The organism is Kitasatospora sp. NPDC085464 (assembly GCF_044541955.1).
GTDB lineage: Bacteria > Actinomycetota > Actinomycetes > Streptomycetales > Streptomycetaceae > Kitasatospora.
In genome coordinates this window covers 1-56,158 of record NZ_JBITTM010000015.1, presented here as the reverse complement: position 1 = coordinate 56,158, position 56,158 = coordinate 1, and the positions used below count along the sequence as shown (strand labels likewise).

At 73.5% G+C, this 56,158-nt stretch carries 54 protein-coding genes (1 of these 54 cut by a window edge); 17 read left to right on the top strand and 37 right to left on the bottom strand.

Annotated elements, in window-relative coordinates; genetic code table 11:
• The 3 genes from ACIGG8_RS15500 to ACIGG8_RS15490 form a co-directional block, all read left to right on the top strand.
• Positions 1-637, top strand: partial view of a gamma-glutamyl-gamma-aminobutyrate hydrolase family protein gene (locus tag ACIGG8_RS15500; RefSeq protein ID WP_396548349.1) — the 3' portion only. It extends 152 nt beyond the left edge of the window; 637 of the gene's 789 nt are visible here — the last part of the coding sequence; its start codon lies off the left edge, out of view; the stop codon is at positions 635-637.
• 194 nt (positions 638-831) lie between these two features.
• Complete coding sequence (locus tag ACIGG8_RS15495) at positions 832-1,908, top strand: cation diffusion facilitator family transporter (protein ID WP_396548347.1); 1,077 nt, start codon at positions 832-834, stop codon at positions 1,906-1,908.
• A 59-nt stretch (positions 1,909-1,967) separates the two neighbouring features.
• Positions 1,968-2,870 carry a 5'-3' exonuclease gene (locus ACIGG8_RS15490; RefSeq protein WP_350523879.1) on the top strand — a complete coding sequence of 301 codons (903 nt, stop codon included), beginning with the start codon at positions 1,968-1,970 and terminating at the stop codon, positions 2,868-2,870.
• 16 nt (positions 2,871-2,886) lie between these two features.
• On the opposite strand, the gene ACIGG8_RS15485 is transcribed toward ACIGG8_RS15490, so the two are convergent.
• Both ACIGG8_RS15485 and ACIGG8_RS15480 read right to left on the bottom strand, forming a co-directional pair.
• Positions 2,887-3,927 (bottom strand): aminotransferase class I/II-fold pyridoxal phosphate-dependent enzyme, encoded by a 1,041-nt coding sequence (locus ACIGG8_RS15485; RefSeq protein WP_396548346.1) that lies wholly within the window; start codon positions 3,925-3,927, stop codon positions 2,887-2,889.
• Entirely contained in the window at positions 3,924-5,336 is a 1,413-nt protein-coding gene (locus tag ACIGG8_RS15480; protein ID WP_396548344.1) for a radical SAM protein, read from the bottom strand. Before ACIGG8_RS15480 ends, ACIGG8_RS15485 begins: the two co-directional genes overlap by 4 nt.
• Before the next feature lie 225 nt (positions 5,337-5,561).
• On the opposite strand from ACIGG8_RS15480, the gene ACIGG8_RS15475 reads away from it, so the two are divergent.
• A complete protein-coding gene (locus tag ACIGG8_RS15475; protein ID WP_396548343.1) occupies positions 5,562-6,353 on the top strand; it encodes a hypothetical protein in 792 nt (263 codons plus the stop codon).
• A complete protein-coding gene (locus tag ACIGG8_RS15470; protein WP_396548342.1) occupies positions 6,350-6,700 on the top strand; it encodes a winged helix-turn-helix domain-containing protein in 351 nt (116 codons plus the stop codon). The genes ACIGG8_RS15475 and ACIGG8_RS15470 overlap by 4 nt, the downstream gene beginning before the upstream one ends.
• A 216-nt stretch (positions 6,701-6,916) precedes the next feature.
• Here ACIGG8_RS15470 and ACIGG8_RS15465 read toward each other — a convergent pair whose 3' ends face one another.
• Positions 6,917-9,772 (bottom strand): DEAD/DEAH box helicase, encoded by a 2,856-nt coding sequence (locus ACIGG8_RS15465; protein ID WP_396548467.1) that lies wholly within the window; start codon positions 9,770-9,772, stop codon positions 6,917-6,919.
• 310 nt (positions 9,773-10,082) lie between these two features.
• Here ACIGG8_RS15465 and ACIGG8_RS15460 point away from each other — a divergent pair, with 310 nt between their 5' ends.
• Positions 10,083-10,457 carry a hypothetical protein gene (locus ACIGG8_RS15460; RefSeq protein WP_350523800.1) on the top strand — a complete coding sequence of 125 codons (375 nt, stop codon included), beginning with the start codon at positions 10,083-10,085 and terminating at the stop codon, positions 10,455-10,457.
• A gap of 31 nt (positions 10,458-10,488) precedes the next feature.
• Complete coding sequence (locus tag ACIGG8_RS15455; RefSeq protein WP_350523801.1) at positions 10,489-10,863, top strand: metalloregulator ArsR/SmtB family transcription factor; 375 nt, start codon at positions 10,489-10,491, stop codon at positions 10,861-10,863.
• A gap of 81 nt (positions 10,864-10,944) precedes the next feature.
• Here ACIGG8_RS15455 and ACIGG8_RS15450 read toward each other — a convergent pair whose 3' ends face one another.
• A complete protein-coding gene (locus ACIGG8_RS15450) occupies positions 10,945-12,117 on the bottom strand; it encodes an aminotransferase class V-fold PLP-dependent enzyme (protein ID WP_396548340.1) in 1,173 nt (390 codons plus the stop codon).
• A gap of 96 nt (positions 12,118-12,213) precedes the next feature.
• Here ACIGG8_RS15450 and ACIGG8_RS15445 point away from each other — a divergent pair, with 96 nt between their 5' ends.
• The 4 genes from ACIGG8_RS15445 (at position 12,214) to ACIGG8_RS15430 (ending at position 17,966) form a co-directional block, all read left to right on the top strand.
• Positions 12,214-14,280, top strand: a complete 2,067-nt coding sequence (locus ACIGG8_RS15445) for a prolyl oligopeptidase family serine peptidase (RefSeq protein ID WP_396548338.1) — start codon at positions 12,214-12,216, stop codon at positions 14,278-14,280.
• Positions 14,281-14,384: 104 nt separating this feature from the next.
• Positions 14,385-14,762: a YrdB family protein gene (locus ACIGG8_RS15440; RefSeq protein WP_396548336.1), complete on the top strand. Its 378-nt coding sequence runs from the start codon at positions 14,385-14,387 to the stop codon at positions 14,760-14,762.
• Between the two features lie 289 nt (positions 14,763-15,051).
• Positions 15,052-15,429 carry a YrdB family protein gene (locus ACIGG8_RS15435; RefSeq protein WP_396548334.1) on the top strand — a complete coding sequence of 126 codons (378 nt, stop codon included), beginning with the start codon at positions 15,052-15,054 and terminating at the stop codon, positions 15,427-15,429.
• Between the two features lie 164 nt (positions 15,430-15,593).
• Positions 15,594-17,966, top strand: a complete 2,373-nt coding sequence (locus tag ACIGG8_RS15430) for an immune inhibitor A domain-containing protein (protein WP_396548332.1) — start codon at positions 15,594-15,596, stop codon at positions 17,964-17,966.
• 66 nt (positions 17,967-18,032) lie between these two features.
• On the opposite strand, the gene ACIGG8_RS15425 is transcribed toward ACIGG8_RS15430, so the two are convergent.
• On the bottom strand, positions 18,033-19,502 hold the full coding sequence (locus ACIGG8_RS15425; protein ID WP_396548330.1) for an MFS transporter: 1,470 nt from the start codon (positions 19,500-19,502) through the stop codon (positions 18,033-18,035).
• A gap of 47 nt (positions 19,503-19,549) precedes the next feature.
• Here ACIGG8_RS15425 and soxR point away from each other — a divergent pair, with 47 nt between their 5' ends.
• Positions 19,550-20,002, top strand: a complete 453-nt coding sequence (soxR, locus tag ACIGG8_RS15420; RefSeq protein ID WP_350523808.1) for a redox-sensitive transcriptional activator SoxR — start codon at positions 19,550-19,552, stop codon at positions 20,000-20,002.
• Positions 20,003-20,165: 163 nt separating this feature from the next.
• Here soxR and ACIGG8_RS15415 read toward each other — a convergent pair whose 3' ends face one another.
• The 5 genes from ACIGG8_RS15415 to ACIGG8_RS15395 are packed head-to-tail and all read right to left on the bottom strand — an operon-like array spanning position 20,166 to position 25,941.
• On the bottom strand, positions 20,166-21,233 hold the full coding sequence (locus ACIGG8_RS15415; RefSeq protein WP_396548328.1) for an ABC transporter ATP-binding protein: 1,068 nt from the start codon (positions 21,231-21,233) through the stop codon (positions 20,166-20,168).
• Complete coding sequence (locus ACIGG8_RS15410) at positions 21,233-22,231, bottom strand: ABC transporter ATP-binding protein (RefSeq protein ID WP_396548326.1); 999 nt, start codon at positions 22,229-22,231, stop codon at positions 21,233-21,235. Before ACIGG8_RS15410 ends, ACIGG8_RS15415 begins: the two co-directional genes overlap by 1 nt.
• Positions 22,231-23,217, bottom strand: coding sequence for an ABC transporter permease (locus ACIGG8_RS15405; RefSeq protein WP_350523811.1), 987 nt, complete (start codon positions 23,215-23,217; stop codon positions 22,231-22,233). Before ACIGG8_RS15405 ends, ACIGG8_RS15410 begins: the two co-directional genes overlap by 1 nt.
• On the bottom strand, positions 23,214-24,176 hold the full coding sequence (locus ACIGG8_RS15400) for an ABC transporter permease (RefSeq protein WP_396548324.1): 963 nt from the start codon (positions 24,174-24,176) through the stop codon (positions 23,214-23,216). The genes ACIGG8_RS15405 and ACIGG8_RS15400 overlap by 4 nt, the downstream gene beginning before the upstream one ends.
• Positions 24,177-24,189: 13 nt before the next feature.
• Positions 24,190-25,941 carry an ABC transporter substrate-binding protein gene (locus ACIGG8_RS15395; protein WP_396548322.1) on the bottom strand — a complete coding sequence of 584 codons (1,752 nt, stop codon included), beginning with the start codon at positions 25,939-25,941 and terminating at the stop codon, positions 24,190-24,192.
• Between the two features lie 176 nt (positions 25,942-26,117).
• Between ACIGG8_RS15395 and ACIGG8_RS15390 the strand changes: the two genes are divergently transcribed.
• A complete protein-coding gene (locus tag ACIGG8_RS15390) occupies positions 26,118-27,572 on the top strand; it encodes an aminopeptidase P family protein (protein ID WP_396548321.1) in 1,455 nt (484 codons plus the stop codon).
• Between the two features lie 30 nt (positions 27,573-27,602).
• Here ACIGG8_RS15390 and ACIGG8_RS15385 read toward each other — a convergent pair whose 3' ends face one another.
• The 3 genes from ACIGG8_RS15385 to ACIGG8_RS15375 all read right to left on the bottom strand — a co-directional run bounded on the left by ACIGG8_RS15385 (position 27,603) and on the right by ACIGG8_RS15375 (position 30,600).
• Positions 27,603-28,628 (bottom strand): nitronate monooxygenase, encoded by a 1,026-nt coding sequence (locus ACIGG8_RS15385; protein ID WP_396548319.1) that lies wholly within the window; start codon positions 28,626-28,628, stop codon positions 27,603-27,605.
• Between the two features lie 119 nt (positions 28,629-28,747).
• The gene (locus tag ACIGG8_RS15380; RefSeq protein ID WP_350523818.1) at positions 28,748-29,374 is read right to left on the bottom strand and encodes a response regulator transcription factor; all 627 of its coding nucleotides are present in this window, start codon (positions 29,372-29,374) and stop codon (positions 28,748-28,750) included.
• A complete protein-coding gene (locus ACIGG8_RS15375; RefSeq protein ID WP_396548318.1) occupies positions 29,371-30,600 on the bottom strand; it encodes a sensor histidine kinase in 1,230 nt (409 codons plus the stop codon). The genes ACIGG8_RS15380 and ACIGG8_RS15375 overlap by 4 nt, the downstream gene beginning before the upstream one ends.
• A 165-nt stretch (positions 30,601-30,765) precedes the next feature.
• Between ACIGG8_RS15375 and ACIGG8_RS15370 the strand changes: the two genes are divergently transcribed.
• A complete protein-coding gene (locus tag ACIGG8_RS15370; RefSeq protein ID WP_396548317.1) occupies positions 30,766-31,842 on the top strand; it encodes an ABC transporter permease in 1,077 nt (358 codons plus the stop codon).
• Entirely contained in the window at positions 31,839-32,522 is a 684-nt protein-coding gene (locus ACIGG8_RS15365) for an ABC transporter ATP-binding protein (protein ID WP_396548316.1), read from the top strand. The genes ACIGG8_RS15370 and ACIGG8_RS15365 overlap by 4 nt, the downstream gene beginning before the upstream one ends.
• On the opposite strand, the gene ACIGG8_RS15360 is transcribed toward ACIGG8_RS15365, so the two are convergent.
• From ACIGG8_RS15360 to ACIGG8_RS15345, 4 genes are all read right to left on the bottom strand, one after another.
• Positions 32,519-33,079, bottom strand: coding sequence for a Uma2 family endonuclease (locus ACIGG8_RS15360; RefSeq protein ID WP_396548315.1), 561 nt, complete (start codon positions 33,077-33,079; stop codon positions 32,519-32,521). The genes ACIGG8_RS15365 and ACIGG8_RS15360 overlap by 4 nt on opposite strands.
• Positions 33,076-33,672, bottom strand: a complete 597-nt coding sequence (locus tag ACIGG8_RS15355; protein ID WP_350630714.1) for a Uma2 family endonuclease — start codon at positions 33,670-33,672, stop codon at positions 33,076-33,078. The genes ACIGG8_RS15360 and ACIGG8_RS15355 overlap by 4 nt, the downstream gene beginning before the upstream one ends.
• Before the next feature lie 101 nt (positions 33,673-33,773).
• The gene (locus tag ACIGG8_RS15350; protein ID WP_396548312.1) at positions 33,774-34,484 is read right to left on the bottom strand and encodes a GntR family transcriptional regulator; all 711 of its coding nucleotides are present in this window, start codon (positions 34,482-34,484) and stop codon (positions 33,774-33,776) included.
• Positions 34,485-34,652: 168 nt separating this feature from the next.
• A complete protein-coding gene (locus tag ACIGG8_RS15345; RefSeq protein WP_396548310.1) occupies positions 34,653-35,504 on the bottom strand; it encodes an NAD(P)-dependent oxidoreductase in 852 nt (283 codons plus the stop codon).
• A gap of 188 nt (positions 35,505-35,692) precedes the next feature.
• Here ACIGG8_RS15345 and ACIGG8_RS15340 point away from each other — a divergent pair, with 188 nt between their 5' ends.
• Both ACIGG8_RS15340 and ACIGG8_RS15335 read left to right on the top strand, forming a co-directional pair.
• Positions 35,693-36,307: a TetR/AcrR family transcriptional regulator gene (locus tag ACIGG8_RS15340; protein WP_396548309.1), complete on the top strand. Its 615-nt coding sequence runs from the start codon at positions 35,693-35,695 to the stop codon at positions 36,305-36,307.
• Between the two features lie 101 nt (positions 36,308-36,408).
• On the top strand, positions 36,409-36,735 hold the full coding sequence (locus ACIGG8_RS15335; RefSeq protein WP_396548307.1) for a hypothetical protein: 327 nt from the start codon (positions 36,409-36,411) through the stop codon (positions 36,733-36,735).
• A 4-nt stretch (positions 36,736-36,739) separates the two neighbouring features.
• Here ACIGG8_RS15335 and ACIGG8_RS15330 read toward each other — a convergent pair whose 3' ends face one another.
• From ACIGG8_RS15330 to prcB, 20 genes are all read right to left on the bottom strand, one after another.
• Positions 36,740-37,684 (bottom strand): ornithine cyclodeaminase family protein, encoded by a 945-nt coding sequence (locus ACIGG8_RS15330; RefSeq protein WP_396548305.1) that lies wholly within the window; start codon positions 37,682-37,684, stop codon positions 36,740-36,742.
• Positions 37,681-38,709 (bottom strand): proline racemase family protein, encoded by a 1,029-nt coding sequence (locus tag ACIGG8_RS15325; protein WP_396548303.1) that lies wholly within the window; start codon positions 38,707-38,709, stop codon positions 37,681-37,683. Before ACIGG8_RS15325 ends, ACIGG8_RS15330 begins: the two co-directional genes overlap by 4 nt.
• The gene (locus ACIGG8_RS15320; RefSeq protein ID WP_396548301.1) at positions 38,709-40,073 is read right to left on the bottom strand and encodes an aldehyde dehydrogenase family protein; all 1,365 of its coding nucleotides are present in this window, start codon (positions 40,071-40,073) and stop codon (positions 38,709-38,711) included. The genes ACIGG8_RS15325 and ACIGG8_RS15320 overlap by 1 nt, the downstream gene beginning before the upstream one ends.
• Before the next feature lie 156 nt (positions 40,074-40,229).
• Entirely contained in the window at positions 40,230-41,234 is a 1,005-nt protein-coding gene (locus ACIGG8_RS15315; protein ID WP_350523831.1) for a proline racemase family protein, read from the bottom strand.
• An 82-nt stretch (positions 41,235-41,316) separates the two neighbouring features.
• Positions 41,317-42,180, bottom strand: coding sequence for a dihydrodipicolinate synthase family protein (locus tag ACIGG8_RS15310; RefSeq protein WP_396548465.1), 864 nt, complete (start codon positions 42,178-42,180; stop codon positions 41,317-41,319).
• A 223-nt stretch (positions 42,181-42,403) separates the two neighbouring features.
• Positions 42,404-43,822 carry an NAD(P)/FAD-dependent oxidoreductase gene (locus tag ACIGG8_RS15305; RefSeq protein WP_396548299.1) on the bottom strand — a complete coding sequence of 473 codons (1,419 nt, stop codon included), beginning with the start codon at positions 43,820-43,822 and terminating at the stop codon, positions 42,404-42,406.
• Complete coding sequence (locus tag ACIGG8_RS15300; RefSeq protein WP_350523834.1) at positions 43,803-44,153, bottom strand: (2Fe-2S)-binding protein; 351 nt, start codon at positions 44,151-44,153, stop codon at positions 43,803-43,805. Before ACIGG8_RS15300 ends, ACIGG8_RS15305 begins: the two co-directional genes overlap by 20 nt.
• Before the next feature lie 79 nt (positions 44,154-44,232).
• The gene (locus ACIGG8_RS15295; protein WP_396548298.1) at positions 44,233-45,393 is read right to left on the bottom strand and encodes an NAD(P)/FAD-dependent oxidoreductase; all 1,161 of its coding nucleotides are present in this window, start codon (positions 45,391-45,393) and stop codon (positions 44,233-44,235) included.
• Positions 45,394-45,526: 133 nt separating this feature from the next.
• Positions 45,527-46,471 carry a twin-arginine translocase subunit TatC gene (tatC, locus tag ACIGG8_RS15290; RefSeq protein WP_350523836.1) on the bottom strand — a complete coding sequence of 315 codons (945 nt, stop codon included), beginning with the start codon at positions 46,469-46,471 and terminating at the stop codon, positions 45,527-45,529.
• Between the two features lie 141 nt (positions 46,472-46,612).
• A complete protein-coding gene (gene tatA / locus ACIGG8_RS15285; RefSeq protein WP_396548296.1) occupies positions 46,613-46,891 on the bottom strand; it encodes a Sec-independent protein translocase subunit TatA in 279 nt (92 codons plus the stop codon).
• A gap of 192 nt (positions 46,892-47,083) precedes the next feature.
• Positions 47,084-47,260 carry a hypothetical protein gene (locus ACIGG8_RS15280; RefSeq protein WP_396548294.1) on the bottom strand — a complete coding sequence of 59 codons (177 nt, stop codon included), beginning with the start codon at positions 47,258-47,260 and terminating at the stop codon, positions 47,084-47,086.
• 30 nt (positions 47,261-47,290) lie between these two features.
• Positions 47,291-47,521 carry a hypothetical protein gene (locus ACIGG8_RS15275; RefSeq protein WP_196946782.1) on the bottom strand — a complete coding sequence of 77 codons (231 nt, stop codon included), beginning with the start codon at positions 47,519-47,521 and terminating at the stop codon, positions 47,291-47,293.
• Positions 47,522-47,524: 3 nt separating this feature from the next.
• Positions 47,525-48,481, bottom strand: coding sequence for a WYL domain-containing protein (locus tag ACIGG8_RS15270; protein WP_316520336.1), 957 nt, complete (start codon positions 48,479-48,481; stop codon positions 47,525-47,527).
• On the bottom strand, positions 48,478-49,458 hold the full coding sequence (locus ACIGG8_RS15265; protein WP_350523840.1) for a WYL domain-containing protein: 981 nt from the start codon (positions 49,456-49,458) through the stop codon (positions 48,478-48,480). Before ACIGG8_RS15265 ends, ACIGG8_RS15270 begins: the two co-directional genes overlap by 4 nt.
• 199 nt (positions 49,459-49,657) lie before the next feature.
• The gene (locus tag ACIGG8_RS15260; protein WP_350523841.1) at positions 49,658-50,041 is read right to left on the bottom strand and encodes an FKBP-type peptidyl-prolyl cis-trans isomerase; all 384 of its coding nucleotides are present in this window, start codon (positions 50,039-50,041) and stop codon (positions 49,658-49,660) included.
• Between the two features lie 173 nt (positions 50,042-50,214).
• The gene (locus ACIGG8_RS15255; protein ID WP_396548293.1) at positions 50,215-51,528 is read right to left on the bottom strand and encodes an FKBP-type peptidyl-prolyl cis-trans isomerase; all 1,314 of its coding nucleotides are present in this window, start codon (positions 51,526-51,528) and stop codon (positions 50,215-50,217) included.
• Between the two features lie 203 nt (positions 51,529-51,731).
• Positions 51,732-52,718, bottom strand: coding sequence for an FKBP-type peptidyl-prolyl cis-trans isomerase (locus tag ACIGG8_RS15250; protein ID WP_350523843.1), 987 nt, complete (start codon positions 52,716-52,718; stop codon positions 51,732-51,734).
• A gap of 136 nt (positions 52,719-52,854) precedes the next feature.
• Positions 52,855-54,216: a Pup--protein ligase gene (gene pafA, locus ACIGG8_RS15245; RefSeq protein WP_350523844.1), complete on the bottom strand. Its 1,362-nt coding sequence runs from the start codon at positions 54,214-54,216 to the stop codon at positions 52,855-52,857.
• A gap of 120 nt (positions 54,217-54,336) precedes the next feature.
• Positions 54,337-55,092 (bottom strand): proteasome subunit alpha, encoded by a 756-nt coding sequence (prcA, locus tag ACIGG8_RS15240; protein ID WP_350523845.1) that lies wholly within the window; start codon positions 55,090-55,092, stop codon positions 54,337-54,339.
• 31 nt (positions 55,093-55,123) lie between these two features.
• Positions 55,124-55,966: a proteasome subunit beta gene (gene prcB / locus ACIGG8_RS15235; protein ID WP_396548290.1), complete on the bottom strand. Its 843-nt coding sequence runs from the start codon at positions 55,964-55,966 to the stop codon at positions 55,124-55,126.
• Positions 55,967-56,158: the final 192 nt, after the last annotated feature.

The window sequence follows — 56,158 nt, the reverse complement described above, 5'->3', positions numbered from 1 at the left end:
CCCGGAGCGGGCGCCGGAGGTGCTGGCCCGGCTGGACGCGCTGGTCATCGCCGGCGGGCCGGACATCGACCCGGCGTACTACGGGGAGCCGGCCCATCCGGCGACCGAGGTGGACTCGCCGGAGCGCGACGCCTGGGAGGTCGCCCTGCTGCGGGCGGCGCTGGCCGCGGGGATGCCGCTGCTCGGGGTCTGCCGCGGGATGCAGGTCCTGAACGTGGTGTGCGGGGGAACGCTGGTGCAGCACCTGCCGGACGTGCTGCCGGTGAACGTGCACGGCGGGGCGCCGGGACGGTACGGCACGCACCTGGTGCGACCGGTGCCCGGCACGCTGCTGGGCGGGCTGCTGCCGGAGTGCGAGCTGGAGGTGCCGACCTTCCACCACCAGGCCGTCGACCGGGTGGGCACGGGCCTGCGGGTGAGTGCCCACGCGCCGGACGGCACGGTCGAGGCGGTGGAGGGGCCGGGGTTCACGCTCGGGGTGCAGTGGCATCCGGAGCAGGGGGACGACCTGCGGCTGATGCGGGCCCTGGTACGGGCGGCCACCGCCGCCGCGCTGGACGCCACGGCCCTGGACGCCGCCGTCGCCGATGCCGCGGTCCTGGGCTCGGCGGCCCTGGACCCGGCCGCGCTGGGGTAGCTCAACTGGGCGCGGGCGCAGGCGACATCGGCTGGTCGGAGGGGTGCGGAGTGCACCGCATCCGGCCGGCCGAACGGCAACGACAACGGTCACCAGTACAGCCTTTGGATCTTTGTCGATTCTGCGGTTCACTTCGGTTGCGGGGCGGTCGCGCCGCACCCCCGTTCGCCTTCGTGCGCCCAGAGAGGACTTCCATGGCCAGGCACGAGCATTCGCACGATGATCATGCGCATGACCACGCACGGTCGAACGGGCACGGGCACGGCGGCGGACACGCGCACGGCGGACACGGGGGCCACGGCGGGCACTCGCACGGTGTCGCCGCCGACGCGGACCGCCGCTGGCTGCTCGGCGCGCTCGCCCTGATCGTCGTCTTCATGGCCGGCGAGGTCGTGGTCGGCTTCGCCGCCCAGTCCCTCGCGCTGATCTCCGACGCGGCGCACATGCTCACCGACGCCGCCTCGATCGTGCTCGCCCTGGTCGCGATGCGGCTCGCCGCCCGGCCGGCCCGCGGCGGCTACACCTACGGCCTCAAGCGGGCCGAGATCCTCTCGGCGCAGGCCAACGGCGTCACCCTGCTGGTGCTCTCGGCCTGGCTGGGCTACGAGGCCGTCACCCGGCTGCTCGAACCGCCGGACGTCGCCGGCTCGCTGGTGCTGGTCACCGCGCTGGTCGGGATCGTCGTCAACCTCGCGGCGACCTGGTGCATGTCCAAGGCCAACCGCAGCTCGCTGAACGTCGAGGGCGCCTTCCAGCACGTCCTGACCGACCTGTACGCGTTCATCGCCACCGCCATCGCCGGTGTGGTCGTCCTGACCACCGGCTTCGAGCGGGCCGACGCGATCGCCTCGCTGATCGTCGTCGCGCTGATGCTCAAGGCCGGCATCGGGCTCGTCCGCGACTCCGGGCGGATCTTCCTGGAGGCCGCCCCCGCCGGGATCGACCCCGACGCGGTGGCCGACCGGATGGTCACCGAACCGCTGGTCGAGGAGATCCACGACCTGCACATCTGGGAGATCACCTCCGGGCAGCCGGCGCTGTCCGCGCACATCCTGGTCACCCCCGGCGGCGACTGCCACGCCGTCCGGCGCCGGCTCCAGCGCCGACTGGCCGACGAGTACGGCATCACCCACAGCACCCTCCAGGTCGACCACGTCGGCGAGGACGAGGCGGGCGCGCTGCTGCAGATCGCCGCACCGGGCGACACGGCCGCCGAACACTGCGCCGACGCCCACGGCCCGGTCCACCGCGCCGGGCCGCACGAGCACTGAGAACCGGGACTCCGTCAGCGCGGTGCGGCATGATCTGTGACGTGACCGCACCGCGACTGATGCTGCTCGACTCCGCCAGCCTGTACTTCCGGGCCTACTTCGGCGTACCGGACACCCTGCGCTCGCCGCAGGGCGAGCCGGTCAACGCCGTCCGCGGCCTGCTGGACTTCATCGCCCGGCTGGTCCACGACCACCGCCCCGACCGGCTGGTGGCCTGCATGGACGCCGACTGGCGCCCGCAGTGGCGGGTGGACCTCGTCCCGTCGTACAAGACCCACCGGGTCGCCGAGGCCGCCGTGGACGGCGAGGAGGAGGTGCCCGACACGCTCGCCCCGCAGGTCCCGGTGATCGAGCAGGTGCTGGACGCGCTCGGCATCGCCCGGGTCGGCTCCCCCGGCTACGAGGCGGACGACGTGATCGGCACCCTCACCGCCCGCGCCGAGGGCCCGGTGCAGATCGTCACCGGCGACCGCGACCTCTTCCAGCTGGTGGACGACGCCCGGGGGATCACCGTGCTCTACCCGGTCAAGGGCATGGGCAACCTGCAGGTCACCGACGACGCGCTGCTGCTGGAGAAGTACGGCGTGCGCGGCGCCCAGTACGCCGACATGGCCGCCCTGCGCGGTGACCCGTCGGACGGCCTGCCCGGGGTCAAGGGCATCGGCGAGAAGACCGCCGCCCAGCTGATCAACGAGTACGGCGACCTCCCGGCCATCCGCGCCGCCGCCCTCGACCTCGCCTCCAGGCTCACCCCGGCCCGGCGCCGCAACATCGTCGAGGGCGCCGCCTACCTCGACGTCGCCCCGAAGGTCGTCCGCGTCGCCGACGACGCCCCCCTCCCCGCGTTCGACCCGGTCCTCCCCCGCGAACCCCTCGACCCGATGACCCTCGAAGAGCTCTCCACCCGCTGGGGCCTCGGCACCTCCCTGGACCGTGTCCTGGAAGCCCTGGCCCGGCGCTGAGGGACCCACGGGGACATCACCGCGGCCGCACCGCCGACGGCGTCGGGCCGAAGGCGTCGGCGAGGCTGGTCAGGACGGAGCCGGACCAATCGGTCTCGCCGAAGACGCCGCCCGGCAGGGCGAGCACGCCGTACGCGCGGCGCAGCGTCTCCGCCGGGATGTCGACCGGGAAGAAGTAGTTGCCCGGGCTGGTCCGGCTCCCCGGCGCGACCGCCCCGAGCACGTCGGCCGGCAGCCGGCCGAACAACCGCTCGGCCCGTACGGCCAGTTCGGCGGCGACCTGCCCGGGCACGTCGCCGTGCACGGTCAGCAGGCGGTCGGCGAGCCTCAGCTGGTCGGGCGTCGGCGGGTCCGCCCGGAACGAGTCGGCCAGTTCGGCCTGCTCCGGGCCCAGCAGGACCACCCCGAAGGTGCGCGGCCGGAGCCATCCCTTGGTGACCGAGTGCAGAAGGACCGCACGACCGGTGTCCAGCAACCGCCGCGTGCCGGCGGCGAACGGCGCGCCCAGGTCGTAGACGCCGTCGATCAGCAGGCGCCGGTGCGGTGACTCCCGCAGCCAGGCGATCACCTCGGCGCACTCGGCGTCGGACAGGTACCGGCCGAGCGGCTTGCTGGGGTTGGCGAGCAGCAGGTACTCGGGCCGGTCGTCCGCCGGCGCCCCCGGCAGGACCGGCAGGACCGGCAGGACCGGCGCCGGCAGCGTCGGGTAGGACGCGGGCGCCAGGCCCGCGGCGCGGGCCAGCTCGAAGTAGACCGGGTACACGTCCGCGGGCAGCCACACCCTCGCCCGCACGGCGCGCAGCCGGTGGAACACCACGTCGAGCCCGTGGCGGACCCCTCGACAGACCATGGCGCGACCGGACCACTCCTCCGGCAGCTCGTAGCGCCGCAGCCAGGCACGGGCGAGGTCGCACCGGTGCACCGTACGCGCGTCGTCCGGCGGTTCCGGCCGCATCGGCGCGAGCGCCCGGTACAGGTTGGTCTCGGCGGCGTCCAGGAGCGACGGGGACGCGTCGAGCTGCCGCTGCCGGAAGTCCTGGAACTCGTCGAACCTCATGCCGCCGCCCCTTCCGGCAGGATCTCGCCGGCCCGGTCCTCCAGGGAGGCGTAGCAGCGCCCGTCGGCCAGGACGTTCCAGCTGCGGGCGACCCCGCTGGTGCGCTCCCAGAGCAGGCTGGGCTCCGTGTAGGCGGCGATCCGCATCGGCCGGCCGTCCCAGCTGCCGCGGTAGACCGGCGCACCCCAGGGCAGGCGGCTCGCGAGTTCGAAGCCGTGCTGCTCGGCGAACCCGGTGACGACGGACAGCGACACCTGGTGCTCCCGGCTCCAGACGTTGGCGGCGCGGTCGAAGTAGAGCGACTCGGTGCTGGTGGAGACGTAGAGCTCCTTGAAGCAGACCTCCTCGACACCCAGGGCCGCGGCCCACGAGAGGTAGTCGGCGACGCCGGCCGCGTCGGCCACGCCGCCGTGCTGGAGCACGCAGATGAGCCGCGTCCGCAGCGACGGCCAGCGGTCGCGTTCCACCCGCCAGGTGTCGATCACCGAGCCCACCGGCGTGCGCAGCGCCATCAGCCGCTCGCTGACGGCGTCGTCCTGGTGGTGCCGGGAGACTGCCAGCACGCTCAGGCCTGCGGCGCCCAGGGCTGCCAGCCGGTCGGCCCGGTCGGCGTGCCCGCCCTTCGCCAGGGTGTGCGCGTTGGTGATCAGGACGACCTTCGGGAAGGCCGCCGAGCAGGCGGACACCAGCCGCAGCTGCTGGTCGAAGGGTATGAGCGTGGGCTCCCCGCCACCGGTGATCACCGCCCGCTCGGCGCCCGCCGCGCGGGCGCGCTCCAGCCAGTGGGTGACCGCGTCCCACGGGACCCGGGCCGGCGCCTGGTCACTGGAGATCGACGCCGCGGAGAAGCAGAACGAGCACCGGGCCTGGCAGGCGGAGGCGACCGGCAGCAGCGAGACCGAGCGCGGTCTCAGGTCGGCGTACTGACGATCTGCCGATCCGTGCAGGCGCAGGGAGGCCGCCATGGCGTCCTCGACGGTCGTGGGGCGCAGCGTGAGCCCGTCGCCCGCTTCGCCCGCGGTGGCCGGGCCGGCGGGGGTGGCCGGGCCGGCGGGGTCGTTGGGGCCGTCGGGGCCGTCCGCGTGGTCGAGTTCGTGGACGGCTGACAGCCGGATGCGGGCCTCGTGCAGTTCCATGCCGAGGCCGGTCGCCGCGTTGGGCACCAGCTCGTCGGGGTCCACCGCGGTCTCCAGCACCAGCAGCCGGTCGCCCGGGATGGCCAGCCGCTCCAGCAGGCGTCGTGCCTTGCCGACGCCGATGCCCAACTCCGCACGGGTCAGCAGGTGGAACCGGTCGGGATGGGTGCTCTCCGGGATGCCCGCCTTGCCGTAGGCGAAGGCGTACTTGTCGAAGCCCCTGGCGAAGTTCGACAGCACGATGACGTGGAAGCGCCGGTCGCTACGTTTCATCGGGTCATCATGCACGACCGGCCCTCGCGTGCGAGCTGCTCGATCCGATGATCCCGGACGGCTTCCCCACCGGCCGGACGATCCGCACGAGGGGCTGCCGCGTTCGCCGCAACCGACCCGCGGCCGCCCCGGCTCTGCATCCCCGTGAACTCTTGACCGCAATGTACTTTGCATTGCAAAGTTGACGGGCCGTCGGAGGGGCCGACGGCACCGAGGGGGTGGAGCGTGACCACACTGCAGCAGGGCGGCCCGGCCGAGTTGCTGGCCGCCACGAACGGGCTGCGGGCGAGGGCCAGGAGCCGACTGAGCGGGGCGGGGGTCCCGCTGCTCGGCCTGGGCCTGCTCGCGCTGGCGGCCGTACCGGTCGCCGGGCAGGCCTTCAACTTCGGCGCCAACGGGCGGGACATCACCTCCTATCCGGCCTTCGCCTACGCCCAGCTGACCGGCCTGTGCGTGCCGCACGCCCCCGGAGCCGCCTGCGAGAAGGGCGAGTTCGCCGGCGCGGTGCTCCGCTGCCTGGCCTGGGGCGTCTGGTTCGCACTGCTCCCGCTGGCCTGGTTCGCCCTGGCCCGCTGGTACCGGCGGCGCGGCGAGACCCGCGGGATCGTCCCGCGCCGCACGACCTGGCTGGGCGCCACGGCCGGAGTCGGCGCGCTGGCCGCCGCCGTGGTGCTCGCGCGGGTCCTCGTCGACAGCCGGCGCTTCGACCTCGACCTCCTGGTGAACACCTACGCCTCGCCCTGGTACGTCCTCGGTGTCGGCCTGTTCGTCCTCGGCCTGGCCGAACGCAGCCCGCTGGTGGCCGGCGCCGGCCTCCTCCACACCGCACTGCTCAGCGCCTACCTCTCGGCCCCGTGGGAGAGCGGCTGGCTGCCGTGGCTCGACCGGTCCGACGGCTGGACCGACCGCCCGGAGCTGAAGGCCCTCCTGCTGGCGGCGATCCCGCTCGCCGCAGGCCTGGCGCAGTGGACCGCCGGGCGTCGACGAACTGCGGCATCCCGTACGGTCACCCCATGAGCGTTGCCGACGAAACCGAGGAACAGCACCCGACCCTGTCGCTGGACGACACCGTCCACCAACGGGTCCGGCTCGGGATCCTCACCATCGCCCGCGAGGCCGACCAGGTGGACTTCGGTTTCCTCAAGGAGCAACTCGGCGCCACCGACGGCAACCTGTCCCGCCATCTGAAGGTCCTGGAGGACTCCGGCCTCGTCACCGTCACCAAGGGCTACGCCGGGCGCCGCCCCCGGACCTGGGTCGCCATGACCCCGCGCGGCGCCGAGGCGCTCGACCGCGAACTCCGGGCCCTGCGCGAACTCGTCCGCCGCCTCGACGCGGCCACGGCGAGCGGGCGGCAGGAGTAGGGAGTGGGAAGTCGGCCCGGCCGACTTCCCACTCACGCCCGTCGGCGACGGCGTGAGCCCGGCACGGCGGGGTGGCGCCGGGCAGGCGCAGGAGCCCGCACGGGCCGGGCAAGCGGGCCAAGCCCGCGAAGGGCCGGACGCGCGAGGGCCGGGCGTACGAAGGGCCCCGCTCGTTCGTGGAGACGAACGGGCGGGGCCCTCGGGCCGGTCGGCCGGCTAGCCCACCGAGGAGTAGGCGATGATGCCGCGGCGCAGGCCGTCGACGGCCTTGCGGGCGGTCTTGCGCAGCTCGGCGTCCGAGCCGGCGGCGTCCTGGATCTGACCGAGGACGTCGATGAGCTGCTTCGTCCAGCGGACGAAGTCGCCGGCGGGCATGTCGGCGTCGCGCAGCACCTGGTCCAGGCTGTGGCCGAGCGCCCAGCGGTAGGCGGCCCAGGCGAAGCCCAGGTCGGGTTCGCGCTGGCCGACGCCCTCGGCGGTGTTGATCCGGTGCTGCTCCTCCAGGGCGTCCAGGTGGCCCCAGATCCGGACCATCTGGCCGAGCGCCTCCTTGGCCGCGCCCTCCGGCACGCGGGGGGCGCCGGCGTCGTCGGACTGGCGGGCCTCGTACACCAACGCCGAGGCGCAGGCGGCGAGTTCGGCGGCGCCCAGGCCGCTCCAGACGCCCTCGCGGATGCATTCGGAGGCGAGCAGGTCGAGTTCGCCGTAGAGGCGGCCGAGCCGCTTGCCGTCGTCGGTGACGGTGTCGCCGCTCAGGTAGCCGAGGTCGGTGAGCAGGGCGCAGACCCGGTCGAAGGTGCGGGCGATGGTGTGGGTGCGCGAGCGCATCCGGCGTTCCAGCAACTCGGTGTCGCGGTGCAGCCGGTGGTAGCGCTCGGCCCAGCGGGCGTGGTCCTCGCGGTCGGAGCAGCCGTGGACGGGGTGCTGGCGCAGCTCGGTCCGCAGCCGGGTGATCTCCGGGTCGTCGGCGGCGGCCGCGCGGCCGCGGCGGAACCGCTCGGGCTCCAGGTGGCCGGCCTTGGTGCGCAGGGCCGAGGCGAGGTCGCGGCGGGACTGCGGGCTGCGCGGGTTGAAGGACTTGGGGATGCGGACGCGCTCGATCGCGGCGACCGGGTGCGGGAAGTCGATCATGGCGAGCCGCTTGACCTGGCGCTCGGCGGTGAGCACCACCGGGCGCGGGCCGTCCTGGAAGTCGGGGTGGCGCTGGCTGCCCCGGCCGGAGCGGTCGACCGGCGGCAGGCCCGGGTCGAGGACCAGGGCGAGGCCGGCGAACTTGCCGGTGGGGACGTGGATGACGTCGCCCGGCTTGAGCTGCTCGATGGACTCGACGGCGGCCGCACGGCGCTGGCTGCTGCCCTCGCGGGCCAGCTCGTTCTCACGGTCCTTGAGCCGGCGGCGCAGGTCCATGTACTCGTCGAAGTCGCCGAGGTGGCAGGTCATGGACTCGCGGTAGCCCTCCAGCCCCTCCTCGTTGCGCTGCACCTGGCGGGCGATGCCGACGACCGAACGGTCCGCCTGGAACTGGGCGAAGGAGGTCTCCAGCAGCTCGCGCGAGCGGTGCCGGCCGAACTGGGAGACCAGGTTGACGGCCATGTTGTAGGAGGGCCGGAACGAGGACTTCAGCGGGTAGGTGCGGGTACCGGCCAGGCCGGCCAGCGCCTCCGGGTCCAGGCCGCGCTGCCAGAGCACCACGGCGTGGCCCTCGACGTCGATGCCGCGCCGCCCGGCCCGGCCGGTGAGCTGGGTGTACTCGCCGGGGGTGATGTCGGCGTGGGTCTCGCCGTTCCACTTGACCAGCTTCTCCATGACCACCGAGCGGGCGGGCATGTTGATGCCGAGCGCCAGGGTCTCGGTCGCGAAGACGGCCTTGACCAGGCCCTTCACGAAGAGCTCCTCGACGACCTCCTTGAACCGGGGCAGCATCCCGGCGTGGTGGGCGGCGATGCCGCGCTCCAGCCCGTCCAGCCACTCGAAGTAGCCGAGGACGTGCAGGTCCTCGTCGGGGATGTCGGCGCAGCGCTCCTCGACGATCGCGCGGACCCGGGCGCGGTCGGCGTCCTTGTTGAGCCGCAGCCCGGAGCTGAGGCACTGCTGGACGGCGGCCTCGCAGCCGGCCCGGCTGAAGATGAAGGTGATCGCGGGCAGCAGGCCCTCGGCGTCGAGCCGGTCGATGACGTCCACCCGGCCCGGCGTCCAGACCCGGCCGGGGCGGCCGTTGGGCATCGAGCGGCCGCGGCCGCGCCCGAAGCGGTCGCGGGGGTTGCGGTCGAGTTCGGAGCGGGCCAGCCGGACCAGCTCGGGGTTGACGGCCTTGCCGGGGTTCTTCAGGTTGTGCTTGGGCCGGCCGTCGCGGTCGGGATCGGCGAAGAGGTCGTACATCCGGTTGCCGGCCATCACGTGCTGCCACAGCGGCACCGGGCGGGTCTCGGAGACGATCACCTTGGTGCCGCCGCGCACGGTGTCCAGCCAGTCGCCGAACTCCTCGGCGTTGGAGACGGTCGCGGAGAGCGAGACGAGGGTGACCGACTCGGGGAGGTGGATGATGACCTCCTCCCAGACGGCGCCGCGGAAGCGGTCGGCGAGGTAGTGGACCTCGTCCATCACGACGTAGCCGAGGCCGTCGAGGGTGCTGGAGCCCGCGTAGAGCATGTTGCGCAGCACCTCGGTGGTCATGACCACCACGGGGGCGTCGCCGTTGACGGTGTTGTCGCCGGTGAGCAGGCCGACCTTGGCGGCGCCGTAGCGCTTGACCAGGTCCCCGTACTTCTGGTTCGACAGCGCCTTGATCGGCGTGGTGTAGAAGCACTTGCGCCCGGCGGCCAGGGCCAGGTGCACGGCGAACTCGCCGACGATGGTCTTCCCGGAGCCGGTGGGGGCGGCGACCAGGACGCCCGAGCCGGCCTCCAGCGTCTCGCAGGCCTCCAGCTGGAACTCGTCCAGCGGGAAGTCGTACAGCTGCTGGAAGCCGTGCAGGGCGGTGGCCTGCTCCTTGGCCCGCCGACGGCTGGCCGCGTACGCCTCGGCGGGGCTGAGCTCCCGGTCGTCCTGGAGCTCTGGATCGGGGGTGTTCATCGCCGTCCGGGTGTGGTTGGTGTGATCTCGCATCTCAGCGAGAGGTTACCCGGGAGGACCGACATCGATAGCACCGTTTTTTCGCGGTGCGATCGCCCGCGGGATCACGACGGGACGGGCTCCGGGAGCACGCCCGGAATGCCCGCGGGATCATCACGGGATCAGTTCTCTCTCAGATCCATAGTTGCAAATGTCTTCAAGTGATCACGGATCGGCCGTCTTCGGTCGTCTTCGATCATCGGCGGTGAAACGCCGTCCACACTCCGTACCTTCGTCGTCACAGCCACCAACACGCGGGAGGACAACGACGATGGCGAACCTGGAGACGTCCCTCAAGGAGGCCATGTCGATCGACGGCGCGATCGGCGTCGCCCTGGTCGACTACGGCAGCGGCATGGCGCTCGGCAGCCTCGGCGACGGCGGGGAGCTGGACCTCAACGTCGCCGCGGCCGGGAACACCGACGTGGTCCGCGCCAAGATGCGGGCGATGGAGATGCTCAACCTGCACGACAACGAGATCGAGGACATCCTGATCAGCCTGACCAACCAGTACCACATGGTCCGGCCGATCACGACGCCGAGCGGCCGCGGCCTGTTCCTGTTCCTCGCGCTCAACCGCAGCCGCTCCAACCTGGCGATGGCCCGCCACAAGCTCAAGCGGATCGAGGTCTCGCTGGAGATCTGACACCCGGACCGACACCAGGAAGGGGGGCCTCGTGACGGTGGCGCTCTACCAGGCGAAGGCCGAGTTCTTCCGGATGCTCGGCCATCCCGTCCGGATCCGGGTGCTGGAACTGCTGCAGGCCGGACCGACGCCCGTCCGCGCCCTGCTCGCCGAGCTGGACGTCGAACCCTCCAGCCTCTCCCAACAGCTCGCGGTGCTGCGCCGGTCCGGCATCGTCACGGCCACCCGGGAGGGCAGCACGGTGGTCTACGCGCTGGCCGGCGGGGAGGTCGCCGAGCTGCTGCGGACCGCCCGGCGGATCCTCACCGGGATGCTCGCCGACCGGAACCTGCTGCTCGCGGAGTTGCGGGGGGACGACGGGGGCGAGGGCGCGGACCGGCCCCTGAGCCGGTCCGCCGGGCACTGAGCCGGTCAGGAGCCAGGCCGCCGGGCACTGAGCCGGGCCGCCGGTCAGGAGCCGGCCCGGAGCCGACCGAGAGCCGGCCCGCTACCCCTTGAGCAGCGCGGCGAGCCCGTCCGCCAGCCGCTCGTACTCCTGCGGCCGGTTGTACAGCTGCGCGCTGATCCGCAGCAGCCCGCCGCCGTCCCACGGGCGGACGGCGATCCGGGTGCCGAGCCGCCGCCACACCTCGGCCATCAGCGCCTTCGCCGCCGCCTCGCTCTCGCACCGGCCGACCGGCAGCCGGACGGTGCGCATCCACACCCCGGGGGTGGCCGGCAGCGGGCGAAGTCCGGCCCGCTCGACCAGCACCCGCTGCCCGTACGCGGCGAGCGCGGTGTTGTGGCCGGCCACCGCCTCCGGGCCGAGCGCGCGCAGCAGCTCGAAGCCGGCCGGGGCGGCCAGCCAGGGCGTGTAGTCGCAGGTGCCGCGCCACTCGACGCTGCCCGGGAAGCCCTTGTCGTGCTCCCAGGAGAGGGCCAGCGGGCGCACCCGCGCCGTCCACTCGGGGCGGACGGCGAGCACACCGGTGGCGCGCGGGGCGAAGGCCCACTTGTGCAGGTTGCCGAACCAGAAGTCGGCGTTCGGGTCGGCCGGGGCGGGCAGCATGCCGGGCGCGTGGGCGCCGTCCACGACCGTGACCACGCCGAGCGCGCGGAGTTCGGCGAGCAGCGCCGGGCCGGCCACCAGGCGGGCGCTGGGCGAGGTGAGCTGGTCGAGGACGGCGACGGTGGTGCGGCCGTCGACGGCGGCCAGCACCGCGTCGCGGACGGCCGCCTCGTCCGGGGCGTCCAGGGGCAGCTCCGCGACGTGGAGTTCGGCGCCGGTCTCGGCGGCCTTGCGGGCCACGGCCTCGGTGACGGCGCCGTAGCCGTGGTCGGTGACCAGGATCCGGTCGCCGGGGGCGAAGGGGATGCTGTCCAGGGCGATCGCCACGGCCTCGGTGACGTTGGTGACCAGGGCGAGGCGCTGCGGGTCGGTGGCGAGGTCGGCCGCGAGCGCCGTCCGGGCCCGGCCGATCCGGGCGGGCAGGTCGGCGAAGAAGCCGTCCGGGTCCAGCTCGTGCTCCGTGCGCAGTTCCTCCTGGGCCCGCTGCACCGGCACCGGGACCGCGCCGTACGAGCCGTGGTTGAGGTGCGCCGTGCCCGCCGACACGCTGAACAGGCCGTCGGCGGCGGGCAGCGGGGCGGGGGGTTCGGCGGTCCACAGGTCCTCGATCACGGCGTCCCTCCCTGGTCGCCCACCGGCGACTGATGTGTGACATTTCACATGACAGACTACTGGTCGGGGCACGCACCGCGCGACCACGATCGGGCCGTGACCATCACCGACGCCTTCCTTGCCCTCAGTGCCCGTACCGGCCGGTTCACCTTCGGCGCGCCGCGCGCGTACACGCTCGCCGAGGACGGTACCCGGCTGCTGCTGCTCCGCTCCAGCGGTCCCGAGGACCCGGTCGACCGCCTCCACCTGCTGGACACCGCCACCGGCGAGGAGCGCACGGTCGCGGACCCGGCCGCACTGCTGCCCGGCCGCACCGGCCGCCGCGACGACCTGCCCGTCGTCGAGCGCCGGCTGCGCGAGCGCACCCGGCTGGTCGCCGCCGGGATCGGCACGTACGCGGCCACCGCCGACCTCTCGGTCGCCGTCTTCACCCTCGACGGCCGGCTCTTCCGCACCGACACCGCCGACGGCACCAGCGACGAACTCCCGGTCGCCGGGCCCGCGTTCGACCCCCGGCCGGACGCCACCGGCCAGCGCGTCGCCTACGTCGCCGACGACGCGCTGTACGTCACCCCCGGCCTCGAACCGCTCTCCCCCGCCGACGGCGCCCGCTGGGGCGTCGCCGAGTTCGCCGCCGCCGAGGAGCTCGGCCGCGCCCGGGGCCACTGGTGGCGCCCGGACGGCGGCGCGCTGCTGACCGCCCGGGTGGACGAATCCGCCCTCCCCCGGCGCCACTTCGCCGACCCGGCCCGCCCCGCCGAGGCGCCCGAGGACTTCGCCTACCCGCAGGCCGGCGGCCCCAACGCGGACGTCCAGCTCTGGGTCCTCGGCCTCGACGGCGGGCGGGTCCGGCTGCACTGGGACGCCGACACCCACCCCTACCTCTGCGCCGCCTCCTGGGCCTCCGACCACGAGGTGCTGCTCACCGTCGCCGACCGCCTGCAGCAGAACGTGCTGCTGCTCGGCGCCGACCCCGCCACCGGCGAGACCCGCGAACTCTCCCGCACCACCGACGAGTTCTGGGTGGACGACCTCCCCGGCACCCCCGACCGGCTGCCCGACGGCCGGCTGCTCACCGTCCACGACACCCCGCAGGCCCGCGGCCTCGCCCTGGACGGCAAGCCGCTCGACACCACCGGTCTGCAGATCCGCCGGGTGGTCGGACGGCTGCGCGGCCGACTGCTCTGCGAGACCGGCCAGGGCGACCCCGCCGACCAGTACGTCCACCTGATCGACCCGGACGGCGGCGCACCCGAACTCCTCACCGCCGGCCCCGGCGTGCACTCCGCCCTCGCCGCCGCCGACACCCTGCTGCTCACCTCGGCCTCCGCCGACGGGATCCGCCGCCGTGTCCTGCTCGACGGCCGCGAGCTGCCGCTCACCGACCTGAGCGCCACGCTGCCGTACCCGGTCCGCCCCCGGCTCGCCCGGGTCACCGAACGCGGCCTGCCGACCGCCGTCGTCCACCCGCGCGACCACGTGCCCGGCCGCCGGCTGCCCGTCCTGCTGGACGTCTACGGCGGCCCCGGCCACCAGGCGGTGGCCAACGAGCCGCGTCGCTGGCAGCTCCGCCAGTGGTGGGCCGACCAGGGCTTCGCCGTGGTCACCACCGACAACCGCGGCACCCCGTTCGTCTCCCCGGACTTCACCCGGGCGATCTTCCGCCGCTTCTCCCAGGCGGCCCTGGACGACCAGGTCGACGCCCTGCGCGCACTCGCCGCGCACCACCCGGACCTCGACCTCGGCCGGGTCGGCGTGCGCGGCTGGTCCTACGGCGGCTACTTCGCCGCGCTCGCCGTGCTGCGCCGCCCGGACGTCTTCCACGCCGCGTGCGCGGGCGCCCCGCCCACCGACTTCCGGCAGTACGACACCGCGTACACCGAGCGCTACCTCGGCCTGCCGCAGGACAACCCGGAGGGGTACGCCGGCGACTGCCTGCTCACCGACGCGCCCGGGCTGACCAGGCCGCTGCTGCTGATCCACGGCCTGGCCGACGACAACGTCCACCCCTCGCACACCCTGCTGCTCTCCCAGGCGCTCACCAGGGCCGGTCGCGCGCACGCGGTGCTGCCGCTGCCGGGCGTCACCCACATGACGCCGGACGGGACGAACGAGCAGCTGACCCTGGCCGAACTCGCCTTCCTCCGGGCGTCCCTGGGCTGACCGGGCGCTCCCGGCCGATCCGTTGCGCCGCCCGGGCCGGACTGTCACACTCCGCGTGACCGCCGCCCGGCCCGGGCGGCGCAGCGAACGGGGAGAGTGCACGGATGAGGATCGACAGACCCGGCCCGGTCGGTCGGCGGCAGTGGACGCCGCTGACCGCGGGCAACGCCGGCATCGCCTTCGGGCTGGAGCTCGCCATGCTGGCGGCGCTCTGCTACTGGGGGTTCAGGACCGGCTCCACGCTGGGCACCCGGCTGCTGCTGGGACTCGGCGCGCCGGCGCTGGCGGCCACCGTCTGGGGCCTGTTCCTGGCCGCGGGCGGGCCGAAGTTCCCGCTGCCGGTCGGCGCGGAGATCGTGCTCAAGCTGGTGACGCTGGGCACGGCGGCCGCCGCCCTGTACGCCAGCGGGCGGACCACGCTGGCGCTGGTGTACGGCGTGCTGGTGGTGGTCAGCGTGGCCGTCGAGTACACCGTCCGCTGACGGCGGGGCCGTTGCCGGGAGCGGCCCCGACGACAGCCGCCCCGACGGGAAGGGCCCCGACGGGAAGGGCCGCGACAAGAAGGACCGTGACAAGGAGGGCCTTCGACGGCAGAACGGCTGACGAACCGGCAGGTGGGAGGCAGCGGACCGGCAGCCGCGGGGTGATCCGTTGAGTTCGGCCGACCGGGCTGGAACACTCCGCTTGACGGCCGTCCGGCCCCCGGGCGGCGCAGGAGTCGAGGGGTCTCGGCGGCACGCGTCGGGGCACCACGGCGGGGAGAGCGCGCGGATGACGATCGACGGACCCGGCCCGGCGGAGCGCCGACTGCGCAGGTCGCTGGCCACGGCCGGCACCGAACTCGGCTTCGGGGTGCAGCTCGCGAGCCTGGCGGCGCTCTGCTACTGGGGCTTCCGGACCGGCGACGGCCTGGGCCTCCGGCTGCTGCTGGGCCTCGGTGTGCCGGCCGCGGCCCGCGCGGTCTGGGACGTGTTCCTGGCCGAGCACCGGGCGAAGGTCGAACTGCCGCTCGCCGCACGGCTGGTGCTCAAGCTGGTGCTGCTGGGCTCGGCGGCCGTCGCGCTGCACGCCACCGGACTGACCACCCTGGCGGCGGTGTTCGCCGCGCTGGTGGTCTTCAGCCTGGCCCTGGACTTCGGCAACGGCTGACCCGGCGGCACGGGCCGTACGGAGAAGGGGCGTCGCACCTGCGGGTGCGGCGCCCCTTCCGCTTGCCCGGACCCCTTCCACGTGACCCGTGACATGTGAAATATTACCTGCGCTTCACCGACCGATGCCCGGAACACCCCCATCCCCCGGAAAGGACCGGTCAGTTGCGCAGACTGTCCGCGGCCCTCGCTGCCGCGCTCACCACGAGCGCGATAGCGGCCACCCTGCTGGGCACCCCCGCCCAGGCCGCTCCCCCGCCGCCCCTCACCGTCACCGCCGCCGCGGCCGCCGACGCCGCCCCGCAGGGCGCCGAGGCCCCGCCCGCGCCCCTCGTCCCGCAGGAGCGCGAGCGCCAGGCGCTCCGCAGCAAGGCCCTTGAGCAGCTCAACAAGGGCACCGTCGCCAAGAGCGCCGACAAGCGGGCCCCGGCCAAGGTGAGGATCGGCAACGACTACGTCCAACTGGCGCACCAGCGCACCGACAAGGTCTTCGTGATCCTCGCCCAGTTCGGCGACCAGGTCGACGACACGACGCAGTGGAACGGCCAGCCGCGCTACGGCGGCACCCCCGGCCCGCGCCACGACCAGATCCCGAAGCCGGGCAAGGACGACAACCACACCCTGTGGTCATCGGACTTCGACCGCGCGTACTACCAGAAGATGTTCTTCGACGACACGCCCGGCTCCGTGTCGATGCGCAACTACTACCGCACCCAGTCCTCGGGCCGGTACGACGTCGAGGGCACCGTCAGCGACTGGGTCACCGTCCCGTACAACGAGGCCCGCTACGGCAGCAACAAGGGCCCGCAGGGCTCCGGCGCCTGGACCCAGGCCCAGGAGTTCGTCCGGGACGCCGTCAAGGCCTGGTACGACGGCGAGGTCGCCAAGGGCCGCAGCGTGGCGGACATCAAGGCCCAGCTCGCCCAGTACGACGTCTACGACCGCTACGACCACGACAAGGACGGCGAGTTCGACCAGCCCGACGGCTACCTCGACAACGTCATCGTGGTGCACGCCGGCGTGGACGAGACCTGGGGCGGCGGCGCCCAGGGCGCCGACGCACTGTGGGCGCACCGCAGTTGGGCCTTCCCCGACGCGACCGGGCAGACCGGTCCGGAGGGCGACAGGATCGGCGGCGCTCCCGTCGGCGACACCGGCCTGTACGTCTACGACTACGTCCAGGGCGGCGAGAACAGCGGCGTCGGCCTGTTCGCCCACGAGTACGGCCACAACCTGGGCCTGCCCGACCTGTACGGCACCACGGGCGGCGACAACAGCGTCAACTTCTGGTCGCTGATGTCCTCCGGCTCCTACCTCGGCAAGGGCCCCAACACCACCGGCGGCTACCCCGGCGACCTCGACGCCTGGAGCAAGCTGCAGTTCGGCTGGCTCAACTACGACGAGGCGCAGGCCGCCACCCGCTCCAGCCACGCCCTCGGGGTGAGCAGCTACAACACCGACCAGGCGCAGGCCGTCCTCGTCCACCTGCCCGACGGCACCACCAGCACCGACCTCGCCGACCCGTACGAGGGCGGCAAGCAGTGGTGGAGCGACACCGGCGACAACCTCGACAACTCCCTCACCCGGGACGTCGACCTGCGCACCGCCGCCGGACCGGCTGCCCTCGACGCGGCGGTCTGGTACGACACCGAGCAGGACTACGACTTCCTCACCGTCGAGGCCTCCACCGACCAGGGCAAGCACTGGACCGCCCTCGGCGGCACCGTGGACGGCGCACCGATCGGCAACACCAGCGCCAACACCCCCGGGCTCAGCGGCAGTTCGGTCAGCTACCGGAAGCTCCACATCCCGCTGGACGGCTACCTCGGCCGGCAGGTCCGGCTGCGCGTCCACGCCACCTCGGACGGCAACACCCACGGCCGCGGCGTGCTCGTCGACGCCGTGAAGCTCACCGCCGGCGGCAGCGAGCTGTTCTCCGACGGCGCCGAGAACGGCACCGGCGGCTGGACGGTCAGCGGCTTCACGGCCATCACCGGCCGCACCGCCGTCAAGCAGCACCCGCGCGCCTACCTCGCCGAGAACCGCCGCTACACCGGCTACGGGGCGTTCCTGAAGACCGGCCCGTACAACTTCGGCTACACCGGCGTCACCGGCAAGGCCAACGTGGTCGACAACTACCCGTACCAGGAGGGCGTCCTGCTGTGGCTCTGGGACACCTCCTACGGTGACAACAACACCAAGGACCACCCCGGCGGCGGGCTCATCCTGCCGATCGACGCCCACCCGGCGGCGATCCGCTTCGCCGACGGGACGCTGGTCAACGGGCGGGCGCAGACCTTCGACGCCACCTTCTCGCTCAAGCCGACCACGCCGTTCACCCTGCACAAGGGCGGGGTCGCGGTGCGGATCCCGGCCGAGCCGGCCGTCCCGGCGTTCGACGACCACAGCGGGGTGTACGCCGACCCGGCCACGCCGCAGCTGACGGTGAAGGTGCCGGACACCAACACGCGGATCGAGGTCGTCCGGGAGTCCCAGGGCGGACGGATCACCACCGTCCGGGTGGGCCCGGCCTCCTGATACGGACGGACGAGGACCGGCCCCGGATCCCCCGACGAAAGGGATCCGGGGCCGGTCCTCGTCCGCTCACCGCCCGGGGCGGCGGGCGGTGAGCGCGGCCGTGGCCACGCCGAACACGGTGATCGCGGCGATCCCGAAGGTCATGTACCGGGCCGAGTCGACCGGGCTGTCCGCGCCCAGGTTGACCAGGGTGCCCGCCAGCGCGGACGTCACCGAGAAGGCGATCAGCTGGGTGGTGTTGATCGCCGCGGCGGCCTTGCCGCCCTCGGCCGGGTCGCTGCTGCTGCGCATCGCGGCCACGCTCAGGTGCGGGAAGGCCAGCCCGATCCCGGTGCCGGCGACGAACAGCGCCACCGCCCACAGCACCACCCGCAGGCCGGAGGCGTGCCCGGTCTGCAGCAGCCCGTAGGCCAGCAGACCGGCGACCAGCACCAGCGGGGCGGTGCGGATCGCCCGGGCCCGGCCGTGCACCGACTCGATGCCGACACTGAACAGCTGGGCCGTCGTCCAGCCCGCCGACACCGCGGCGCCGAGGAAACCGGCCACCAGCGGGCCGAGGCCGCCCAGCTCCTGGCCGAACAGCGGGATGAAGTTCTCCGCCACCACGCCGGCGCACAGCACCGCGACGGTCAGGTAGAGCCACTTCAGGGGGTTCCCGGCCCGGTAGGTCTGCCCGGGCAGGACCGTCGCCGCGCCGCCGCGCCGCTCGACCGCCACGAAGCCCACCAGCAGCACCAGACCGGCGAGGATGCAGACCGCCGTCGGGCCGCCGCTCGGGACGGTCGAGCTGACGCTGAACGCGGCCGCCGTCAGGGTGAGCAGCAGCAGCGAGGGCAGCGGCACCGGGCCGCTCCCCGACCCCTCCCCGGACCGCTCGGAGCGCCCGGGCAGCACCCGGCGGGCCAGCACGGCCAGCACCAGCGCGGCGACCAGCAGCAGGACGTACGCCCCGCGCCAGGCCCCGAGCTGGGCGAACAGCCCGCCCAGCGACGGCCCGACCAGGGTGCCGACGCCCCACATCGCGGAGACCAGCCCGGCGGCCCTGGTCCACAGCCGCTCCGGCAGGGCGCTGCGGATCACGGCGTAGCCGAGCCCGGCGACCAGACCACCGCCGAGGCCCTGCACCACCCGGCCGAGGATCAGCGCCGGCATCGAGGGGCTGAGCGCGTTGAGCACCGCGCCCGCGCCGAACACCAGGAAGCCCAGGACGTACGCCCGGGCGGCGCCCAGCCGGTCCAGCAGCCGGCTGACCAGCATCGAGGCGATGACGGCGGCCATCAGGAAGCCGGTCGCCACCCACGCGTAGTAACGGCCGCCGCCGATGTCGGCCACGATCGAGGGCATCAGCGCCGCGGTGAAGTAGAGGTTCATCGCGTACAGCGCGACACCGCCCGCGAGGATCGAGGCGGGGGCGGCGTACCGCCGGGAGAACAGTTCGCGCCATCCGCCGGAGGTCCCCTCGGACGGCGACTCCGCTGGGTAACTGTCCAGCTGAGCAACGGTCGTGCCAGTCTTCACGGCAGATGATCGGGTCATGTCCGGTACCGTAGAACTTCAAGAGAACTTGAAGTCAAGGAGTCGCCATGACCACCGCACCGGTCGACCTGCTGAGCGTCGGGGAGGTGGCCCGGCGGGCCGGGATCGCCACCTCGGCGGTGCGCTTCTACGAGGACCAGGGACTGATCTCCTCCGAGCGGTCGGCCGGCAACCAGCGCCGCTACCGGCGGCACGTGCTGCGCCGGATCTCGCTCATCCTGGTCGCCAAGCGGCTCGGCATCCCGCTCAGCGAGGTCGCCGAGGTCTTCACCGGCCTCCCCGAGGACCGGATGCCCGGCAAGCACGACTGGGAGCGCATCTCGCTCCGCTGGGCCGAGCAGCTGCGCGCCCGCCGGCTGGAGCTGGAGCGGCTGGAGGGCGAGCTGACCGGCTGCATCGGCTGCGGCTGCGTGTCGCTGCGCCGCTGCCGGGTGCTCAACCCCGGCGACGAACTGGCCGCCGAGGGGCCCGGCCCGCGCCTCCTGCTGCCGGAGGAGTGAGGGACCGGGCTGGTGAGCACGTGCGTGAGCGGTCGGGCGAGCGGGCGAGCGGGCGAGCGGGCGGGACCGGTTGGAACCCGGTCGGACGCGGCCCTCGTAGGGTTCCCCGCCGCGCCCGACCGGGGGTCTCGGTGCCCGGCTCACACCGCCGGGCGGCCCCGGCTCACACCTCCGGGAAGTGGCAGGCCGCCTCCCGGGTGCCCGTGCCGGCGATCCGCAGCAGCGGCCGCTCCGTCCGGCACAGCTCCTGCGCCTTGGGGCAGCGCGGGTGGAAGGTGCACCCGGGCGGCGGGGCGGCCGGGCTCGGCGGGTCGCCGAGCAGCACGATCCGGTCCCTGGTCCGCTCCGCCTCCGGGTCGGGCAGCGGCACCGCGGAGAGCAGCGCCCTGGTGTACGGGTGCGCGGGGCTGCCGTAGACCTCGGCCTTGTCGCCGATCTCCACGATCCGGCCCAGGTACATCACCGCGACCCGGTCGCAGACCCGCTTGACCACCGAGAGGTCGTGCGCGATGAACACGTACGCCAGGCCGAGCTCCTGCTGGAGCCGCTCCATCAGGTTGACCACCTGGGCCTGGATGGACACGTCCAGCGCGGAGACCGGCTCGTCGGCGATCACCAGCCGCGGCGAGGTGGCCAGCGAGCGGGCGATCCCGATGCGCTGCGCCTGACCGCCGGAGAACTCGTGCGGGTAGCGGTCCAGGTGCTCGGGGATCAGCCCGACCAGCTCCATCAGCTCGGCGGCCCGCTTGCGCGCGGCCGCCGCGCTCTCGCCCTGGACGAGCAGCGGTTCGGAGATGATCCGGGACACCGTCTGCCGGGGGTTGAGCGAGGAGTACGGGTCCTGGAAGACCATCTGCAGGTCGCGCCGGTGCGGGCGCAGCCGGGCCTGGGAGAGCCCGCCGATCTCGGTGCCGTCGAAGGTGACGGTGCCCGAGGTCGGGTCGAGCAGCCGGACGATCATCCGGCCGGTGGTGGACTTGCCGCAGCCGGACTCGCCGACCAGGCCGAGCGTCTCCCCCGCGCCGACGTCGAAGCTGACGCCGTCCACGGCCCGGACCGGCGCTCCGGGCCGCCCGGTACGGCTGCGCCGGCCGGGGAAGGTCTTCACCAGGTCCCGTACGGACAGCAGCGGTTCCGTCGTCCCGGCGGGTCCGGTCGTCCCCCTCGCTCCGGTCGTGCCGACGGGTCCGGTCGTCCCTCCGGTTCCGGTCGTCCCGGCGGATCCGGTCATCACAGCACCCCTTCCGGCACCAACGGCAGGTGGCAGGCGGCCTGGTGGCCGGGGGCGAGCGGGCCGAGCGCGGGGCGCTCGGCCAGGCAGCGGGCGTGCTCCTCGGCGGACGCGGCGGTGGTGCGGGCGCAACGCGGGGCGAAGGAGCAGCCGGGGGCGGGGGCGATCAGCGACGGCGGGCTGCCGGGGATGGCCCGCAGCGGGGCGTCGTCGGTGTCGTCCAGGCGCGGCAGCGAGTCCAGCAGGCCGCGGGTGTACGGGTGCGCGGGCTGCGCGAACATCCGGTCCACCGGGGCCTGTTCGGCCGCCCGGCCGCCGTACATGACCAGCACCTCGTGGGCGACCCGGGCGACCACACCGAGGTCGTGGGTGATCATCACGACGCCGAGGCCGCGCTCCTGCTGGATCCGGGCGATCAGGTCGAGGATCTGCGCCTGGACGGTGACGTCGAGCGCCGTGGTGGGCTCGTCGGCGATCAGCAGGTCGGGCTCGCAGGCCAGCGCCATGGCGATCATGACGCGCTGGCGCATGCCGCCCGAGAACTGGTGCGGGTACTCGTCGACCCGGCGGGCCGGCTCGGGGATGCCGACCTCGGCCAGCATCTCCACCGCGCGGGCCCGGCCCGCCTTGCGGTTGGCCCTGAAGTGCACCCGGTAGTGCTCGGCGATCTGCTCGCCGACGGTGTAGAAGGGGTGCAGGCTGGACAGCGGATCCTGGAAGATCATCGCGATCCGACGGCCCCGGACGGCGCCGAATTCCTTCTCCCCGAGCCCGTTCAGCTCCTGCCCGTGCAGCCGGATCGAGCCGGTGACGGCGGCGCCGCGGTGCAGGCCCATGACGGCCAGCGAGGTGACGGACTTCCCGCTGCCCGACTCGCCGACCAGGCCGAGGGTGCGCCCGGCCTCGACGGCGAAGGAGATGCCGTCCACCGCCCGGACCGTCCCCCGGGGCGTGGCGAAGGCGACCTTGAGGTCCTCGACCTCCAGCAATGCGGTCATCAGTACCTCACTCTCGGGTCGACGAACGCGTAGAGCAGGTCGACCAGCAGGTTCGCCGCGACGATGAAGAAGGCCGCGAGCAGGGTGACGCCGAGGATGACGGGCTGGTCGGAACGGCCCAGGCCGTCGTAGAACAGCCGGCCGACACCCGGCAGGCCGAAGATGGACTCGGTGATGACGGCACCGGCCAGCAGGCCGCCGAGGTCCATGCCGAAGAGGGTGAGGATCGGCGTCATCCCGGCGCGCAGCCCGTGCTTGACGGTGACCGTCCGCGCCGGCAGGCCCTTGGCCCGGGCGGTGCGGATGTACGGCTCGGCCATCGCCTCGATCATCGAGTTGCGGCTCTGCCGGGCGTACATCGCCGCGTACAGCAGGGCCAGGGCGGTCCACGGCAGCAGCAGGTTGGAGGCCCAGGTGAAGGGGTTCTCGGTGAACTGGTGGTAGGAGGGGTAGGGCAGCAGCCCGGCCGTCCTGACGACGCCCCAGATCAGCATGATCGAGGTGAAGTAGACCGGCAGCGAGGCGGTGCCGACGGAGAGCACCATCAGCGTCCGGTCGACCGGCCGGCCCTTGCGCAGCGCCGAGGTGACGCCCGCGCCGAGGCCGAGGACCAGCCAGAGCACGGCCGCGCCGAGGGCCAGCGAGACGGAGACCGGCAGACGGTCGGTCAGCAGGTCCCACACCGGGAGCCCGTACTCGTAGGAGTAGCCGAGGCAGGGGAAGCCGCAGTGCACGGCGCTGGGCCCGGAGCCGTAGTCGCGGCCGGCGAAGATGCCGCCGAGGTAGGCGAGGAACTGGTCCCAGACCGGCTTGTCCAGGCCCATCGCGGCCTTGACGTCGGCCAGCCGCTCGGGGCTGCAGGTCTTGCCGCAGGCCGCCGCGGCCGGGTCGTTGGGCAGCAGGTAGAAGATGGTGAAGGTGATGGCGCAGATGGCGAGCAGGATGCCCGCCACGCCGAGCAGCCGGCGGCCGAGGTAGAGGATCACGACCGGCCTCCCCGGGGGTCGAGGATGTCGCGCAGCGCGTCCCCGAGCAGGGTGAAGGCGAGCACGGCGAGGAACAGGAAGGCGGTCGGGATCAGGAAGTACGTCGGGTCGGTCTCGTAGTACTTGATGCTCTCGGCGATCATCTGCCCCCAGGAGGAGGTCGGCGGGCGGACGCCCACGCCGAGGTAGCTGAGCGCGGCCTCGGTGGCGATCATGCCGGGGACGAGCAGCGTGGTGTAGGCGATGATCGGGCCGGAGACGTTCGGCAGGATCTCCCGGGTGAGGATCCGCCAGGAGCGGGCGCCGCCGACCTTGGCGGCCTCGACGTACTCGCGGTGCTTGAGCGACAGCGTCTGGCCGCGGACCACGCGGGCGATGCCGGGCCAGGTGAACAGGCCGATGACCAGGGTGATCAGCAGGATCCGGTTGACGTCCTCGGCCACCGACATCATCGCGATCATGAAGATCAGCGAGGGGAAGGACATCGTGAGGTCCATCAGCCGGGACAGCAGTGCGTCGGTGCGGCCGCCGAAGTAGCCGGCCGCGATGCCGGCCAGGGTGCCGGCGACCACCACGACGGCGGTCGCGGTGAAGGCGATCAGCAGGGAGACCTGCCCGCCGTGCAGCACCCGGGCGAACAGGTCGCGGCCGGTGATCGGCTCGACGCCCAGCCAGTGCCGGGTGCTGATGCCGCCGAAGTCGCCCCGGGGCGTGCCGCCCAGGTACGGGTCCACGGCGCGCTTGTCGAACTCCTCGGGGGACCAGCCGCCGAGCGAACCCAACGGCCCGGCCAGGGCGGCGGCCAGGACCAGCGCGCCGACCGTGATCAGCCCGAACCGGGCCGAGCCCCTGGCCCACAGCTGGTCCCCGACCTGCCGCCACGGCCCGCGCCCGGCGCTTTTCGCGGCGCCCGCCGCCGTGGCGTCGGCCACGGCGACGGGCTCAGTGGTGGTACTCATCGCTGCCGGCCCCTCAGCCCTTGCCCTTGGCGGGGTCCTTGAGGCCGACCACGGCGAGGTCGATCATGCCGGCGTAGCCGGAGTTGCCGAACGCACCGGCCACGTTGGTGCCCACCAGCAGGGGGCGGCGCTGCCACATCAGCGGGACGGCCGGGGCCTTCTTCATCAGGTCCTCGTCCAGCTGCTGCCAGGCCTTGTTGGCCTCGTTGACGTCCGTCATGGCCGCGATCTGGTCCATCCGGTCCATCGTGGCCTGGTCGCGGAACTGGCTCCAGTTGCCCTGGTTGCCCTTCTCCTTGATGGTCCGTCCGTCGAACAGGAACGGGAAGAAGGTGGCGGCGGACGGGTAGTCCGGACACCAGCCCTGGATGATCAGATCGGGGGCGTTCTTGATGTCGCCGACGGTGTCGGTGAAGGCCGACGGGTCCGTGGTGTTGACGGTGACCTGCACGCCGACCTTGGCCAGCGACTGCTGGATCGCCTCGGCGCGGGTCTTGTCGCCGAGCGAGACGGTGAGCGTGACCTTCAGGTCGGTCTTGCCCGCCTCCTTGAGCAGCGCCTTGGCCTTCTCCGGGTCGCCGGCCGCCGGGATCTTCAGCGGGTCGGCCTTGACGCCGCCGGTCAGCGACGGCGGCAGGTAGGAGGTCGCCACGTCGGTCACCGCCGGGCCGCCGAAGGCCGTCACCTGCGCCTCGCGGTCGACCGCCCACATCATCGCCTCGCGCACCTTCGGGTCGTCGAAGGGCGCCTTGGCGGTGTTCATGAACAGCATGTCGGTGCAGCCGGTGCGTTCGGCCGCCATGCGGGCCTTGACGTCCGCCTTGGGCATCACCTTGGCGACGGTCTCGTGCTGCATCCAGGGCATGTTGATGGCGTTGGCGTCGGCACCGTCGCTGGCGATGATCCGGTCGTCGGCCTGGCCGCCCTTGATGCCCTGGGTGACCACGACCTTGTCCGGGTAGGCCTTGCGGACGGTGTCGGTGGCCTGGTCCCAGTTGGTGTTGCGGACCAGAACCAGCTGCTTGCCGCGGTCGTAGCTCTCGATCTTGTACGGGCCGGAGGAGAACGGCCGGGAGTCGTACTGGGTGCCCTTCTCCTGGGACTGCGGCACCGGGGAGAAGGTCGGCAGGGTGACGGTGTCCGAGAACTCGGCGACCGGGCGCTTCAGGTGGAAGACGATGGTCCTGTCGTCCGGCGTCTCGATGCTCGCCAGGTGCTCGCCCGTCAGCGGGCCCTTGTAGTTCTCGCCGCCCGCCAGGTACTGGACCGCGTAGTCGGGGCCGCCGGTGAGGTCCGGGGAGAAGGACCGCTCGACGTTGTACTTGATGTCGGCGGACTTGATCGGGCTGCCGTCCTCGTACTTGAGGCCCTCCTTGAGGGTGAAGGTCCACACCTTGCCGCCCTCGGAGGACGTGCCCAGGTCGGTGGCGAGGTCCGGGACGATCTCGCTGCCGGCGGCACCCGGTTCGGACTTGAAGGTGGTCAGGGTGCGGTAGAGCAGCCGGGTCCCGAAGTCCATGTGCGGGACGGTCCAGTTGCGGGCCGGGTCGAGGTGGGCGAAGTCCTGGTTCGTCAGGACGGTGAGGGTGCCGCCCTTGGCCGGCGTCCCGCCGATGATCGAGCCGCTCTCCGCGCCCGGGCCCTTGGTGCTCGACGGGGCCGCGTCACCGCCGCTGTCGCTCTTGTCGTTCGTGCAGGCCCCGAGGCCGAGGGTGAGGGTCGCCGCGAGGGCCGCCGCGAGGGCGGCGTGGGTGCGCCTGGTCATGTGCAACTCCGCTGTGGGGGGCCTGATCCGGCCGCTCCGCTGTGTGACCCGTAACATAGTAATGTGAAATTGCACTGCACAAGAGGTGACGCCACCCGTTACCGAGCTGTGTCCGTGCTCGCACCCCGCCCGCGCCCGTGCCACACATCTCCCCAGCCCCGCCTAGGAGTTCACCGGTGACCCTCCGCCAGACCGGCCTCGCCACCGGGAGCCACGACCTCCCGGTCACCCCCGCCCTCGCCGCCTTCATGGGCACCCGATGGGCCGCCACCCCGCTCCCCGCCGACCGCCGCGTCCCCGGACACGACCGCTTCCCCGGCCGCCGAGCCCGCCTCTCCGCCGCCTTCCCCGGCGAACGGCTGATCGTCCCGGCCGGCCGGCTCAAGGTCCGCTGCAACGACCTCGACCACCGCTTCCGCCCGCACAGCGCCTACGTCTGGCTCACCGGACTCACCGGCGAGGACCAGGCCGACCACGTCCTCGTCCTCGAACCGGCCGGCCCCGAGGGCCACGAGCCGGTCCTCTACCTGCGCCCCCGCTCCCCCCGCGACGGCGGCGAGTTCTACCGCGACCGCCGCTACGGCGAGTTCTGGGTCGGTCCCCGGCCCGACCTCGGCGAAGCCGCCCGGCTCACCGGGGTGCGCACCCGACACCTCGACGACCTGGACACCCTGCTCACCGGCCCCCAGCCGCCCACCCGGGTCCTGGCCGGCACCGACGCCCTGGTCGACGAGGCCACCGGGCGTCCCGGCCCCTTCGCCCACCCCGACGGCGAACTGGCCGCCGTGCTCTCCGAGTTGCGCCTGGTCAAGGACGAGTGGGAGGTCGGCCAGCTACAGCTCGCCGTCGACCACACCGTCACCGGCTTCGAGGACGTCGTCCGCGCCCTGCCCACCGCTCTGCGCCACCACCGCGGCGAACGCTGGATCGAAGGCGTCTTCGACCTGCGCGCCCGCGCCGAGGGCAACGGCACCGCCTACACCACCATCGCCGCCTCCGGCGCCCACGCCTGCGTCCTGCACTGGATCCGCAACGACGGCGCCCTCGACCCGAACTCCCTGCTCCTGCTGGACGCCGGCGTCGAGACCGACACCCTCTACGCCGCCGACATCACCCGCACCCTCCCGCTCGGCGGCACCTTCACCCCCGTCCAGCGCCAGGCCTACGAGCTCGTCCTCGCCGCGCAGAGCGCCGGCATCGCCGCCCTGCGCCCCGGCGCCCGCTTCCGCGACTTCCACCGCGCGGCGATGCGGGTCATCGCCGAGGGCCTCGCCGACTGGGGCGTCCTGCGCGTCCCCGCCGACCAGGCCCTCGCCGAGGACAACGGCCTGTACCGCCGCTACACCCTCTGCGGCAGCGGCCACATGCTCGGCCTCGACTACCACGACTGCGCCGCGTCCCGCGCCGACCGCTACCTCGACGGTGTCCTGGAGGCGGGCATGGTCCTCACCGTCGAACCCGGCCTCTACCTCCAACCCGACGACGAGACCCTCCCCGTCGAGCTCCGCGGCCTCGGCATCCGCATCGAGGACGACCTCGTGATCACGGAGGACGGCGCCCACCTGATGTCGGGCGCCCTCCCGAGGACGGCCAGGGACATCGAGGCCTGGATGGCCACCCTGCTGGCCTGAACCCGTCCGACGACGCGCGCGCCGGGCGCACTACCCCTGTGCGGAGCGCCAGAGGTCGGTGACGATCGCCTCCGCCGGGCCGGAACGGGCCAGGTGGTGGGCCGTGCCTGCCCAGAGGTGCATGGCTTCCGTGTCCTCGCGGCGGGTGGCGGCGGCGCGCAGCGGGGCGGTGAGGTGGTGGACCTCGGGGTAGGCGGGCGGGGCGTAGGGGCCGTGGCGGTCGATGAAGGCGTTGCGCAGGCCCCGAGCCGGGCGGCCGGTGAAGGCGCGGGTGACGGTCGTCTCCGGGAGTTCGGTGAGCGCCGCCCGGTGTGCCGCCGAGGCGCCCGACTCGTCGGAGCGCAGCAGGGCCGTCCCCAGCTGCACCGCGACCGCCCCGGCCCGCAGCGCCGCCGCGACGGCCGCGCCGTCGCCGAGCCCGCCGGCGGCGACCAGCGGCAGCCCCGTCACCTCCCGCACCGCGGGCAGCAGGCGGAGCAGCGGCACCTCCCCCGGCACGTCCGCGACCCGGTGGGTGCCCCGGTGCCCGCCCGCCTCCGGGCCCTGCACGCACAGCGCGTCCATCCCGACGGCCTCCGCCGCCCGTGCCTCCTCCGGCGTGGTGACCGTGCCGACCTGCAGCGTCCCGGCGGCCCTGAGCGCCGAGGCCTCCTCCGCCGTCGGCAGGCCGAAGGTGTACGAGACCACCGGCACCGGGTCCGCGAGCAGCACGGCGAGCTTGGCCTCCCAGTCGTCCCGGTCCGGCTGCCCGCTCTCCTCCGGCAGCGTCACTCCCCACCGCTCGGCCTCGGGCTGCAGTCGCTCCCGGTAGGCGGCGACGGCCGCCCGGTCCCCGGGAGGCGAGGGGACGAAGAGGTTCACCCCGTACGGCCGATCGCTCGATTTCCGTACCAGCGCGACCTGTTCGGCCATCGCCGCGGCGCTCCGGTACCCCGCGGCGAGGAAGCCCAGTCCGCCGGCCCGGTTCACCGCGGCCACCAGCTCGGGGGTCGAGGCCCCGCCCGCCATCGGCGCGGCGATCACCGGCACGGCAAGCTCGTCGAGACGCACGGCCATCAGGGGCTCCTCACACTGCTGCGGGTACGGACCGACCTCCCACCCTACGCCCGCCCGTTCAACTCCGGCCCCCGCCAACGGAAGCAGCCTGCCCGCGGCAGCGCCTGCCGCGCCCGCCCCTACCGGATCAGGCCCCGCCCCCGCGCCTCCCGCACCGCGGCCGTGCGCGAGTCGACGCCCAACTTGGTGTAGACGTGCACCAGGTGCGACTTCACCGTGGCCTGGCTCAGGTGCAGCCGCTGGCTGACCTGCTGGTTGGTGAGCCCGTCGGCGACCAGCCCGAGCACCTCGGTCTCCCGGGCGCTGAGCGCCGCCGCCGGCGTGCGCATGCGTTCCAGCAGCCGGTCGGCGACGCTGGGCGCCAGCGCGGAGCGCCCGGCCGCGGCCGCCCGTACGGCCTGGGCCAGTTGCTCCGGGGGCGCGTCCTTCAGCAGGTACCCGGTGGCGCCCGCCTCCAGGGCGGGCAGGGTGTCCGCGTCGGTGTCGTACGTGGTGACGACCAGGACCCGCGGCGCGCCCGCCCGGGCGGTGATCGCCGCCGTGGCCTGTGCGCCGTTCATGGCCGAGCCGGGCCCGAACTGCAGGTCCATCAGCACCACGTCGACGCCCGCCTCCGCGGCCAGTTCGACGGCCCGTTCGGCGGTCGCCGCCTCCGCCACGATCGCGAAGTCCGGTTCGCTCTCCAGCACGGCCCGCAGTCCGGCGCGCACCACCGGGTGGTCGTCCGCGATCAGCAGCCGGATCACGACGCCGCCCCCGGCCCCGGCACGGCGGGCCCGGCCGGCCCGGCGGGCAGCTGCACGGCCACCGCCGTGCCCTCCCCCGGCGCGGACTCCACCGTGAAGGTGCCGCCGAGGGCCCGGGCCCGGGCCCGCATCGAGGGCAGTCCGAACCCGCCGTCCCCGCCGGTGCGGCCGGCGACCGCCGCCGGTTCGAACCCGGCCCCGTCGTCGAACACGTCCAACGCCACCTCGCCCTCCATGTAGCTGAGTGTCACCTCGGCGCACGAGGCCTTCGCGTGCCGGACGGTGTTGCCGAGCGCCGACTGCGCGATCCGCAGCAGCGCGACCTCGTGGGCGGCCGGCAGCCGGACCGGGTCACCGGAGACGTGCAGTTTCACCGCCAGGCCGGTCTGCGCCGTCGTCGTCGCGCACAGCCTCTCCAGCGCGACCGGCAGCGGATCGCCGTCCAGCGCGGGCGGGGTGAGCGCGCGGACGAAGCGCCGGGCCTCGTCGAGGTTGTCCTGGGCGGCCTGCCGCGCCTGTTCGACGTAGCCGGCGGCGGCCTCGGTGCGCTCGGGCAGGGCCCGCTGGGCCGCCCGCAGCAGCAGCTGGATGGAGCTGAGGCTCTGCGCGAGGGTGTCGTGGATCTCCCGGGCGAGGCGCTCGCGTTCGGCCGTCACTCCGGCGGCGTGGTGGGCGGCGGCGAGGTCGGCGCGGGCGGCGGTGAGTTCGTCGATCAGCCGGCGCCGTTCCTCGCTCTCCCGGTAGAGCGCCTGGTAGCCGAGCACGGTGGCGGTGGCGACGGCCGCGCCGAGGGCGGGCCCGATCGAGGCGGCGAGGCTGAAGCTGTGCTGGTGCCAGGACCACGCAGCGATGGCCGCGGCGGCGGTCAGCGCGACGGCCACCAACCCGCCGCGCCGCCCGAGCAGGTGCAGTTCCAGGAAGTACAGCGGGAAGGCCAGCCAGACGCCGTCCTGGGTGGCGACCAGGACGCCCGCCCAGGTGACGCCGAGCAGGACCAGCCACAGCGCGGCGGCCCGGCGCGAGCGGCGGACGGCGGCCAGCTGCGGCCCGACGGCGTAGACGGCGGCCATCGCGGTGGCCGCGGCGGCGACCGCCGCCGGGTCGCCGCCGCGGTCGGCGAAGACGGCCCGGGCGACGGCGAGTGCGAGGAGGCCCGCCACGAGCAGGTGCAGGCAGACCTGGAGGACGCGGGCGACGGGGGTGGTTCTGGTTCGTTCGGTCGCCATCCCTCCAGCCTAAGTTCCACCCGCCGGGCCCGGCATCAATCAAAAGGTTGAGCTCCGCTTCTGCCCTTTGATGCCCAGGATGCAATCCCCGGCTCGATGCCTCCGGGCCCCCCGGTCCACGACGGTGGAAGCGTCGGAAAACACCCGTGCAGAGGAAGGCCCACCGTGTTCGTCGCCTGGAGGGACCTGAGGTTCGCCAAGGGGCGGTTCGCCCTGATGGGAACCGTCATCGTCCTGATCACCGTCCTGGTCGGCCTGTTGTCCGGTCTGACCGCCGGCCTCGGCCGCCAGAACATCTCCGCGATCACCGGCCTGCCCGCCGACCACCTGGTGTTCTCCAAGCCGGCCGACGGGCAGGAGCTGTCCTTCACGGACTCCCAGGTCACCCCCGAGCAGTGGCAGGCCTGGGCCCGCGAGCCCGGCGTCACCTCCGCCCAGCCGCTCGGCATCACCACCACCAAGGCCGCCGCGGGGCAGCGCACCGCCGCGCTCTCCGCCTTCGGCGTCCCGGACGGCTCCGGGCTCGCCCCGCAGGGCTCCCGGATCGCCCCCGGCCAGGCGGTGCTGTCGAAGACGGCCGCCGAGAACCTGGGCGGCCTCGTCCCCGGCGCCGAATTCACGATGGCCGGGCACCCGCTGCGGGTCGCGGCGGTCGAGGGCGATGCCGCCTACAGCCACACCCCGGTGATCTGGACCGGCCTCACCGACTGGCAGCAGTTCGCCCCGGGCGGCGCCGGCCACGCCACCGTCATCGCGCTCACCACCGCGAAGGGCGCCGACCTCGCCGGCGCCGACGCCCGCCACGGCACCGAGACCCGCACCCGCGACGACGCCCTCGCCGCGATCGGCTCGTACACCTCGGAGAACGGCTCCCTGCAGCTGATGCGCGGCTTCCTGTTCGCCATCTCGGCACTGGTGATCGGCGCGTTCTTCACCGTCTGGACGATCCAGCGCAGCGGCGATGTCGCCGTCCTCAAGGCCCTCGGCGCCTCCACCCGCTACCTGCTGCGCGACGCGCTCGGCCAGGCCGTCCTGCTGCTGGTGCTCGGCACCCTGCTGGGCACCGCGGTCGCGGCGGGTTTCGGCGCGCTGATCGGCTCCGCCGTCCCCTTCGTCCTGGACGCCCCGACCGTCCTGCTGCCCGCCGCCGTCATGATCGCCCTCGGTGCGATCGGCGCGGCCCTGTCCATCCGCCGGATCACCTCCGTCGACCCGCTGACCGCCCTGGGGAGCGCCCGATGACCCTGGCCCTCGACCGCATCACCCTCACCTACCCGGACGGCGACGGCCGCCTCACCGCCCTGGACGACGTCTCGCTGAACGTCCCCGAGGGCTCGATCACCGCCGTCGTCGGCCCGTCCGGCTCCGGCAAGTCCAGTCTGCTGGCGGTGGCCGCCACCCTGATCACCCCGGACTCGGGGCGGGTCGTCATCGACGGCACCGACACCGCGGGCCTCAGCCGGGCGGACCTCACCGCACTGCGTCGTACGAAGATCGGCATCGTGTTCCAGCAGGCCAACCTGCTGCCCTCGCTCACCGCCGTCGAACAGCTCCAGGTGATGGCCCACCTCGACGGCCGCGCCCCCCGCGAAGCCCTCCCCCGCGCCCTGGAACTGCTGGACGCCGTGGGCCTGCGCGACCAGGCGGGGCGCCGCCCGCACCAGCTCTCCGGCGGCCAGCGCCAGCGCGTCAACATCGCCCGCGCCCTGATGAACGACCCCACGGTGCTGCTGGTGGACGAGCCCACCAGCGCCCTCGACCACGAACGGGGCGCCGCCGTCCTGGACCTGATCACCGAGCTCACCCACCGCCGGGCGACGGCCACCGTCCTGGTCACCCACGACCGGACGCACCTGACCGCCGTCGACCGGATCGCCGAGGTCCACGACGGGAAGCTGACCCTGCCGGCCGCGGTCGGCTAGGACAGCAGACCGCCGATGTCCAAGGTCACCGCCGTCCCGGGCAGCGTGAACACCTGCCCGGGACGGCGGACGACCCGCTGCCGGTACTCTCCGCCCTCGGGCTCGGTCAGCACCACCACCTGCCGATCGGTCCGGTCCACGATCACGTAGGCCGGCACCCCGGCCAGCGCGTACGCGGCGGGCTTCCTGGTGAGGTCGCTGCACAGCGCGGCCGACGTCACCTCCAGCACCAGGCGGAAGACCTTCGGGTCGTAACAGTCGTACGCGACCACGTGGTCGTCGCTTGAGGCGTCGACGATCGACAGATCGGGCATCGCGAAGTCGTCCGGGCCGGTGGGCAGCCGGATCGCGAGCCGCTGGAAGACCTCTACGATCCCGTCGTCCAGGCCGGCGTCGTGGCAGGCGCGCACCACGCGCTTCAGGATTCGGGCATGCCGCATGTCCGGGGCGGGCTCGACGGACACCTCACCGCCGAGCACCTCCACCCGGTGTCCGGGAAAGCGCTCGAAAAGAGCCTCGGCCATGAAGAGCGCACTGCTCTGCACAGAGATCGTCATTTCTTGGCGATGAGCAAATCGTCCACGGCAAGCGTCACACCGGCTCCGATCGACTCCGGCAAGGTGAACGTCTGCCCCGGGTGGTGGACGGCGTGCACCCGGTACTCGCCGCCTCGTGGCTCAGTCAGTACCATGACCTTCTGGTTCTTGCGATCGATGATGACGTAAACGGGAACTCCCGCTTCGGCATAGATCCCGGGCTTGATCTTGACGTCGGACAGATGGTTGGACGACGTGACCTCCGCAACCAGCCGAAAGATCACCGGGTCGTAGCAGTTGTGCTCGATCAGGTGATCCTGGTAATCGGCATCGACAAGAGACAGGTCGGGAATCGCGTAGTCGGACGCGCCTCCGGGGAGCCACATTCCCATTCCCTGAACCAGTCGGGATGTCTCACCGTGAAGTCCCGCAGCCCACAGCGGGATCATGAGGTCGGTGAGCGTTTCCGCGTGCGGCCCGTCGGGAGGCGGTGTCACGGTGATCTGGCCTCCGATGATCTCGACCCTGTGGCCCACCAGCTGCTGAGAGATCAGCTCGGCGGCCTGCAGCAGCGTCGGCTGCTCCATGGGCTCTTCCACAGCTGCGGCGGACATGGATTTCCTCCTGACTGCCGATGTCGAGAGCATCATCGTAGAACCCGGGCGCCCTCCCACGCCCGATCGTCAGCCTTCACCCGGACGAGTGGTTTGACCCCTTACCGGGCGCGCAGGCGCAGCGCGGGGCGCTCCGGCTCGGCCGCCTCGTCCTGGCCCGCCCACAGCGAGCGGACGTGGCTGAGGTGCCGCGTCATGCAGGCCTCGGCCGCCTCGGCGTCGCCGGAGATCATCAGGTCCAGCAGCTCCAGGTGCTCCTCCGCCGAGGACACCAGCTCGCCGCGCTCGTCGAGGCGGTTGAGGCCGTAGAGGCGCGAGCGCTTGCGCAGGTCGCCGACGACGTCGACCAGCCGCGCGTTGCCGGCCAGGCCGAGCAGGTCGAGGTGGAACTGCCGGTCGGCCTCCAGGTAGCCGATCAGGTCGTGCTTGCGCGCCGCCGCGACGATCGCCTCGGCCTGCGGGCGCAGCTGCTCCAGCTGGTCCTTGGTCGCGGAGCGCGTCACCCGGCCGACCGTCGGGACCTCGATCAGGGCGCGGATCTCGGTGTAGTCGTCCAGGTCGCGCTCGGTGAGTTCGGTGACCCGGAAGCCCTTGTTGCGGACGGCCTCGACCAGGCCTTCGCGGGCGAGGTCGAGCATGGCCTCGCGGACCGGGGTCGCGGAGACGCCGAAGTCGGCGGCGAGGGCGGGCGCCGAGTAGACGACGCCGGGGCGCAGTTCGCCGGAGATCAGGGCCGCCCGGAGTGCGTGGGCGACCTGGTCGCGAAGCCGCTCCTGGACGGAGATCAGGGTGCGGGATTTGAGGTCGGCCATGGTGTTCCTCCGGATGGGTGCAGAACACCAGCGTACAATGTCACGTTACGTTGCGTGCGCAACTGTCCGTGGTTCGAACGGCCCGTCAAGCCCGCCGTCGCTCATGGTGGCAGCGGCCGTCGGCCGTGACAACGGCCGACGGCACACGATCTGCCCCTGCGGTCGGGGCTACGCCCGACGGAACTGCCCGACCAGCGTGGTCAGGCTCGCCGCGCCGTTCCCGGACTCCGCGCCCCGCCGGAACTTCTCCGCCAGGAGGGCGGGCAGCGCGCCGTCGACCCCGGAGGCCTCCGCGGTGTGCCGGACGTGCTCGATGCTCGCGAGTGCCATCGTCACCCGGTCGACGTCCCCGCGGTGGTCGCCGGCGGCGATCCGCGGCGCGTAGAACGCCTGGAAGCCGGGCAGCGAGGCGGCCGTCGAGCTCAGGTACGGCAGGAACTGCTCGGCCGTGATCCCGTTGGCCTCGGCGATCGCCGTGGCGTGCAGGTAGCCGACCAGGGAGGTCCAGAACAGGTCCATCTGGATCTGGTAGTACAGCTGCGCCAGCCCGGGGTCGTCGCCCCGGTAGTCGGCGCCGGTGAGCACCTCCAGGGCGGCCCGGTGCCGCTGGAACAGCTCGACCGGCCCGCTGTAGAAGGTGGACGACCCGGGGCTGCCGATGCCCGAGGGCGGCACCTGCACACCGCCGGTCAGGTGCCCGGCGCCGAGCCCGGCGAGCCGGCGGGCGGCCTCGCGGGCCCGCTCGGGGGTGTCCGAGCTGAGGTTCACGACGGCCTTGCCCTTGAGGACCGGTGCCACGGCGTCCAGGACCGCGAACACCGCGTCGTAGTCGGTGAGGCTGAGCACGACCAGTTCGTTCGCCGCCACCGCCGCCTGCGCGCTCGGCGCCGACTCCGCGCCCCGGGCGACGAGTTCACCGTCCCGCCCGGCCGTGCGGTTCCACACCGTGACGGCGTACCCGGCATCCAGGTACGCCCCGGCCATGGCCCGCCCCATCGGGCCGAGCCCGATCACCGTCACCGACCGCCCCGACGGCTCCGACCGCTTCGACGGCTCCGACGGCTCCGACCGGTTCGACCTCTGCTGCCGCTCGACGGACATGCAGCTACCCCCTCCGCTAGAACGAACGCTCTATCCAGAACGCCGGGCCGACGCTAACACAGCTCTGGAACGAACGCTCTATTCATTTCATCGGCTAGGATCACGCCGTGAAGACGCCCGATGCGCCCGAGACCCCCGCGAAGACCACTGCCGCCCCCGTCGGCACCCGCGAGCGGATCGTCCGGGCCACCTCCCGGCTGCTGCAGCGCCAGGGGTACGAGGGCACCGGGATCAAGCAGATCTCCCGCGAGGCCGGGGCCACCCTCGGCTCCGTCTACCACTTCTTCCCCGGCGGGAAGCAGGAGTTGGCCGCCGAGGCGATCCGGCACGGGGACGAGGAGTTCGCCGTCCTGCTGCGCGCCGGGCTCGGCTCCTCGGCGGACCTCGGCGAGGCGATCGTCGCCTGCACCACGATGCTCGCGCGGGAGCTGCGCGCCTCCGACTGGCAGGACGGCTGCCCGATCAGCAGCACCGCCCTGGAAACGGTCGGCCGCGCGCCGGGGATCGAGCAGGCCGTGGCCGAGGCCTTCGCCAACTGGCGGGCCGTCGTGGTGGAACACCTGGTCGCGGCGGGCATCGACGGGCGGGACGCCGGCGAACTGGCCGGCACGGTCATCAGCACCCTGGAGGGCGCCGAGCTCGCCGCCCAGGTCGCCCGCAGCGAGGAGCCGCTGCTGGTCAGCGGCAAGCACCTGGCCCGGCTGCTCGCGACCTACTGCTGACCGCACCGCGGCACGCAGAAGGAGCCGGCCCGGCGGGGGATCCCTTCCCACCGGGCCGGCTCCGGCCCCACGACTCCCGACCACCACCGGGAGCAACGGACTTGGGCATCGAGATCGCCCTGTACGACGGCCGCCCGAACAGCGGCCGGACCACCGGCCTGCTGCACCTGTCGGTCGACCACGGCGGCGCGCTCGCCGAAGCCCTGGCCGCGCACACCGGCCCGGCCGACCACCGGCTCGGCCGGATCGACCCGCACCGCGACACCCACCTCGACGAGCAGGACGCGGCGGCCGCCTTCGAGGAAGCCACCGCGCTGCTCGCCCGCTGCACCACCGAGGCGCAGCGGGCGGCCGTCCGCGACCTGCGCAACCTGCTCGCCGACTGCGCCGCGACACCGGGCAGTCGGATCTGCTTCATCGGCGACTGAGCCGCTACGGCAACGCGGCACCCGCCCGGTGCACCTCGGCCGCGACCGCCAGGTCCTCCCAGGCCATCCCGACGCTCTTGAAGAACCGCGGCCGCCCGGTCGGCAGCAGCGCGTCGCCGCGCACCAGCTCGGCCAGGTTCCACAGCTGCCGCCCGGCCACGCCCGCCATCAGCAGGTCCCCGGCCTCCCGGACCGCGACCGAGCGCGCCTCCACGTAGAGTTCGGCCCGCTCGACCAGCGCCGCGTCCACCTCCCGCGCGTCCGGCTCGTGCGAGCCGACCGCCGCCACCGCCGCGTGCGCGGGCACCAGCGCCCCGTCGAACAGCGGTGTGCGCGCGGTGGTGCAGCAGACCACCAGGTCCGCCTCCGCGACCGCCTCCGGCCCGCCGACGGCGGCTGCCAGCCCGAGCCGCTGCCCGTACGCCACCAGCGCCCCGGCCCGCCCGGCGTCGCGCGCGACCACCGTGAGCCGGGTCAGCGGCCGGACGGCCAGCAGCGCGTCGAGGTGCCCGTACGCCTGCGGTCCGGATCCGAACAGCACCAGGTGCGCGGCCTCCGGCACCGCCAGCCGGCGCAGTGCGGCCACGGTGACGGCCGGCGTGCGCAGCGCGGTGAGCGCGGCACCGTCCAGCAGGGCGATCGGCTGCAGGGTGGGCCCGTCCAGCAGCAGGTAGCTGCCGGTGATCCGGGGCAGCCCGTGCCGCGGGTTGTCCGGCGCCACCCCGGCGATCTTCACGCCCGCGTACGGCCCGGCGACGGCCGGCATCATCAGCAGCTCGCCGGCCGGTACCGGCACGGCCGACCGGGCGGGTGCCGCTTCCGGGTCGAACCCGTCCAGCAGCACCCGCTCGATCGCCCCCACTGCCCCGGCGGGCCCGACGCCGCCGGTGCCCTTCACGGCGTACTGGAGCGGCACAACCGCCGTACCGGGCCGGGCAGTCGGCTTCACAGGAGGAACCCCGTCCCCAGTTCGTCGTCCGGCGCCAGCACGAAGCCGTGCTCGCCGGTGCGGCAGGCCGTCCCGCCGACCTCGGTGACGACGCCCTCGCCCAGGGGGTCCCCGCCCGGGAGCACCCGGCCGGTGAACACCGTGCCGATGACCGACTCGTGCCGCAGCGGCTCGCCCGGGGCCAGCCGGCCCTCGGCGGCGAGCACCGCGAGCCGGGCGGAGGTTCCGGAGCCGCACGGCGAGCGGTCGATCTGCCCGTCGGCGAAGACGGTGACGTTCCGCTGGTTCAACACCCCCTCTTCCGAGGGGAGTTCGTCGTGGAGGATCACGCCGTACACCCCGGACAGCCGGGGGTCGGTCGGGTGCGCCACCGCCTCCGAGTCCGCCAGGGCCGCCCTGATCTCCCGCCCCGCGGCGGTGAGTTCGGCCAGCTGCGCCGGCTCCACGGCCAGCCCCAGCGCGGCGGCCGGCACGGAGGCGTAGCAGGCGCCGGAGTGCGCGACGGCGACCTCGACCGTGCCGCGCGAGGTCCGCACCGGCAGCTTCAGCGCGCTCACCCGGGTGGGCACGTTGCGGAAGGTGACCCCGGTGGTGCGCCCCCCGGCCCGGTGGACCAGCGCGGTGACCCGGCCGGAGGGCACGTCGATCCGCACCGGCGCCACGCCGTCCTCGGGGGACGCGACCAGTCCGGAGTCCACCGCCCAGGCGCCGAGCGCGATGGTGCCGTGCCCGCAGGCCGTCGAGTAGCCGTCCTTGTGCCAGAACAGCACGCCGAGGTGCGCCCCGTCGTCGTCCGGCGGCACCAGGAACCCGCCGTACATCCCGGCGTGGCCGCGCGGCTCCCGGGTGAGCAGCTGCCGGACGTCGTCCAGCGCGCTGGGCCGGGGCGCGGTGGCGCTGCCGCCCGCGCCGAGCGCGATGGCCCGCCGTTCGGCGACGGTCTCGCCGGGGATCGCCGGTGCGCCGTCCAGCACGATCCGGAACGGCTCGCCGGCGGTGTGGTAGTCGACGGTGCGGACGTACATCAGGCGCCACCGCCCGGCAGCACGCTGACGGTCCGGCTGACGGTGTAGAAGTCCAGTGCGGCCTGGCCCTGTTCGCGCTCGCCGTGGCTCGCGCCCTTGGCCCCGCCGAAGGGCAGGTGGAAGTCGACGCCGCTGGACGGCGCGTTGACCCGGATCATGCCCGCGTCCAGCCGGTCGGCGGCGGCCAGCGCCACGTCCAGGCTGCGGGTGTGCACCGAGGTGGAGAGGCTGTGCGGGGTGTCGTTGGCGAGCGCGATCGCCTCGTCCAGGTCGGCGGCCGCGTGCAGCACGGCGACCGGGCCGAAGAACTCCTCGCGGGCCAGCGGGTGTTCGGCCGGTACCCCGGCGAGCAGGGTCGGCTCGACGTACCAGCCGGCCCGCTCGGGCACCCCGCCGCCGGTGAGCACCTCGGCGCCGGCCGCCACGGCCGAGCCGACGGCGAGGGTCAGCCGCTCCCGGGCGGCGGAGTTGACCACCGGCCCGCACACCGAGTCGTCCACCGCCGCCAGCGCCTTGACCAGCGCCTCGCGCAGCGGCTCGTACGCGGCGCCGACCGCGATCACCCGGCTGGTGGCGGTGCACTTCTGGCCGGCGTACCCGGCGATGGCGGCCGCGATGTGGCCGGCGGCCTGCGCGATGTCGGCGTCCGGCAGCACCAACGCGGCGTTCAGCCCGCCGAGTTCGGCCTGCACCGGCACCCCGCGCTCGGTCGCGGCGCGCACCACGGCCCGGCCGACGCCGGTCGAGCCGGTGAAGGAGACCACGTCCGCCGCCTCGACCAGCGCCGCGCCCTCCTGCGCGCCACCGGGCAGCACGGTGAGCACGTCCTCGGGCAGGCCGGCACCGAGGGCCAGCTCCGCCAGCCGCAGCGCGCACGCCGTCGCCTCGGGCGCGGGCTTGAGGACCGCCGTGTTACCCACCGCCAGCGCCGGCGCGGCCTTCCAGGTCGGGATCGCCAGCGGGAAGTTCCACGGCGCGATCAGCCCGGCCACCCCGTACGGGCGGCGCCGGGTGAGCAGCAGTCCGGGCCCGGCTGCGGTCTCGTGCACCGCCCCGGAGGCCGCGTACGGCGCCTGCGCGTAGTAGCGCCAGATCGCCGCGGTCCGGGCGACCTCGCCGCGCGCCTCGGCGAGCGGCTTGCCGACCTCGCGCACGATCAGCGCGGTCAGCTCCTCCGCGTGCGCCTCGACCGCGTCGGCGATCCGGCCGAGCGCCGCCGACCGGGCGCCCGCGCCGGCCGCGAGCCAGCCGGCCTGCGCGGTGCGCGCCCGCCCGACGGCGGCCCGGACGGCCTCGGCGCCGGGTTCCTCGACGGCGACCACGAGGTCGTCCGGATCGGCGGGGTTGTACGAGGTGATGGTCACGACTTGCAGCCCTTCAGGGGAGGTGCGGAGCAGGAGACCGCCGGTTTCGGTGCCGGGAGCCCGCCGGGTTCGGAGCCGGGAGCGCGCCCGGCCGGAACAGCAGGCCCGCCCGGCCGCAGCAGCAGGAGGCCCGGCCGGAACAGGCGGCCCGCCGGTTCAGAGCAGGAAGCCCGCCGGGAACGGGTCACTGGGGTCGAGGAAGTACTGGGCGGTGCCGGTGACCCAGGCGCGCCCGGTGACGGTGGGCACCACGGCGGGCCGCCCGGCCACCTCGGTCCCCTCGACCAGCCGCCCGATGAAGGTCGTGCCGATGAAGGAGTCGTTGCGGAAGTCCTGCCCGAGCGGCAGTTCCCCGCGCGCGTGCAGCTGCGCCATCCGCGCCGAGGTGCCCGTCCCGCAGGGCGAGCGGTCGAACCAGCCGGGGTGGATGGCCATCGCGTGCCGGGAGTGCTCGGCGGTGGAGCCGGGGGCGAGCAGCTGGACGTGGTGGCAGCTGTGGATGGACGGGTCCTCGGGGTGGACCGGCCGGTCGGGGCTCGCGTTGATCGCGTCCATCATCGCGAGGCCCGCGTCCAGGATCTCCTGCTTGCGCTCGCGCTCGAAGGGCAGCCCGAACTCGGCGAGCGGCAGGATGGCGTAGAAGTTGCCGCCGTAGGCGAGGTCGTAGGTCACCGTGCCGTAGCCGGGCACCTCGATCTTGCTGTCCAGGGCGACGGAGTAGGAGGGCACGTTGCGGATGGTCACCGCCTTGGCGGCGCCGTCCTCGACGTGCACCTCGGCGACCACCAGCCCGGCCGGGGTGTCCAGCCGTACGGTGGTGACCGGCTCGACCACCGGCACCATCCCGGTCTCCACCAGCACGGTGGCGACCCCGATGGTGCCGTGCCCGCACATCGGCAGCAGTCCGGAGACCTCGATGTAGAGCACGCCGAAGTCGGCGTCCGGCCGGGTGGGCGGCTGCAGGATGGCGCCGCTCATCGCCGCGTGGCCGCGCGGCTCGTACATCAGCAGGGTGCGGAAGTGGTCCAGGTGCTGCTGGAAGTGCACCCGGCGCTCGGCCATGGTGGCGCCGGGGATGACGCCGAAGCCGCCGGTGATCACCCGGGTCGGCATGCCCTCGGTGTGCGAGTCGACGGCGTGGAACACGTGACGGCTGCGCATGGGTCACAACTCCCGTACAGGTTCTGGTGGTTGATGGGGGGCCTGGCCGGCTGCGCGGGCAGCCGGCCGGGAGGCGGCACGGCTAGGCGAGGCCTTCGGCCAGGGCCTTCTCGGTGGCGGCCCGCACGGCCGCCTCGATCTCCGGGGTGAGCGGCTGGCGCGGGGCCCGGACCGGACCGCCGGGGCGCCCGGCGAGGTCCATCGAGAGCTTGATGGCCTGGACGAACTCGGTCTTGGAGTCCCAGCGCAGCAGCGAGTGCAGCGACTTGTAGAGCGGCAGCGCCGTCTCCAGGTCGTGCTTGACAGCGGCGTCGTAGAGCGCCACCGAGGCCTCCGGCAGCGCGTTCGGGTAGCCGGCGATCCAGCCGACCGCACCGGCCAGCGCCAGCTCCAGCAGCACGTCGTCGGCGCCGATCAGCAGGTCCAGTCCGGGGGCCAGCTCGGCGATCTCGTACGCCCGGCGGACGTCCCCGCTGAACTCCTTGACGGCGACGATCGAGCCCTCGCCGTGCAGCTGGGCGAGCAGCGCGGGGACGAGGTCCACCTTGGTGTCGATCGGGTTGTTGTACGCGACGATCGGCAGGCCCGCCTTGGCGACCTCGGCGTAGTGCGCGCGCACCGAGGCGTGGTCCGCCCGGTAGGCGTTCGGCGGCAGCAGCAGCACGGAGCCGGCGCCGGCCTCGGCGGCCTGGTCGGCCCAGCGGCGGGACTCGGCGCTGCCGTATGCGGCCACGCCGGGCATGACCCGGGCGCCGTCGCCGGCCGCCTCGACGGCCACCTCGACGACCCGGGCGCGCTCCTCGGCGGTGAGCGTCTGGTACTCGCCCAGCGAGCCGTTGGGGACGACGCCCTCGCAGCCGGAGTCGATCAGCCAGCGCACGTGCTCGGCGTAGGCGTCGTAGTCGACGGAGTGGTCCGGGCGCAGCGGGATCGTGGTGGCGACCATGATGCCGCGCCAGGGACGGGCGGTGTCGTGGGGGGTGATGGACACGATGGACTCCTTGGTGAGGTGTGACATTTTATAAGCAGGGACAGGCCGGAGACAAGGTCCCCGGCCCGTCCGTTCGACGGCGGGCATCGGTTCCACAGCGGGCGTCGGTTCGTCGGCGGGCGCCGGTTCCACGGCGGGCGCAGCTTCGTCGGCGGTCGCCGGTTCGGCGGCGCGCCCGTCACGACTCCTGGGTGGGCCCCGCCGCCAGCTGCGAGAGCGGCACCGGACAGCCCAGCGGCCGCCGGTCGGGCCCCGGACCGCCCGGATCCCCAGCCGGGCCGGCCAGACACGCCACGGCCGGACCGCACATCCGCCCCTGGCACCAGCCCATCCCGGCCCGGGTGAGCAGCTTGACGGTGCGCGGATCGCCCGCGCCCAGCTCGTCCACGGCCTCCCGGATCGCCGAGACCGGCACCTCCTCGCACCGGCAGACGTCGGTGTCCGGGCGCAGCCAGCCGGTCCAGCCCGGCCCCGGCCGGTGGGCCGCGGCCATGAGCTCGGCGAAGGCCCGCAGCCGGGAGCGCCGGCGCAGCAGCGCGGCCGTCGGCAGCGCCCCGGCCACCGCGTGCGCGGCCAGCTCGCCCTCGGCGAGCGCGAGGTCGGCGCCGCCGACGCCGTTGGTCTCCCCCGCCGACCAGAGGCCGGGGACGCTGGTGCGCAGCCGGGCGTCGACCGCCAGCGCGACCGCGCCGTCCGGTCCGGCCGTGGTCCGCGCGCCCAGCTCGGTGGCCAGGTCGATCTGCGGCAGCAGGCCGTGGCCCACCGCGAGGGCGTCGCAGTCGATCCGCCGCTCGCTGCCGGGCACCGGCCGCCAGTCGGCGTCCAGGCGGGCCACCGTGACACCGGTGACCCGGTCCGTGCCGTGCGCCTCGACCACCGCGCTGCGCGGGCGCAGCCGGACGCCGTGCCGCAGCAGCGCACCGCCGTGCCCGGCGCCCTCGACCAGCTTGCCGGGGACGCCCGCCAGCACGCCCGGGCGCCGCGCGTACCCGAGGTAGGCGGTGGCCTCGACCACGGCGGGCACCTCGGCGCCCGCGGTGACCAGCGAGGACGCCGCGGCGAGCAGCAGCGGTCCGCTCCCGGCGACGACGATCCGGCGTCCGGGCAGGACCAGCCCGGCCTTGAGCATCGCCTGGGCGCCGCCCGCGGTGACCACCCCGGGCAGGGTCCACCCGGGGAACGGCAGCTGGCGCTCGTACGCGCCGGTGGCGAGCAGGACCGACCGGGCCCGGACGGTGGCCCGGTCGGTGCTTTCGGGCCCGCGGGTGGCGTGCACCGCGAAGCCGTCCGCGGCGCGCTCCAGCGCCCAGACCTGGTGCCCGGCCCGGAAGGCGGCCCGCCCGGCCCGTTCGTGGGCGTCGAGCCGGCCGGCCAGGCCGGTGTAGGCCGACCAGTGGTGGTGCAGCCGGTCCGGCCGGGCCGCGCCGAGGCCGGGCGCCGGGTGGCGGTAGTACTGCCCGCCGGTGTGCTGTCCGCCGTCCAGCAGGACGCAGCGCAGCCCGAGGTCGGCGGCGGTGACGGCGGCGGCGAGCCCGGCCGGGCCGGCCCCGATCACCGCGAGGTCGAAGGACGAGGGGTCAGACGGCGAGGTCGGCACGGCCGTGGCCCTCCTGGGTGGTGACGGTGGTGCCGGGCTCCGCGGGGAGCAGGCAGGTGCGCTGGTTGGGCCGGCCGTCCACGGTGGCCAGGCAGTCGAAGCAGCTGCCGATCCCGCAGAACGCCCCGCGCGGCTTGCCGCCGACCCGGGTGGTGCGCCATGCGAGCACGCCGTCGGCCCAGAGGGCGGCGGCGATCGACTGCCCGGGCAGCGCGGGGACGGGCCGCCCGTCGAACTCGATGTGGTGGGCGGGCCCGGGCTCGGCCTCGACCAGCCCGGCGGGGGTGCGGCGGCGCATCGGCGGCGTCTCCAATCCAGGACGGAATCTCATGCGGAACGATCGCGGGCGCGACCCCGCGCGGTGGTGGGTCCCACCCCACCGGGCGTCACGGCGGCCCGGTGGCCGGGCGTCACGGCGCCGGGAACCGGTCCGGGCGGAACGGCACCAGGTCCTGCCCCGGCTGCTTCCCGGTGAGCTGTTCGCTGATCAGCAGCCCGGTCGCCGGAGCGAGCCCGATCCCGGCCCCCTCGTGCCCGCAGGCGTGGTACAGCCCGGGGACCCGCGGGTCGGCCCCGACGGCCGGCAGGTGGTCCGGCAGGTACGGGCGGAAGCCCCGGTAGGCGCGCAGCACGGTGACGTCCGCGAGCACCGGGAAGAGCTCCGCGGCCTGGCCGGCCAGCCGGCGCAGCACCTCCTGGGAGAGCGTGCGGTCGAAGCCGACGCGTTCCCGGCTGGCGCCGATCAGCACCGGCCCGCCGGGGGTGCCCTCGATCACGGCGGAGGTCTCCAGCCCGGCCGAGCCGCTGGCCACGTTGGCCACGTAGTCGGCGGCGTAGACCTTGTGCCGGACGACCCGCGGCAGCGGTTCGGTGACCAGGACGAAGCCGCGCCGGGGCATCACCGGCAGGTGCACCCCGGCCAGGGCGGCGAGCTCGCCGCCCCAGGTGCCGGCCGCGTTCACCACGGCGGGCGCGGCCAGTCGCCGGCGGTCGGTCCGCACGCCGCGCACGGCGCCGTCCGGCCCCCGGTCGACGGCGGTCACGGTCTCCCCGGTGATCAGCTCGGTGCCCATCCGGCGGGCGGCGCGCAGCAGGTGGGCGGCGGCCAGGGCGGGCTGGACCTGGGCGTCCTGCGGGTAGTGGAAGCCGCCGGCCAGGCCGGGGGCGAGGTGCGGCTCCAGCTCCCGCAGCCGCTCGCCGGGCACCTCCTCGGCGACCACCCCGACGGCGCGCTGACCGGCGGCGAAGGCCCGCAGCGCCTCCTGGCCGGCGCCGGTGGAGGCGACCACCACGCCGCCCTTGGGTTCGTACTCGACGGCGGCGCCGAGGTCCTCGGCGAGTTCGCGCCAGAGCCGGGTGCTGAGCAGCGCGAGGTCGAGCTCGGGCCCGGGCTCCTTGTCGGAGACCAGCAGGTTGCCCTCGCCCGCGCCGGTGGTGCCGCCGGCCACCGGCCCGCGGTCCACGACGGCGACGGCGAGCCCGGCGCGGGCGGCGTAGTAGGCGCAGGCGGCGCCGACCACACCGGCGCCGACCACGACGACGTCCAGGGGAGGTCTCTCGGTCTTCAGCACGTCAGTAATATGTCACATGCCATCCACCCTGCCAAGACCGCCCGGCCGAAACCCGGAAAAGCCCCCGACCAGCGGAAAGCCCCGGCCCATCGCTCGCTGGCGACGGGCCGGGGCTCCCTCAGGACCCACCCGCTCAGGTGATGTCGTCCATCTGCTCGTGCCGCGCGGCCGGCACCGGAGCGCTGCTCGCCGCGGGGGCCGCGGAGGCGTGGACGCTCTCCGCACCGGCCACCGGCTGCACGGAGAGGTCCACGTGCGAGGCCTCCTCGTCGTCCAGCAGGGCGTCCGGGTTGCGGCGCGCCTTGCGCTTGTCGAAGGCCAGCGCGATGATCACCGCGATGAAGTACAGGCCCCAGATCGGCGCGGCCAGCGCGAGCATGGTCAGCGGGTCGGCGCTCGGCGTGGCGAAGGCCGCGAACACCGTGATGCCCATGACCATGCCGCGCCACCAGCCGAGCAGCCGCTTGCCGCTGACCATGCCGACCAGGTTCATCATCACGAGCAGCAGCGGGAACTCGAAGGCGAGGCCGAAGACCAGCACCATCCGGGTGGCGATGTCGAAGTAGTCGTCCGGCGGCAGGATCGGCGTGGTCTTGTCCGGCGTGAACGAGATCAACACCTCGACCGTGGCGGGCAGCACCAGGAACGCGACACCCACACCGGCCAGGAACAGCGGCGCCCCGCACACCATGAAGATGACGGTGTACTTCTTCTCGTGCCGGTGCAGGCCGGGCGCCACGAACGCCCACACCTGCCACAGCCAGATCGGCACCGAACCGACCACGCCGGCCGTCAGCGCGACCTTGAGCATCCAGGTGAAACCCGAGGTCAGACCGATGGTGGAGACCTGGGCGCACTTGCCGTGGTACTGGCCCGCGGTCGCCTCGGTGCACTGCGGAAGCGGCTTGAGGAGGAGGCTTTCGAGCTGCTTGTGGTAGATCAGGGCCACGATGGTGATCAGCACGATCGCCAGGACCGACTTGACCACGCGGTTGCGCAGTTCCCGCAGGTGGTCGGCGAGGGCCATCCGCCCCTCAGGATCCTTTGACGCCTTCGGCGCCTTGGAGAGCTTGCTCAACCCCGGTCCTCAACTCGTGCGTCGAGGCCCGCCGGTCGACGGGCCTCCATGGTCGCGTGCCTCGCGTGCCTCGCGTGCCTCGCGTGTGTCGCGCCCACCGCGTGCGTCACGTGCGTCACGTGCGTCACGTGCGCGCCGCGCTCAGTGCGGGCGTTCGCCGTCCGGCTCCGCCACCGGGCGGGCCGTGTCCGACGCGCCCGGAGCTCCCGGGACGGCCCGGCCCGCGGCGCCGTCCAGCGGCGCCGGAGCGGGCCGCGCGGACTGCTCGGACTCGCCGTCCGTCCGCATCGCCCTGGCCTCGCTCTTCAGGATCCGCAGCGACTTCCCCAGCGACCGCGCGACCTCCGGCAGCCGCTTGGCTCCGAACAGCACGATGGCGAGTACCACGATCACCACGATCGCGGTCATCGAGATGCGCATGCGCGACCACCTTCAGTCATGGCGGCCCGCCGGGCCGCCCGCTGCGGATGGTAACCGCTGCGGGTGACGCCACGACGACGGCCGCCCGAACAGGACAGCGGCCCCCGGCACACGGATTCGGGAGCCATCTGAGAGCGTAACCCGGCCCTACGTCCGCGCAGCAGCCCCCGTACCGTCCACGTCCGCGGTGTGCTACCGGCCCGGCACCGCCGCGGCCAGCTCCTCGGCCGCCGTGGCCAGCGCCCGCGAGGCCGTGTCCACGCCCTTGGCCAGCGCCCGCACGTCCAGCCAGAGCCGGGCCGCGAGGACCCCCAGGACCAGCAGGCCCGCGGTGGCGAGCAGGACGGCGGCGACGAGCATCCAGGACATGCGCCCCACCCTATACGGGCACCACGGGCACTATCCCTCGACCGGGACGAGCCGCATGGTGCGGACCCCGGCCCCGGTGAGCGCCTCGACGATCTTCTCCCCGGCTGGCTTGCGCACCGCGGCCCCGCACAGCGGGCAACCGAAGCTGTAGTGCGCCTGGGCCGGGGTGCGACCGAGGGTCAGGCGGAACTCCTCGGCCGGAAGCTCGACCTTCTCCCGGCACTCCGAGCAGTACACCTTGAATCTGGTCCCGGGTTCCACCGCTCAGACCTGCCCCTCCCCGTAGGCGGCCAGCGCTTCCCGCGCGGCCGAGCGCGCCTGCTCGGCCAGTTCGGGCGGCGAGACGATCCGGCCGTCCCGGCCCAGCCGCAGCGCCAGCGGGCGCAGCTGGGAGGGGTCGGCGCTGCGCAGGGTGATCCGCAGCCCGCCGTCGGGCAGTTCCTCGGCCCGGTCGTGGGTGTAGTACTCGGCCACCCAGCGGCCGCCGGAGGAGACCTCGACCACCACCTCCGGGTCGTCCGCCGCCGGGTTGACCAGCCCGCCGCTCAGGTCGCGCGGCTCGCGCCGGGGCGGGTCGGCCGGGACGTCCAGCACGCGGATCTCGGCGACCCGGTCCAGCCGGAACATCCGGTGGTCCTCGGAGGTGCGGCACCAGGCTTCGAGGTAGGTGTGGCCCTCGGTGAGCAGCCGGATCGGGTCGACCTCGCGCTCGGTCATCCCGCCGCGCCCGTGCGAGTAGTAGCGCAGCCAGAGCCGGCGGCCCTCGCTGAGCGCGCGGTCGATGTCCGCGAAGACGTGGCTCTCCGCCTCGAAGGTCACGCCGACCCGGGCGCTGCCCTCGGCGCTCTCGCCCGCCGCGTTCTCGATCTTGGCGACGGCCCGGGTGAGCGCCTCCCGGTCCCCGGCCCGCAGTCCGGGCAGGCCGGCCACCGCGCGGGCGGCCACCAGCAGCGCGGTCGCCTCGTCCGCGGCCAGCCGCAGCGGCTGGGCCACGTCGTCGACGTTGTGCCACCAGATCCGCTCGCCGTCGGTGTCGATGTCGAGCAGGTCGCCGCCGCGGAAGCTGGTGCCGCACATCGGCAGCACGTTGAGGTCCCCGATCAGCTCGCGCTCGCTGATCCCGAAGGCGCGGGCCACCTCGGCGACCTCGGCCCCCGGCCGCTCGCGCAGGTAGGTGACCAGCGACAGCATCCGCCTGGTCTGGTCAATGGCGTTGCTCATGCCCGTACGTCCTCCGAGTCCAGCCCCGCGACCGCCCGCAGCCGGTCGACCACATCCGCCCGCAGCTCCTCCGGCCCGAGCACCACCACGTCCGGCCCGAACTCGGCCAGATCGGCGCCCAGCCCGTTGCCGTACGGGATCTCCAGCTCGTCCCAGGCCTCGTCCACCCGGGTGCTGTTCAGCGCCTTGGTGCGCAGCGGGAAGCCGGCGCCCCGGCGGACCCGGACGGTCGCGGTGGCGGTGGCCCCCTCCCCCGCGAACTTCGCCACGGTGGCCCGGACGTCCACGTGCTCGGGCACGGTGCCCAGGAACGCCCCGCTCCGCGCCTTCACCCTGCCGGTGATCCGGCTGAGCCGGAACACCCGGGCGTCCCCGCGGTCGCGGTCGTAGCCGGCCAGGTACCAGTGGCCGCGCCAGCACTCCAGCGCCCACGGCTCCACGCTGCGCTGCTCGACGGCGGCGGCGCCGGCCTTGCGGTACTCGAAGGTGACCGGGCGGCGGTCCCGGGCGGCGGTGAGCAGCGGCTCGAACGCGGCCTCCCGGGCGGGGATGCGCGGCTCCAGGGCGGAACGGCCCTCGGCCTCGGCGAACGGCACCCCGGCCGCGCGCAGCTTCTGCAGCGCGCCGCTGGCCGCGCCGGACATCTTGGCCTGCTGCCAGACCCGCGCCGCCAGCGTCAGCGCGGCGGCCTCCTCGGCGTCCAGCGCGATCTCGGGCAGCCGGTTGCGGTCGGCGCGGGCCAGGTAGCCCAGCTCGCCGTCCAGGGCGCTCTCGTCGACGTCGATCACCAGGCCGAGCTCGCGCAGGTCGTCCTTGTCCCGCTCGAACATCCGGTTGAAGGCGTCCTCGCTGCTGCCCTGCCAGGCCTCGCGGTACGCCTCGATGGATTCCCGCAGCTCCTTCTTGGAGAGCGGACGTCTGGTGTTCATCAGGCACAGGGCGAGATTCATCAGCCGCTCTGCCTTGGCGATCGCCATCGCTGACCCTTCCGGTGTGCCGCGCCGCGCGCGGGGTGCGCCAACCGGGCGATCACCACCCGGCGGGACCGACCGTACCGGTAGCGGTACGCACTGCAAAAGCGGCCTCCCGCACCCGGTTCCCGCGCGGTGTCCTCCGCACCCGGACAAGCCCGTGGGCCGGGCCCCCGGAGGGGTCCGGCCCACGGTGCGAGCAGGCTCAGACGGCCAGCAGGTCGACCACGAAGATCAGGGTCGAGCCCGCCGGGATGGCCGGGGTCGGCGACTGGTTGCCGTAGGCCAGGTGCGACGGGATGGTCAGCTCGCGGCGGCCGCCGACCTTCATGCCGACGACGCCCTGGTCCCAGCCCTTGATGACGCGGCCGCCGCCCAGCGGGAAACGGAACTCGTTCGGGCTCCGGTTCCAGCTGGCGTCGAACTCCTCGCCCGTCTCGAAGGTCACGCCGACGTAGCGGACGCTGACGTTCTGGCCCTTCTTGGCCTCCGCGCCGTCACCGACGACGATGTCGCGGATCTGCAGCTCCGTCGGGGCGTCGCCGATCGGGAAGTCGATCTCGGGCTTCTCGTTGAGGTTGACGCTCACAGTCCCTCTTCTCACATTTGGCGGTTCCGTACACGACCAAGCGGCGGGCGCCCGCACCCGGTCCGCCCCGACAGCGGGGACGGACCACGGTACGCGCGCCCGCCGCCCGTACGGGTCCGGCCACGCGGCCGGGCCCGAAGGTCACACAGACACTATTGTCACCCGAAAGTGGATCAGCCCTGACCGGCGTCCAGGATGTCCACCACGAAGACCAGCGTCGCGCCGGGCGGGATGTCGCCCTGGCCCTTGTCGCCGTAGCCCAGCGCCGCCGGGATCACCAGCTCGACCCGGCTGCCCACGGTCTGGCCCTCCAGGCCCTGGTCCCAGCCCTGGATGACCTGGCCGCCGCCGACCGGGAAGGTGAACGCCTGGCCCTTGCTGAGCGAGGAGTCGAACACCTTGCCGTCCTTGAACAGCGCGCCGGTGTACTGGACGACGACCTTCTCGCCCTTCTCCACCTTCGGCCCGTTGCCCTTGATCAGGACGTGGGACTTCAGCTCGGTCGGGTCCTTGGCGCCGGCCACCGGGGTGATCTCGGCCGGCTTCTTGCCGTTGTCCTTGACCTGCGGGAAGTCCGCCGGCGGCGGGGTGACCGTGCCGCTGACCACCGCGTCCGGCGCGTTGGCGTTGCGGACGTCGATCACGAAGATCAGGTCGTCCTTGGGCCCGATCGACATGTCGGCCTTGCCCTGGGAACCGAACGCGGCGGCCGGCGGTGCCACCACCAGGATCCGGCTGCCGGCCTTCTTCCCGATCACGGCCTGGTCCAGCGCCGGGATCAGCGAGTCCGTGCCGGCCTGGAAGATCTGCGGCTTGCCGTTGGCGTCGTACGAGCTCGGGATGTCCTTGCCGGTGTTCCAGTCCTTGGCGGTGTAGTCCACCGAGGTCCAGGAGTTCTTGTCCACCTTGGCGCCGGAGCCCTCGGAGAGCACCTTGACCACGAAGGAGCCGTCCGACGCCTCGCCCGGCACCTGGATGTCGGCCTTCTTGCCGAAGTCGCCGGTGACGGTCGGCAGCACCTTGGCGCTGTCCTTGATCGGCGGCACCGGGTCGGCGGTCGGCTTGGGCGGCGCGGTCGCGGCGTCCGGCTTCGCGGCGCTCGCGTCCTTGCCGCCACCGTCCTTGTTGACCAGGTAGAGCGTCACGGCGCTGCCCGCCAGCAGCACGGCCAGCACCGTGCCGAGGATCACACCGAGCCGGCCGACGCTCGGCGGGTTCTCGTCGTACCCGGCCTCGGAGGTGTCGGCCCGGCGGACGGTGGAGGCGAAGATCTGCGGCGTGTCGTCGGTCGTCGTCCCGCCCGGGGCACGCGGCGCCTCGCCGGGCTGCGCCCAGCCGGCCTGCTGCTTCAGGATCGACGGCGGGACGACGATCGACTCGCCGTCCCCCGGAAGCGGGCCGCCGGGACGGGAGGCGGCCGGGTCACCCGCAGAGCTGTCGTTCGCCGCGGTGCCGGCCCCGCCCGGGCTCGGCGTCTTCTCAGTCATGACTCCCCATCCATCTCGCCACAGGTCTTCCAGGTCTGCGCCCGGCGTGCTGAACGCCGGCCTGCCGTCGCACCGCCCGCCCCGGACCTCGGCGCCGGACGGCACCTGCCACAGCGCGAGGGCAGTATGACAGCTCAGGATGAGGGCGGACGCTTCGTTGTACGAGCGTCCGCCCAAGCGTACGGAATCCCCCGGGTGACTTCCTAGACCGCTTCCAGAATGTCGATCACGAAGACCAGCGTGGAGTTCGCGGGGACCGCGCCCTGCGCCTTGTCCTGGTAGCCGAGCGCGGGCGGCACCACGAGCATCACCCGGCTGCCGACGTTCTGCCCCACCAGGCCCTTGTCCCACCCCTCGATCACGCTGCCGGTGCCGATCTGCACCGCCTGCGCCCCGCCGTGCGACCACGAGGAGTCGAACTGCTGGCCGTTGCTCCACAGCACCCCGGTGTACTGCACCACCAGGGTCTGCCCGCTCTTGACCTGCTTGCCCTCGCCCTTGATCAGCACCGCCTGCTGCAGGTCGGTGGGTGCGGGCTGCCCGGCCGGGATCGTGATCGTCACCGGCGCCTTGCCGTTGTCCTTGACCTGCGGCAGCGTCGGGGGCGGCTGCGTCATCGTCCCGGTCAGCGTGGAGTCCGGCGCCAGGCTCTCCATGATGTCCAGCACGAACACCACGGTGTCGTTCTTCTCGACGCCCAGCTGGGTGGAGCCCTGTTCGCCGAAGGCCGCCGCCGGCGGGGCCACCACCAGCAGCCGGCTGCCCACCTTCTTGCCGATCACGCTCTGGTCCAGCGCCGGCACCAGCTGCCCGCTGCCCGCCTGGTAGAGCTGCGGCTTGCCGTTCGGGTCGTACGAGCTGGGCAGGTCCTTGCCGGTGGTCCAGTCCTTCGCGGTGTAGTTGACCGTCACCCAGTCGCCCTTGTTGACGGTCTGGCGCTCGCCCTCGGTGACCGTGTTCACCACGAACTGACCGCTGGGCTGGCCCTCGGGGATGGTGATGGTCGCCTTGCTGCCGAATCCGCCACCCGAAAGAGTGGGCATCGGCGGCGCCTCGCTGACCGGCGCCGGCACGGTCGGGGCAGCGCTCGCCGCGGACGGCGTCGCCGGTCCGGCCGCCTTGGTGGAACTGCTGCAGGCGACGGCCAGCAGCAGCGGCAGGGTGAGAAGCAAACCGGCGGTGCGGCGCACGGTGGTCCTAACTGTCGGTCGAAGTCGGCTCTCCTGACTCGACGGACAGCGTATGCCCGGCACGCGTCCGGCCCCGGTAGACACCACCGGGGCCGGACGGTGCCGTGATCAGGGCACCTCGCTCACGAACCGTGGACTACATGCCCGCGATGAGCTTCTCCACCCGCTCGTCCACCGAACGGAACGGGTCCTTGCACAGCACCGTGCGCTGCGCCTGGTCGTTCAGCTTCAGGTGCACCCAGTCCACCGTGAAGTCGCGGCGCTGCTCCTGCGCCCGGCGGATGAAGTCCCCGCGCAGCCGGGCCCGGGTGGTCTGCGGCGGGATCGACTTGGCCTCGAAGGTCTTGAGGTCGGTGGTCACCCGCTGCGCCTGGCCCTTGCCCTGGAGCAGGTAGAACAGGCCCCGACGGCGGTGGATGTCGTGGTACGCGAGGTCGATCTGCGCCACCCGCGGGTTGGACATGCTCATCTGGTGCTTCTCGCGGTAGCGCTCGATGAGCTTGTACTTCATGATCCAGTCGATCTCGGTGGCCACCCCGTCCAGCCGCTCGGAGCGGACGGCCTCCAGGGTGCGGCCCCACAGGTCGAGGACCCGCGCGATCGTGCCGGTGTTGATGCCCTTGCGGTCGGCGAACTCCAGGGCCTTGCTGTAGTACTCCTCCTGGATGTCGAGCGCGCTGGCCTCGCGGCCGTTGGCGAGCCGCACCTGGTGGGTGCCGGTGAGGTCGTGGCTCACCTCGCGGATCGCCCGGATCGGGTTCTCCAGGGTGAGGTCGCGCATCACCACGCCGGCCTCGATCAGCCGCAGCACCAGGTCGGTGGCGCCGACCTTGAGCAGCGTCGTCGTCTCCGACATGTTGGAGTCGCCGACGATCACGTGCAGCCGGCGGTAGCGCTCGGCGTCCGCGTGCGGCTCGTCCCTGGTGTTGATGATCGGCCGCGAGCGGGTGGTGGCGGAGCTGACGCCCTCCCAGATGTGTTCGGCCCGCTGGCTGACGCAGTACACCGCGCCGCGCGGGGTCTGCAGCACCTTGCCCGCGCCGCAGATCAGCTGCCGGGTCACCAGGAAGGGGATCAGCACGTCGGCCAGCCGGGAGAACTCGCCGTGCCGGGCCACCAGGTAGTTCTCGTGGCAGCCGTAGGAGTTCCCGGCGGAGTCGGTGTTGTTCTTGAAGAGGTAGACGTCCCCCGCGATGCCCTCCTCGTGCAGCCGCCGCTCGGCGTCCACCAGGAGGCCTTCGAGGATGCGCTCGCCCGCCTTGTCGTGCGTCACCAGCTCGACCACGTCGTCGCACTCGGGCGTGGCGTACTCGGGGTGGGATCCGACGTCGAGGTAGAGCCGGGCGCCGTTGCGCAGGAAGACGTTGCTGCTGCGGCCCCAGGAGACGACCCGGCGGAACAGGTACCGCGCGACCTCGTCCGGCGACAGCCGTCGCTGCCCGCGGAACGTGCAGGTCACGCCGTACTCGTTCTCCAGCCCGAAAATCCGGCGGTCCATGAGCACTCCATTCTGGTCGGAGCTGTCCGAAACCGCCTCCACGACGACTGGGCCGCCGCAGGGGCACCGGAGTCCCGCACGTCGGCGGTCCGGCCGCCGTACGGGACTCCGCAGGCACTGCTACTCCGGCGCGGTGTCCGCCGGGTTGTCCTCGTCGTCCGCCTCGGCGGACTGGTCCCCGTCGAGCAGCCGGCCGAGCTGGTTGCCCAGGATCCGCTTGAACTTGCGCTGCTGGAACCGCTGGCGGTCGAGGACCGCGACCTCCAGCTGCTCCGGGGTGAGGCTGCGCGGGCTGCCGCCGTTGGGGTCGCGGGCGAGCGAGTCGACCGCGACCTTCACCGCCTCGGTGAGGCTCAGGCCGACGCGGTGGCGCTGGCCCAGGTAGTTGCCGATCGAGTCGGCGTTGCCGCCGACCACCACGTAGTTCTTCTCGTCGACGACCGAGCCGTCCGGCGTGAGCCGGTAGATCTGGTCGTTGTCGCTGGTGCGGCCGACCTCGGCCACGATCAGCTCGACCTCGTACGGCTTGTCCCCGACCGAGGAGAAGATGGTGCCCAGGGTCTGGGCGTACACGTTGGCCAGGCCGCGGGCGGTGACGTCGGCCCGGTCGTAGGAGTAGCCGCGCAGGTCGGCGTAGCGGACGCCGCCGATGCGCAGGTTCTCGAACTCGTTGTAGCGCCCGACCGCCGCGAAGGCGATCTTGTCGTAGATCTCGGAGACCTTGTGCAGCGCTCTGGAGGTGTTCTCCGCGACGAAGACGATGCCGTCGGCGTAGGTGAGCACGACCACGCTGCGGCCGCGCGCGATGCCCTTGCGGGCGTACTCCGCGCGGTCCGCCATGGCCTGCTGGGGCGAGACGTAGAACGGTGTCGACACCGGCGGTCGTCCCTTTCCTGTGAGGTGATGGCTAGATCAGCGGGGCCTGCGGACCGTTGGGGCGGGTCAGGCGCTCGTCGGTGATGGCGACGGCGACCTCCGTGACCTCCGCCTCGGTGAGCCGGCGGAAGCCGTCCTCGGTGATCAGCGAGACGATCGGGAAGATCTTGCGGGCGAGGTCCGGGCCGCCGGTGGCGGAGTCGTCGTCCGCCGCGTCGTAGAGCGCCTGGACGACCAGGGTGACGGCCTGGTCGGCCGTCAGGTCCTCGCGGTACAGCTTCTTCAGCGAGCCGCGGGCGAAGACCGACCCCGAACCGGTGGCGGCGAAGCCGCGCTCCTCGGAACGCCCGCCGGTGACGTCGTAGTTGAAGATCCGGCCGCGGCCGCGGTCCAGGTCGTAGCCGGCGAAGATCGGCACGACCGCCAGCCCCTGCATCGCCATGCCCAGGTTGCCCCGGATCATGGTGGTGAGGCGGTTCGCCTTGCCCTCCAGGGAGAGCGTGGTGCCCTCGATCTTCTCGTAGTGCTCCAGCTCCAGCTGGAACAGCCGGACCATCTCGACCGCGAGGCCGGCGGTGCCGGCGATGCCGACCGCGCTGTACTCGTCGGCCGGGAACACCTTCTCGATGTCGCGCTGGGCGATCACGTTGCCCATCGTCGCCCGGCGGTCACCGGCGATCACCACGCCGCCGTCGAAGACCGCGGCCACGATCGTCGTCCCGTGCGGGGCCTCGACGACGGCGCCCTCGGGGAGCCCGCGGCGACCGGGGATCAGCTCCGGCTGGTACTCCGCCAGGAAGTCGAGGAACGAGGACGATCCCGGGGTCAGGAAGGCAGCCGGTAGACGCCCGGTGCCACGAGTGTTGGCTTCCACACGATTCCTTCCAGGTAGCTTGAAGCGCGCGCTGCCCGCACCCTACCCGCCCGACGATCACCGGCGGAGCGAGGAGGGGAGGTGCCGGGCGGCCGGGCGGCGAACGCCGCCCGACCGCCCTCGACGGTCGCGACCGTGAATTCCCGACTACCGGGGACGGACTATTGCCCGCCCTTTTGGACGAAGCCCCTC

Coding starts and splice junctions, on each gene's coding strand:
- ACIGG8_RS15325 (WP_396548303.1), bottom strand. CDS start 38,709: ATGTACGTCCGCACCGTCGACTACCACACCGCCGGCGAGCCGTTCCGG.
- tatA (WP_396548296.1), bottom strand. CDS start 46,891: ATGCGCATCTCGATGACCGCGATCGTGGTGATCGTGGTACTCGCCATC.
- ACIGG8_RS15435 (WP_396548334.1), top strand. CDS start 15,052: ATGACGATCGACGGACCCGGCCCGGCGGAGCGCCGACTGCGCAGGTCG.
- ACIGG8_RS15440 (WP_396548336.1), top strand. CDS start 14,385: ATGAGGATCGACAGACCCGGCCCGGTCGGTCGGCGGCAGTGGACGCCG.
- soxR (WP_350523808.1), top strand. CDS start 19,550: ATGACCACCGCACCGGTCGACCTGCTGAGCGTCGGGGAGGTGGCCCGG.
- ACIGG8_RS15395 (WP_396548322.1), bottom strand. CDS start 25,941: ATGACCAGGCGCACCCACGCCGCCCTCGCGGCGGCCCTCGCGGCGACC.
- ACIGG8_RS15460 (WP_350523800.1), top strand. CDS start 10,083: ATGGCGAACCTGGAGACGTCCCTCAAGGAGGCCATGTCGATCGACGGC.
- ACIGG8_RS15425 (WP_396548330.1), bottom strand. CDS start 19,502: ATGACCCGATCATCTGCCGTGAAGACTGGCACGACCGTTGCTCAGCTG.
- ACIGG8_RS15355 (WP_350630714.1), bottom strand. CDS start 33,672: ATGTCCGCCGCAGCTGTGGAAGAGCCCATGGAGCAGCCGACGCTGCTG.
- ACIGG8_RS15350 (WP_396548312.1), bottom strand. CDS start 34,484: ATGGCCGACCTCAAATCCCGCACCCTGATCTCCGTCCAGGAGCGGCTT.
- ACIGG8_RS15485 (WP_396548346.1), bottom strand. CDS start 3,927: ATGAGGTTCGACGAGTTCCAGGACTTCCGGCAGCGGCAGCTCGACGCG.
- ACIGG8_RS15480 (WP_396548344.1), bottom strand. CDS start 5,336: ATGAAACGTAGCGACCGGCGCTTCCACGTCATCGTGCTGTCGAACTTC.
- ACIGG8_RS15490 (WP_350523879.1), top strand. CDS start 1,968: ATGCTGCTCGACTCCGCCAGCCTGTACTTCCGGGCCTACTTCGGCGTA.
- ACIGG8_RS15365 (WP_396548316.1), top strand. CDS start 31,839: ATGACCCTGGCCCTCGACCGCATCACCCTCACCTACCCGGACGGCGAC.
- ACIGG8_RS15310 (WP_396548465.1), bottom strand. CDS start 42,180: ATGGTCGCCACCACGATCCCGCTGCGCCCGGACCACTCCGTCGACTAC.
- ACIGG8_RS15270 (WP_316520336.1), bottom strand. CDS start 48,481: ATGAGCAACGCCATTGACCAGACCAGGCGGATGCTGTCGCTGGTCACC.
- ACIGG8_RS15375 (WP_396548318.1), bottom strand. CDS start 30,600: ATGGCGACCGAACGAACCAGAACCACCCCCGTCGCCCGCGTCCTCCAG.
- ACIGG8_RS15470 (WP_396548342.1), top strand. CDS start 6,350: ATGAGCGTTGCCGACGAAACCGAGGAACAGCACCCGACCCTGTCGCTG.
- ACIGG8_RS15265 (WP_350523840.1), bottom strand. CDS start 49,458: ATGGCGATCGCCAAGGCAGAGCGGCTGATGAATCTCGCCCTGTGCCTG.
- ACIGG8_RS15300 (WP_350523834.1), bottom strand. CDS start 44,153: ATGAGATTCCGTCCTGGATTGGAGACGCCGCCGATGCGCCGCCGCACC.
- ACIGG8_RS15385 (WP_396548319.1), bottom strand. CDS start 28,628: ATGGCCGTGCGTCTCGACGAGCTTGCCGTGCCGGTGATCGCCGCGCCG.
- ACIGG8_RS15495 (WP_396548347.1), top strand. CDS start 832: ATGGCCAGGCACGAGCATTCGCACGATGATCATGCGCATGACCACGCA.
- ACIGG8_RS15415 (WP_396548328.1), bottom strand. CDS start 21,233: ATGACCGGATCCGCCGGGACGACCGGAACCGGAGGGACGACCGGACCC.
- ACIGG8_RS15410 (WP_396548326.1), bottom strand. CDS start 22,231: ATGACCGCATTGCTGGAGGTCGAGGACCTCAAGGTCGCCTTCGCCACG.
- ACIGG8_RS15255 (WP_396548293.1), bottom strand. CDS start 51,528: ATGACTGAGAAGACGCCGAGCCCGGGCGGGGCCGGCACCGCGGCGAAC.
- ACIGG8_RS15400 (WP_396548324.1), bottom strand. CDS start 24,176: ATGAGTACCACCACTGAGCCCGTCGCCGTGGCCGACGCCACGGCGGCG.
- ACIGG8_RS15315 (WP_350523831.1), bottom strand. CDS start 41,234: ATGCGCAGCCGTCACGTGTTCCACGCCGTCGACTCGCACACCGAGGGC.
- ACIGG8_RS15280 (WP_396548294.1), bottom strand. CDS start 47,260: ATGTCCTGGATGCTCGTCGCCGCCGTCCTGCTCGCCACCGCGGGCCTG.
- pafA (WP_350523844.1), bottom strand. CDS start 54,216: ATGGACCGCCGGATTTTCGGGCTGGAGAACGAGTACGGCGTGACCTGC.
- ACIGG8_RS15360 (WP_396548315.1), bottom strand. CDS start 33,079: ATGACGATCTCTGTGCAGAGCAGTGCGCTCTTCATGGCCGAGGCTCTT.
- ACIGG8_RS15465 (WP_396548467.1), bottom strand. CDS start 9,772: ATGAACACCCCCGATCCAGAGCTCCAGGACGACCGGGAGCTCAGCCCC.